This window comes from Segatella maculosa OT 289, from assembly GCF_000243015.1.
Taxonomy (GTDB): domain Bacteria; phylum Bacteroidota; class Bacteroidia; order Bacteroidales; family Bacteroidaceae; genus Prevotella; species Prevotella maculosa.
In genome coordinates, this window is the sequence record NZ_JH594502.1 from 170,198 (window position 1) to 227,868 (window position 57,671).

Here is a 57,671-nt window from a genome sequence, read left to right on the forward strand (position 1 = left end):
ACAATTGTTTTTTGCCATTTTCTCAAGGATTTTGCTTAGAAACAATTGTTTTTTGCCATTTCCATGAGGATTTTGCTTAGAAACAATTGTTTTTTAACATTTCCTTAAGGATTTTACTTAGAAACAATTGTTTTTTGTCGTTTCCACAAGGATTTTACTTAGAAATAATTGTTTTTTGCAATTTCCACAAGATTTTTGCTTTCCGAGGCCTCGGAAAGCCGTCGTCCGATGATTTTTTACTTTCCGAGGCCTCGGAAATGCTATCGCCCGAGGATTTTTACTTTCCGAGGCCTCGGAAAGCCATCGTCCGATGATTTTTTGCTTTCCGAGGACTCGGAAAGTGCATCGTCCGATGATTTTTTGCTTTCCGAGGCCTCGGAAATGCCACCGTCCGATGATTTTTTACTTTCCGAGGCCTCGGAAACGTCATCGTCCGCGGATTTTTACTTTCCGAGGCCTCGGAAATGTCGTCGTCCGAAGATTTTTTGCTTTCCGAGGCCTCGGAAACGTTATCGTCCGATGATTTTGATTTCCAAAGAGTTAGAATAGCGTCGTCCGAAGATTTTTGCTTTCCAAGGGGTTGGAAAGTGCGTCGTCCGAAGATTTTTGCTTTCCAAGGGGTTGGAGAGTGCGTCGTCTGATGATTTTTTGCTTTCCAAGGGGTTGGAAAGTGCATCGTCCGATGATTTTTTACTTTCCAAGGGGTTTGAAAGTGCATCGTCCGATGATTTTTTACTTTCCAAGGGGTTGGAAAGGTCGCAGACCGATGGATTTTGATAAAAAATGTTGTCGGAAAGGTGCATGACAAATGCCCCCTACGCTCCGGAGGGGAGGGTAGGGGGCAGTTCGTTCGTGGCTGTCTTTCGGACGGAGTTTCCATGAGCGGGGCGTCTATGGTTGCCTTCCGGTAGTGGTTTCCATGAGCGGGGCGTTCGTGGCTGCCTTTCGGCATGGGTTGCCGTGGGCAAATGGGGTTATTTCTGCCTGATGAAGATGTTGATGGGGCAGCCGTGCATGGACCAGTTTTCTCGTATCTTGTTTTCGAGGAACCGACGGTAGTTTTCTTTCACATACTGGGGCAGATTGGCGTAGAAGACGAAGGAAGGTATCTGCGTGTTGGGTAGCTGTGTGCAATACTTGATTTTGATGTATTTCCCTTTGATGCTTGGTGGGGGAAAGGCCTCGATGATGGGCAGCATGACCTCGTTGAGCTTGGCCGTACCGACGCGTGCCTTCCGATTGAGGTAGACTTGCTTGGCTGTTTCGAGCACGCGGAAAATGCGCTGCTTGGTGAGGGCGGAGGCGAAGATGATGGGGAAATCTACGAAGGGCGCCATGCGGCTGCGTATGGCGGCTTCGAAGGTGTTGATGACTTTTTGTGATTTGTCTTCGACGAGGTCCCATTTGTTGACGACGACGACGAGACTTTTGTTGTTTTTCTGTATGAGTTGGAAGATGTTCATGTCCTGTGCTTCGATGCCGCGCGTCGCGTCGAGCATGAGGAGGCAAACGTCGCTGTTTTCGATGGCCCTTATGGAGCGCATGACGCTGTAGAACTCGAGGTCTTCGGTGACTTTGTTTTTTCGTCGGATTCCGGCTGTGTCGACGAGATAAAAGTCGAATCCGAACTTGCCGAAGCGTGTGTAGATGCTGTCGCGCGTGGTTCCGGCTATCTCGGTGACGATGTTGCGGTCTTCGCCGATGAAGGCGTTGATGATGCTGCTTTTGCCTGCGTTTGGTCGCCCGACGACGGCGAACCGTGGTATCTCTTCTTCGATGATTTCGGGATTTTCTTGCGGAAGCATGTCTACGAGGGTGTCGAGTAGGTCGCCGGTTCCGCCGCCGGTGGCTGCGCTGATGCATCGCGGCTCTCCGAGCCCCAGTTTGTAGAACTCGGCTGCTTCGTAATAGGCGCTGCTGTTGTCCACTTTATTGGCTACGAGTATCGTTGGGAGTTTCGCGCGGCGCAGGATTGTTGCGACGTCTTCGTCCCAGTCGGTTACGCCGGTGGTGACGTCGACGAGGAAAAGTACGAGGTCGGCTTCTTGGGTGGCGACGATGACCTGTCGTCGTATTGCGTCTTCGAAGATATCGTCGGAGTTTACGACCCATCCACCGGTGTCGACGACGGAAAACTCCTTTGCGTTCCATGTGCATTTGCCGTATTGGCGGTCTCGGGTGGTGCCTGCCGTTTCGCTGACGATGGCGCGGCGCGACTGCGTGAGTCGGTTGAAAAGCGTTGATTTTCCGACGTTGGGTCGGCCTACGATTGCTACTAAATTTGCCATATTTTGTTTGATTTCTGAAGTTATGCGTTCTTCGGCCCTCCTTTTTGCGGAGAGTGTGCCCTCTTTCTATTCAGGGCCGGGGGTGTTTTGTCTGCCTTGGTTTGTGGGTGGGCGTCGGGGGAGGTTTACGTGGGGTTGTACCCGAAGTTGTCGAGTTCGCGCTGCGACGATCGCCAGTCTTTGTCTACTTTGACGAAGGTTTCGAGGAAGATTTTCTTTCCGAAGAAGCGTTCCAAGGTTTTTCGCGACTCGGTGTTCACTTTCTTCAATGCTACGCCCTGATGGCCGATGATGATGCCCTTCTGGCTGTCGCGTTCTACGTAGATAATGGCGTTGACGTGGATTTTTGTGTCGTCTTCCTTGAATCGCTCCACGCGGACTTCCACGCTGTAGGGGATTTCCTTGTCGTAGTAGAGTAGGATTTTCTCGCGAATGATTTCGCTGACGAAAAACCGGGCCGGTTTGTCGGTCAACTGCTCCTTGTCGAAATAAGCCGGCGACTCGGGAAGGAGCTCCTTGATGCGCTTCAGGAGTATGTCGACGCCGAACTTGTTTTTGGCCGAGAGCGGTAATATTTCGGCGTTGGGAAGCAGCGCGTGCCATCGTGTGACGATGTCGCCGAGTGTTTTTTGGTCGCTCTCGTCAATTTTGTTGATCAGAAGCAACACGGGAATCGCCATCTTCCTGACTTTGTCCAAAAAGTCTAAGTTTTTCTCGGGATTCTCTACGACGTCGGTCACATACAGCAGAATATCGGCGTCCTTAAGTGCTGACTCCGAAAAAGCCAGCATCATTTCCTGCATCTTGTAGTTGGGCTTCAGGACACCGGGCGTGTCGGAGAAGACGATTTGGCAGTCGTCTGTGTTGACGATGCCCATGATGCGGTGGCGCGTTGTTTGTGCCTTGAATGTGGCGATGCTGATGCGCTCGCCGACGAGTTGGTTCATCAGCGTACTTTTCCCCACGTTTGGGTTGCCCACTATGTTCACAAATCCTGCTTTATGCGTCATTATTTTACTATCGATGTTTAGCGTTGAAACAAAAAACGCATCGTCTCTTATCATACCAATAAGAAAGATGCGTTTCTTTGTTGTATTTATGTTCTGTTGAGACTACTTCACCGTGGCTGCAGAAGCACCGTCGTAGGCCCACTTCAGATAGGAAGCGCCGTTGACGAAGCCAGCTCCGAAGCCGGTGAAGATGATTTTATCGCCTTTCTTGAGGTCCTTTTCAAAGTCCCAAAGCACGAGCGGCATGCAGGCTGCGCTGGTGTTCCCGTAGTGCTGAATGTTCACCAGAACTTTCTCCATCGGTGCCCCAATACGCTTGGCCACGGCCTCAATGATGCGCAGATTGGCTTGATGAGGAATGATATGGTCGATGTCGTCTATCGTCAGGTTGTTGCGCTTCAGCAACTCTTCGCAGTCGTCGCCCATTGCAGTGACGGCATAACGGAAGACGAAACGCCCCTCCTGATAGGTGTAGTGCATGCGGTGATCAACAGAATAATGCGATGAGGGGCAAACCGAGCCGCCCGCCTTGACATGCAGGAACGGGAGTCCCTTGCCGTCCGTACGATGGAAAGAGTCAATCAAGCCGATGTTCTCTTCCTCTGTCGCTTCCACCATGACAGCTCCGGCACCATCGCCGAAGAGCGGGCAAGTGGCACGGTCTTGATAGTCGGTGATAGCCGACATCTTGTCGGCACCAATCACGATGATACGCTTGTGGCGACCGCTCTGAATCATATTGCAAGCTACGTCGAGTGCATACATGAATCCGCAGCAGGCAGCGGCGAAGTCGAATGCAAAGGCATTCTTCAGTCCCAGCTTGCCCAGCACGATAGATGCTGTCGATGGATGAATATAATCAGGAGTAGTGGTTGCTACAAGAAGCGCATCAATGCTATCGGGGTCGGCACCGGTCTTCTTCATCAAGAGTTTGGCAGCTTTGCGGGCCATATACGATGTGCCCAGACCTTCTTCGGTCAACAGCCGACGCTCCTTGATGCCGGTACGCGTGACTATCCACTCATCGTTGGTGTCTACCATGCGCGACAGTTCCTCGTTGTTGAGGACGTAATCGGGAACATAGCCGGCGACACCCGTGATGATAGCGTTGATATTTCCCATTATTCAGCGACTTCCTTAACAATGGCTACCTTGCCTCTGTAGTAACCGCACGTGGGGCATACGGTGTGATAAACGTAATAGGCGCTGCAATTCGGGCATACGGCCAACGTCGGGGCTACTGCCTTATCATGCGTTCTTCTTTTGAGTGTACGAGTCTTTGACTGTCTTCTTTTAGGATGTGCCATAATCTTTTAATTTTAATCTTTTGTTTTTTAATCTTCAAGTTTCAGGTCGGACAGCGCCGCCCATCGCGGATCCACAGGTCGCTCTGCTTTGTCCTCGCTGCTTCGGGCAGCGGCATGTGCTTCGAGCATACCAATCATGGCAGGATTGCATTTACCGGGTGCATGCACGTGCCTGATGGGAATACTGAGCGCTATGGATTCATAAACAAACCATGCGACATCGAGTATTCCTTCGTCCTCGGCCACTGTCACAAGGTCGTCCTCTTCGGCGTAGCTATCTCCGAACCGGGCAGCCAATCGGCCGTCGGCAGCTATGGGCTGCTCCATGTCGTCCAGACAAAGGTCGCAAGGAACGGCAACGCTGCCAACGGTATGAAAGTCTATGTCGAAACAATCGCCGGTGCGGTTCACCGTCACCGTTGTCTTCAACTGCCCATGCTGCACTTCTGCGGTCTCTAACGACCGGAAAAATGCATCATCAAGGTCGAATTCAAAGATGCTTCGTCCCTGTTCTAATGCCTTGAGGTCAATCTGACAGGTTGTCGAACTTTCCATACCGGCTGCAAAGGTAAATAAAAAAAAGGAAACGCACAAGAGACACACGGAAAAAGTTGCAGAAACCTATCACAGACGCTCTGTCAGCCCATCTGATACACACAAAAAAACCTCCCCAAAGCCCACCCCTAACCCCTCCCGAGGGAGGGGGGAAGAAGCCTCTCCCCCAACCCCTCTCCTTGGGAGATTTCTGCTCCCCGATAACGGGGAGACCGAGAGGGGTGGCTGGGGGAGAGGCTTTCTCCCCTCCTTTGGAGGGGGCGGTTGAGGCTCTTATTATTGAAAAAGTTAGTGGATACTTTCCATTGTCAGAGGCTCGTCAAGCTGTTTAATTTCAATACCACTCATACGGCATTCTATACCTTTTGCAGCATCGGTAATGGTATTTGTTCCTGTTTTTTCAGTACCGTTCATCTTGAAATAAAGCTCTAAACCATCGGATTTAGGATCTACACCCAACATATTTTGCTTGATTTGATTTTCAGTCCGCGCTACGTTCCATACGCGAATTTCACTCATATAGCCATAGAACGGGCGTTCTCCCCAAGGGAAGCTGGGAATTTTCCCAATGTTAAAGCCCACATCTGAATTGAAGTCTAAGCTTGGAATATTCCATGCAGACTCGGCCCATTTCACACCATTTACATACATTACAGTCTTACCTGAAGCTTGATCATAGGTTAATGCCAAATGATACCACTTGTTGATTTGTAGCTTTTCGGGAGCTTCGTAGTGTTGACGGCCTGCGGCTTGCAAAATTCCAGAAGGTATTCCACCACCTTCATCGCCTACACGGAGTATCATTAAGCCTTCTGTTCCCATAATTGTACTGTTGTCTCCGAACCACATAGAGTTAATTAAGGCCTCAAAGGTGAAGGACTTAAATAGCGTTCCGCTGGGGAATTTCACAGAAACATAGTCGCTATAGAACAAGGCTGCTTTTGTAATCTTGATGGGCTTTGCCATTAAAATATATGCAATATCCTCGCCTTCAATAACGGGAACCGAGCTTGAATGCAACTGAATAGGCAGCATATAGGTTTTACCCTCTTCCAGCTTATCAAGGTTTTTGAGCGTTAAAGACACCTTTTCTGCATAGAGTTTCCCGGTTTCTACCGACGAGGCTTCCTTGGTAAAAGCTGCATCTTCATTCTTAAATGTCTTATAGTTGGTGCCATATTTACTGTTATAGGCAGCAACCAACGAGGGATCGGCCAAAGAATAGGATACGGCAACGGTAGAATTCACTTTGTTTGAGATGCGTGCTGTGATATCGACAGTTAAGGTGTTACCACTGCTGGGCATTGTGACTTGTTGCAAGTTATTCTCAAAATAAGCCTTTGGCTTTAGCAAATCGCTCTCACTGTCTTGGCAACTCATCACACAGAATGCGGCGATGCCCATAGCGATATGTTTAAAAATATGCTTATTCATATTTATTTTCTTTTTAATGATACGTTCGTTTCATGTCTTAAGGATGAGAAGCGTTTCCCATTCTTTCTTTAAACACTTGTTGATTAATCTGAATAGCCTGACGCATCCACTTGTAATTCGGTGTATTGTCATAATCGTTATCGAAGCGATAAGCACCGACGCCACCTTTGTATCCTTTAGTGGGCATGCTCTTAGCCTGACGCAACAGTACACCTCCCGACTTGAACGAAGATTCGAAGTTGTCGGTAGTGATGATGGTTTTGGGGTCGACGTCGTAGTAATCGAAGTAAGTCATGCGTCCATATGACTGATCAATCCAATAATCAACATAGCCATCTAAGGCTTTCGTCAATGGGCTGAAGTGACCATCGATACAGATTAATCGGTGCCCCTTATGTTCGGGATCGCTCTTTGGACCAATGTATTTATTCATCTCTTTTACCAAGTAAATGAGGTCTGCATTGGTGCTCAACGTGCCGTCCATGTCAAAGACTCCGCTTCCGATTTCCCAGTCGATGTCGTAACCATCCCAGTCATTGGCCACGAGAGAGTCACACAAAGCCTTGGCAAAACGTGCTAAAGCCTCTTTGTGATTGTCGGAACCAACGACACCATTAAAGCCCCAAAACTTCCAGCGAGCCTTTTTCTTGGCCTCTTCAACACGGCTTAGATCATTAGCCCAACCTTCTTTTTCGGCTTGCTTCTCTACTTCATCATAAACAGACTGTGGCGTTCTTCCCTTGCCGATATACGACAACAGTGTCACCTCTAACAGCTTCGTCCCCTTTACCTTCTGCACAAACTCCTTATCAGCCTTTTGTTCGGGTGTGATGGTGAAGCGATTGGGTGCGCCACTCCACATCGAAACAATGTCCATGCTGTCGGGCATTGAAGTGAGATAACCACGGCGATAGGTTCCGGCAGGCGACCAATTGGAATACCAACCGAAAGCAACCGGGCGACCATAATTCACAGCTTGTTGTTTATAAGCTCTCAAGTCGGCATAATATTTCTCGCTTTCAGCGTTGTTCATCGTATTGTAGCCACCAATATGATCATAGGGCTTATTTTCTATTTCAGTCATATCGCTACAAGCGCAGAACGTGAATGCCGCACAAAGCGATAGCAACAGACTTGCATATTTGAATATCTTCATGTCTTTTTCTTTTAAGGATTAGTGATTTTTATTATCCCACCATAGGCGTGTCCCTGCTTTGTCTTGGCCGCCACGAAGTAGCTTTCGGGCATTTTCTAAGTTTGTAAGATCTTCTTGTGAAGTAGCTTTATTGGTAGGGAAGCGCATACGACGAATGCCAATCTCGCTGTCTACCTCGCCGTTACTGTAGTTGGTTACCACGCTATGTAGCTTGGGATAGCCCGTTCTTCGATACTCGCTCCATGCTTCTTGCCCATTGGGATAGAGGGCAATCCACTTCTGTATCATGATTTTCTCTAACTTTTCTTCATCGGTTCCTGTCCATTCAGTGGTCGCTTCCGAAACGGCTGCTACATTAACATTTACACTTGGTGTGTAAACATGCAGACTATAAGCAGAGGGTTTGAGTCCCGAGTTAATGTAACTTGATACTTCTGAGGCAGCAATACCATGCTCTTCAAAAGACATTTCAATACCTTTCTTATAGAGTGCTTCTGCAGTTTGTCCAACAGAAAAGCCATGTAGTGCAGCTTCTGCTAACAAGAAGTAGACCTCGGAGGCACGCATCCAATAGGTAGGAGTCGCGTTTGTAATCGCCGGGCGTGAGGTGTTCTTAAAGGTACTGTTAGAAGCTACATCGTGACCGGTTGGTACAGCCATATATTTTCCAAATATTCCAACGGTAACTGCTTGCGAGAGTGTACTCGTATTGAAGTATTTGGGTAAACGAGGATCTTGATAGCCGCCCAAGTAAGCCAGCATTGACGACCCCATACGACACTCATTGTATTGGTTAATGAGGTCGTCGAGGTTGTTTTTGAATACCAATCCAGCTCCTTTCTCCATCTTTGCTTCGTCGTCTTTGCTCTTTATCACACCATAAGGATGTTGAATGGCTTGCATGGCATATTGTTTTGAGAGCGTAGCATCAGCATAGTACACACGCATAGCCAAACGCAACATTAACGAGTTGGCATAGACAACCCACTTCTTTACATCACCTCCGTAAACGGCATCGGCATTAGGTAAGAGTGTTGTTGTACCATTATTGGCATACTTTGTGAGCACATCAATAGCTGATGTGAGTTCTTTAAACATAGCTTTATATACCTCTTCTTGACTGTCATAGGGAACCGTGATGAGTCCTTTACCTGCTTGTTTATAAGGAATAGGACCAAACATGTCGGTTGCTTTATGCCAAGCCGAGATTTTTAAGATTTGAGCTAAAGCAAAAGCTTCTGGGAACTGCGTCTCGGTTTTACCTTTAAGATCCTGCCAAAGGGGTACAATTGTTGAGTAGGCTTCCGCATAGGACGATGCAACCCAACCATCTTTAAGGAAATAGTTAAGGTTGTTGGGGCCACCCCAGTTGTTATTCTGGCCGAAATAGCCACTCCAACAATCAGCCGCAAGGTTATAAGCGGTCTGATATCTGTTCACGACAGCAGTTCCGTCTGCCTGAGTTCCCACTGGGAAGACACATTTTTCCATTGCAGTAATCGGACCACCGATGGAAATACCATCCATCAATCCTTCCTCGGGAAGCAGCTCAAACTCATTCGTATTGACCCGTTCGAAATCACAAGCAGTGAGCAGTGATAGTGCAAGGACACCTACGATATATTTATATGTTTTCGTTTTCATCTTCATATTCGATTAAAATTTGAATTTAACACTGAAACCATAACTCTTCAAACTGGGCTGCATGAAGTAGTCATTGCCCTGTCCATAAGTACCTGTTGAAGCTGTAAGCTCTGGATCGAAAGGTGCTTTGCAGTAGATCATCCATGGATTTGTGGCAACGAAAGAGAGGGTCAGGTCCTTGATAATGTTCTTAAACCAACGTGAGTCAAACTTATAGCTCAACGTCAACTCTTGCAAGCGCACGTTCGTTGCACTGTAAGTGTAGTAACCGGCGAGATCGTTTTCTCCCGTAGCTGTGAGCATATAGTATTTCTTTGCATCGTATAATCCTTGATTGGGCAGCATAACGCCTCCGGCATCTCGAGCATCTGCCGAAGCCTTTGATACACCAAAGCGGTCCAACAGTGCCTGAGTCGACGATGTCACAACGCCGCCAAAGCGTGCATTGAGTAAGAAGCTCAGACCAAAGTTCTTATAAGTAAAGCTGTTATTCCAACCCATCGTGAAGTCGGGAGTGGTCTTTCCCAAATAGATAGGGTCGACTGTTTCCAAGCCAATACCGCCTGAGGGGCTCACATTCACGAAGCCTTGGTTATCTTTGGCTAATACTTTGCGCGCATAAATATCGTTGATTGAGCCACCAACTTTCAGCAAAACGCGGCCTTTGTCTTTTGATACTTCAGGGATATTGATGGGCTTCGGACTCATTGGATGATAATAATCTTTCACCATTTCCTTGATTTCGTTGATGTTCTTAGCATATACCAACGAAGAGTTCCATTGCACTCCACCAAAGTTATCATTATAGCTTAAGGCCATTTCTATGCCTCGGTTTTCTACATTACCAGCCTGAAGATATACTGCCTTATAACCGGAACTCTCGGGTAAATCGCCGATAAAGGTTTGGTTATAGGTATTAGACTTATACAAAGTAAGATCTAAAGACAACTTGTTCCAAAAGCGAGCGGTCAATCCTACCTCATAAGATTTCGTGCGTTCAGCCTTGTAATCAGTGAAAGGATAGATGTCGGTCGACTTCAAACTACCACCAATAAGAGGCGTTGTGATGGTTCCCGGCGTCATACCCGAACGTGAAACAGGAGAACCTACTTCGGTATATGAACCGCGAACTTTCAGATAAGAAATGAAAGTTGGCAGCTTCACCATCTCAGAAATGATACCCGAAAGGCCCACGGAAGGATAGAAGAAAGACTCTTCTGATGAGTTGACAAGGCGTGAATTCCAGTCATTTCTTCCTGTTACAGTAAGATAAAGCATACTCTTCCAACCCACTTCGGCACTTGCAAAGGCTGCAACATTGCGTACTTTCGAGTCACCTCCGGCCTCACGCACTTTGCTATCGGCAGGGTCTATGTTCTGTAAAGAAAACTTGTTGGGCACTAATACCAAATTACCTCCATAGCCACGCGTGAGCGATGCATAATCAGAATAGCTATAACCTACGTTGGCCGCAATGCTGAAGTCGTTAAAGCGCTTGTTGATATTGGCGATAGCATCAATATAAGTCTGGTGATCCTTGTAGTTATAATAGTCGTAAGCACCATTCTTCTTGGCAAAATAATCAAACGAAGAGGCATAAATCTTACGCTCGCTCGTCATGAAAGTTTGATCTAAACGCACACGACCCGCTACGCTTAACCAATCAAATACATTGTAGGTGAGCCCTGCGTTGAACATGAAACGGTCTTTGTCATCGGGTGCCAAGTTGCGATAAGCCGTCCAATAAGGGTTCTGGTTGGCATATCGACTATCGCTAATCGGCCAATATTGTGTGGGGAAGTTTCTCACATTGTCATAGCGTTCGAAAGTCTTTATGCTCTCAAACGATTCGCCACGAGGATAAAGATAGGCTGCAACGATAGGGTTCCAGTATTCTCCTTGTGATACCATGTTGTTATCTTTCTGTTTAATATAAGAAGCACCAAGGTCAAGTTGCACCTTCTTATTAAACATGCTGGTCGTATTTCTAACCGTGAAATTGTAGCGATCATAGGTGTTGTTGGGCACGATACCTCGTGAATTGGTAGTCGCTATGGAGGCAAACGTCTGGTTGATTTCGTTACCTGCATTCACAGTTAGGGCATTAATGAAGTTCGTTCCAGTGCGGAAGAAATCCTTTCTCGGGTCATACGAACTGGGAGTTGCGAGCTTTTCACCCCAACTTTCATACGAACCTTGCTTGTTGCCATACCTATTTTGAAACTCGGGCATCAGCAATGGAGAACTGAAATCGGCTGCACTCGAGAACGCAATCTCAACTCTTCCTTCCTTACCTTTCTTTGTTGTGATAAGAATGGCACCATTAGCGGCGTTACTTCCATAAAGTGCTGCGGCAGAAGGGCCAGCCAAGACGTTAATACTTTCAATATCTTCGGGGTTAAGGTCGGCAATGCCTTCACTACTGACGCGACCTTCGCCCATAATACCACTATCTGTTCCACCACTGAAGTTAAAGACTGGAATACCATCAATGACATACAAAACGTTATTGTCTCCTTCAATAGATTTGGCACCGCGCATGATGACACGTGTTGCGCCTCCTACGCCACTGGCACTCTTGGAGATGTTGACACCTGCCACTTTTCCGTTTAGTGAGTTCACGAAGTTGGCATCCTTGTTCCGCGTTAGCTCGTCGGCCGACACCTTTTGAACGTTGTAGCTCAAAGCCTTTTCTGCACGCTTGATACCCAAAGCCGTCACAACAACTTGGTCTATCGTGTGTGCTTCGGGCTTCAATGTGATGTGAAGCTCTCCGTTTCCCGTGACTTTCACCTCCTGTGTGTTCATTCCAATGTAACTGACAAAAAGCGTTGCGCCCCTTGGAGCAGTAAGAACAAACTTGCCGTCAAGGTCACTTGTCGTGCCATTGACGCCGTTTTTAGCGTCCTTTACACGTACTGTTGCACCAATAACAGGCTCACCTGTATTGTCAACAATCGTACCTGTCACTTTCACATTGGCATTAGACTGCTGTGTTTCCTGAGTCTTCATTGCTGTTACGTTCGTGCCCGCAGCAATCAAATTCTTGCTGAATTTCTCAGCCGAAGCAACATGATTACCGGCAAAAACTTCTAAACAGCAGCAAGATAGGAAAACACTTACTGATAGAATCTTTCCTGTTTTCATTAGACTTGTAAATTTGTTAACACTTAAATTTATTTAGAGTAACCCTTACGAGTCTTCGCAAGGGGCTGCCTCAAAATTCAGGTTTCGTTATTTTCTTATTTTTGTTTAGGTATTTAATGATAATACAAATGTATAATATAAATTTGTAACAGCTTGTATGTCGTATATAGTATTTAACATACATAAACAAAAACTATGTGTAATTAATTTAATTTTGCGGTTTATAAACTGTAACCTTTTAGATTCTGAATTTTAGGTAAGACAACATGCTCAACTTTTTCAAGCCAAACGCACTAAAATATCAAGATGATATATCCCATACTAAAAGAAAGATAGCTTCTAATATCGCGCTTTAATTGATAATCAATGAATTATATTGCCAAATATTATCGTGCATCATGGGATGCACATTGGGCTTGAATGAAGATTCTTACTCGCTATTTTCTCGGAGATGTCTGCAATTTTATAGGATATACATAATGAAAACGTTAACGAGAAGCACTATTTATAGTGTTCCTTTTTGTAAATATAATTAATCGTTTTTAACATTTTCGAGTTTTGTCAAATAGAAGAAAAAAGACGACGAAATAGACATTATTTCTTGATTTTAACGTTTTTTGCTTACAATTTCATTCATAATGCATTGCAATCTCAATGAGATTACCATGCTATTTGGGTAAAAATGCGGAGTAATCTGATGTAAGTTGTGAGGTAATTTGATGTAAATTGCAAGGCTTTTTAATTGCATTTTGTGTCAAAAACAGGATTGTTTTTGCAACAATTTGATAATCATTAAGTTTTAAACTCCCATAAATTGGGCGTTATTTTGGACAAAGAAGGAAATCATTTCAAATTCGCAAAACTGACAAAGTTATTTGTAAATCTTCTTGAAACAAATTAACATATTATTCGCTTCTATAAATCATAGGTCGTAAAACAATGCTTATAAGGACGTAAATAGGGCTGCCGAACACCAATCATGCATTCCATTTGCCGATGATGTCTTGTTTATTGCCACTAATCATACATCAAAGAACAGCCTTATTACAATAAGGTAAAATTTCTATTCCTTTAGGTGATACAGCCCAACCTCAGAGATTGCAGGGACATCACGCGCTTGTTGAATGGTAAGGCGCACTTCTTTTGCCGTCCGGACGGGGAACTTCAGCAGGCGTTTGTGGCCGACAGTCGTCCCTTCGGCTGCTTTCTGCCACGTGCCCTTGGCGTCTTTCACTTCCAACATGAACTGCTCAACGCGTTGTCCGCGGCGAATATCCTCCTGAACGGAAAGCACATTGAAGGTCACGGGCTGCTTCAATAAAAAGTGAAAAACGGCTTTTCCAGTTTTCATATCGGGCGAAACGGAGGTGTCATAATTGTTGTCTGTGACATTACGTAGCCTCCCTTCGGTCACCTTGCACGTCACTTTGGCATCGGTAAGTAGGTTCCGGGCGAACGTTTCTTCATACAACCGGCGGAAACCGCGCAGACTTTCAACGTCGGCCTCGGCCAATCTGCCCTCCTTGTTGGGCGGAAGATTGAGCAAGAGCACACCGTTCATGCCCACGGAAGTAAAATAAATGTCCATCAACTCCTTTGGCGACTTCACCTTGCTGTCCTCATTCTGGTGGTAGAACCAGCCCGGACGGATAGACACATCTATCTCTGCCGGATACCAAACGAGCGACTTTGCCTTCTCAATCACCTTTCTACTGCCGAGATCTTGGCCCGTCATGTCGCCCACAGGCTGTGTCAACACTTCCTTTTGTGAGTGGTTTGCAATGGCTTCTTGGTCGAGATTGTCCTTCGGAACGACGCTCCATTCCGTTGCACGGCCGCGTCCCGACTCCGTACCTACCCAGCGAACGTCGGGCCCCATGACTGCAATCACGGCCTCGGGTTGGAGCTTTCGGATCACTTTATACCAACGAACGAAGTCGTATTCCTGCCGTTTTCCGTTCGCTCCTTCACCGCAAGCACCGTCAAACCACACCTCGCTCACCTTGCCATATTGCGTGAGTAGCTCGGTAAGTTGGCTGACGAAATAGTCGTTATAGGCCGCTGTTCCATACAGTTTTGAGTTACGATCCCACGGAGAAAGGTAGACACCGAATGCCATGCCATGCTTCTTGCACGCCTCACTCACCTCGCGAACCACGTCGCCCGTGCCATTCTTCCACGGAGAATGCTTCACACTGTGCTCCGTATAAGCCGATGGCCATAGGCAAAAGCCGTCATGATGCTTGCAAGTAAGAATGGCACACTTGAATCCGGCGGCCTTTAATGCACGTATCCATTGGTCGGTATCGAGGGCTGTTGGGTTGAAAATGGCCTCCGATTCCGTCCCGTCTCCCCACTCTTTTCCTGTATATGTGTTCACACCGAAGTGAAGAAAGGCCGTGAGTTCCTGCCGTTGCCAGTTGAACTGACGTGCAGATGGCACCACACGGGCAGCCTTTTTGACGATCTCGGCGGGGGAATCCGTCGGGTCGATGACGACAAAATTGTTCTCTTGCGCATGTAGATTAGGCTGTAAAAAGGGGGTAAACAACAGGCAGACTGCCGTCATTGCAGCTTTAGTCAATAGCGTATAAGCGTTAAGTCTCATCAATTCGGGTAACGATTGTTGGTTCATTTGTTGGATAATCTATGGCAAAAATATAATATTCCAACCAACTTGACGGGTAATGGTAGTGAATTAAAGTTAAACATAATGTTGTTTGTAAGTAAATGTGTACCTTTGAGTGCCTTTTAATCAGAAGTCTGACAAATAAATGGAACCAAAAACGAACAATCTAACAACAAAAACATCGGTCAACGGAAGCCTACATAGCCCCGCAACATGGGTGCCGACATTGTACTTTGCCATGGGAATGCCTTTCGTTGTGCTGAATATGGTCTGTGCATTGATGTATAAAGGAATGGGAGTCTCTGACGGTCAGATTGCTTTCTGGACTTCATTGATTATGATTCCATGGACACTGAAGCCGCTATGGAGCCCGTTTTTGGAGATTTACAAGACCAAAAAGTTCTTCGTTGTCCTCACGCAAATCCTCACAGGTGTGCTCTTTGCATTGGTTGCCTTTGCTCTTCAGCTTCCCTCTTTCTTTGCCATTACCATTGCCATCCTTGCAGTTATCGCCTTGAGTGGGGCCACACACGACATTGCTGCTGACGGAACTTACATCTCAGTGCTCTCCAATGAAGAACAAGCACGCTGGATTGGCTGGCAAGGAGCATTCTACAACATCGCCAAGATTGCAGCAACAGGCGGATTGGTTTATCTTGCCGGCACGTTCATTAAGCTGTTCGGCGTGGCCAAGGCTTGGATGATTATCATGCTCATCATCGCATTCATCATGGTTTCTGTAGGCATTTATCATTATTTTATGCTTCCCGGTACAAAGCAAGAGACTGACGATGCACCTGTATCCCTGCGTGATTCCCTGAGCGAATTGCTGAAGGTTTTCTTGGAATTCTTCACAAAACGTCACATCGTTTACTACATCTGCTTCATCATTCTCTACCGTTTTGCCGAGGGATTTGTGATGAAAATCGTGCCACTCTTCCTGAAAGCGTCGCGTGCCGAGCAGGGTTTGGGGCTGAGCGAACAGGAGATAGGCTTGTACTATGGCACATTCGGGGCTGCAGCCTTTGTCATCGGCTCCATTCTTGCCGGCTATTATATCGCGTGGAGAGGCTTGCAGAAGAGCCTGTTCTCACTCGCTTTGGTATTCAATATCCCTTTCGTGGCCTACACGTTCTTGGCGCTTTATCAGCCTGAAAGCTTTTGGTTGATAGGCGGCGGCATCGTTATGGAATACTTCGGTTATGGCTTTGGCTTTGTAGGACTGTCGCTTTTCATGATGCAACAGGTGGCACCGGGCAAACATCAGATGGCACATTATGCCTTTGCCAGTGGCATTATGAACCTTGGCGTCATGCTTCCGGGAATGATGAGCGGCTATATCAGCGACAAACTTGGCTATCAACATTTCTTCCTTGTCGTATTGGTATGCACCATTCCTGCATTGCTGATAACGTGGTTCGTTCCTTTTACCTATCCGGATGCCACAAAGAAGAACCAAGATGCAGGCAAAGCATAAACGAAACTGACAGCGTTTAAATTAAAATAAAAGAACATTAAAAACCTATTTATGCACAAAAGAATCTTTATGGTAATGGCGCTTTGCGCTTCTCTCCTGCAGGTTGGCGCGGCAGAAGCCGACTATCACGTCATTCCGCTGCCGAAACAAATCACGATGAGTAAAGGAAATCCTTTCCATTTGCTGCCGACAACGCAGATTATTTGTACTTCGTCAGACGACTTGATGCAGGGAAATGCACGTTTCCTCTGCGACTATATCAAGGAAACAACGGGGCTGTCGCTCTCTGTCGGCAGCTCTTCCAAGGTAAAAACACCAGCCATCATGCTCGTAATCGACCCGAAAATGCAAGGCGACGAGGCCTATAAACTCTCCGTTTCTCCCAAGAAACTGGTCATCAGCGGGCGCACCCCGGCCGGCATTTTCTATGGCATTCAGACGCTTCGTAAGTCACTTCCCATCATCAAAGCAGGGAGTTCGGAGCCTATTATGCTGCCGGCTGCAGAGATAACCGATGCACCCCGCTTCGCTTACCGGGGCATGATGCTCGACTGTTCACGCCATTTCTTCTCGGTAGATTTCGTGAAACGGTTTATAGATCTGCTGGCACTCCACAACATGAACACCTTTCATTGGCACTTGACTGACGACCAAGGCTGGCGCATCGAGATTAAAAAGTATCCCAAACTGACGGAGATTGGCTCCAAACGCACAGGCACCATCATGGGACACAATACAGATGTCGACGACGGACAGCCTTATGGAGGGTTCTATACGCAGCAAGATGCAAGGGATATCGTGGAGTATGCGCGCCAACGGCACATCACTGTCATTCCCGAAATAGACATGCCGGGCCACATGAAGGCTGCCTTGGCCGCCTATCCCGAGCTTGGTTGTACGGGAGGTCCTTATGAAGTGGGCCACGCTTGGGGCATTTATAAGGACGTGCTCTGCTTAGGTAATGAGCAAGTATTCCGGTTTGTCAATGCCATCATTGATGAAGTGGCCGATATTTTCCCTGCGAAATATATCCACATCGGTGGAGATGAGACGCCAACCACGCGTTGGGGAGAATGTCCGAAATGTCAAAAGGTCGCCGCCGAACAGAACTTGAAGCTCAATAAGCTGCAGGCTTACTTCACCAACCGCGTAGAAAAGTACATCAACGGCAAGGGAAGAAAAATCATTGGTTGGGATGAAATCCTCGAAGGTGACATCAATCCGAGCGCAACCATCATGAGTTGGCGCGGCATTGAGCCGGGAGAGCGCGGTGCAAAGCTGGGACACGATGTCATTATGACTCCCACTTCACACTGTTACTTTGATTATGGGCAGAATAAAGACGAGAATACGGAGCCCGAAGGACAGCATCCGCTTCTCACGGTAGAGAAGGTTTACAGTTTAGACCCTGCACCTGAGACGATGCCTGCAGACGCTCGCAAGCATATTTTGGGCGCACAAGCAAACCTTTGGAGTGAGTATGTGGCTTATCCCAACCGTGCCGAGTATGCAGTTTTACCGCGTATGGCTGCCCTTTGCGAGGTGCAATGGACCCCGAATGAGCTAAAAAACTTCAATAACTTCAAGCAACGGGTAGACCATATGGCTGCCATCTACGACCTTCATCACTACGTCTATGCGCTCCACCTTTGGCCAGAACGCTTCAACCATAATCGGATTGAGTGGTAAACAACAGTATTTCAGAGGTTAGACATACAATTATTGCTTGAAAACCATGTCCGGAGGTTCCGTGTTCAACGCTTCTATAAGGCGTTGGCATAGGGCTTCCGGTTTTCTTGTCTTGTCCTTTTGCTTTCCAATCTCAGCCACTTTAGCGCGCAATATGGCTGAGATTACCGTGCAATATGGCTCATTTTACTGCGTAATATGGCTGAGATTGCAAACCATTTGAATGCATGTAGGGACGCACGGTCCGTGCGTCCGCTTCCATTTCAGTTGACAGTTGATGCGTAAATGGGTGGAAAAGTTGCTTGTTCTGCGCCGAGCGGACGCACGAGCCGTGCGTCCCTACACCCCAATCACAGCCATATTGATACATAAAAGGTCGATAGGACAAACTGCTCGAATGCATGTAGTGACGCACGGTTCGTGCGTCCGCTCAAATTTCAATTGACAGTTGATGCGTAAATGGGTGGAAAAGTTGTTTTTGCTGCGCTGGGCGGACGCACGAGCCGTGCGTCCCTACATCTCCACCACTGCCTTTTTGTACGATAAAAACATCAATAAAATCGAAATGTGGTCATCATTTTGAACACTAAATGGCTGCCATTCGAATTATTTATGCTATTTTTGCAGATAGATATCAACCACATAAAAAGTCGAAAGATGGATAAACTACCCAATGACCCCATGATTCTGTTCGGTGCGGTCAACATGTTGCTGCGCGATAACTATCATTCGCTCGACGAACTGTGCGACGATATGAACGTCGACCGCGCAGAACTCGAAAAGAAACTAGCTGCCGCCGGCTTCAAATATGACAAGGCACACAAGAAATTCTGGTAGACAGAAACCTTGAGAATCATTACTTTTGCAACGTAATGAAAGACTTTGCAGCCATCGATTTCGAGACGGCCAACGGCGAATGCACCAGTGTTTGCTCCGTTGGATTGGTCGTTGTACGCGACGGAATGATTGCCGACCGCTTCTATTCGCTCATTCATCCCGAACCGGATTACTACACTTATTGGAATACCCGCGTGCATGGATTGACGCAAAATGACACAGATTGCGCCCCCGTCTTTCCCGAAGTGTGGCGCAAAGTGGAGCCCCTCATCGCCGGACTGCCGCTGGTTGCCCACAATAAAGCCTTTGATGAGCGTTGCCTAAAGGCCGTTTTCCGTTGCTATCAAATGGACTATCCCGACTATCCTTTCCTTTGTACGCTTGCCAAGTCGCGCCGGGTTTGGCCTCAAGGTCGCCACAATCTCGACGTGATTGCAGCCCGATGCGGTTACAACCTGACCGACCATCATCACGCACTTGCCGATGCCGAGGCTTGTGCCGCCATTGCTTTGCAGATATTATAGCCCGTTTCTTGCAACTTCGGAACTTTCTCCGTATCTTTGCCTATATAATATAAGGTGGTAATGACCTACGAACAACTTGACTTTACAACCTATTGCATCGGACTTCTTGCCTGCCGTTTGGGCATGAACCAACGTGATGTGTATGACAAACTGAAGGAAAGTAGCATTCTCGACGACTATATCGTTAAGGCATACGAAGTGCTCCACACCTTCAGCAGCGACTATATTGCCGATGATTTGCTGGGGTATATGAAAGAGAAAGGAGTGATTGAATGAAGGTATATCATGCTTCAAACACGATTATCAAGCGTCCTGATACGCTCCATTCGCGCGTGGCTTTAGATTTCGGGCAGGGTTTTTACGTCACGGTCTTGCGTGAACAAGCCATTAAATATGGCGAACGTTTCAAGTTAAGAAAGCAGCAGGCGTTTCTTAATGTCTATGAATTAAGCGACGGATGGCAGGCAAAAAACATCAAAAAGTTCACGGCCTACGATGCCGAATGGCTCGACTTTATCACGGCAAACCGCCGACAACGCTCCGTCGTTTCTTATGACTGCGTGGAAGGAGGCATTGCAAACGACCGGATATTCCGCACGATTGACTTGTTTCTATCACAGGATATCAGTCGAGACGAAGCCCTTAAAAGACTTCGATTCGAAGAGCCCAACCATCAGATTTGCTTCTTGAAGCAGGCTTTAATAGATGCATTTCTTTCATTCATCGATGCAGAGGAGATTTAAAATGGACGCAAAACAAATCGTATTGCAGATGAAATATGCACGCATCATCAAGGGTATTGCCGAACAAATGGGCATATCTTTGGAGGAAGCAATGGACAGATTCTATCATTCCGTGACCTTTCAACTGATTCAAAATGGCGTGGCCGATCTACATTGTCGTAGCGACCGCTACCTCATAGACGAATTCTTGATTGAAGAAAAAGCATTGACAACACCGCAACCATGACGTTCAGACAGGCCAATTTACAAGATTTTGACGCGTGTTGGAGGCTGATTGACGCGGCAAGATGGAAGATGATGGCCGACGGAAGGCATCAATGGACGGTGGAATATCCCTCGCGTGATCTGATTATAGCAGACATAAAAAGCGGCGAAGCCTATGTCTTGACCGACGAAGATGGCGTGAAAACGTATGGCGTTGTGGCCCAAAATGGTGAGCCGGCTTACGAACAATGCACGGCCGAATGGCTAACTAAGGGTGATTATATGGTCATTCATCGGTTGGCAGTAAGCCCGAATGCGCGTGGGAAAGGATTGGCGAAGCAGTTCTTCCAAGGTGTGGAAGCGATGTGCAGACAGCAGGATATCTACAGCATCAAGGTGGATACGAACCACGACAACCGCGAGATGCGCGGTCTGTTGCAACGACTCGGCTTTGTCGAATGTGGAAAGATAGATTATGGGCCACGCGGTATGCGACTGGCTTTTGAACGTGTTTTATAAACCAAACCCTAAGAAACAATGATAAAAATGTATGTAATGAAGTCCTGTCCCTACTGCGCTCACGTGATGAAGCAGGTGGAAGGCAACCCCGAATTCAAGGTGATCGACATCGGAGAAAACGTGCGCTACATGAAAGAATTCCTCGCTTTGCGCGACAATGACCCCGCTTTTGACGAAGAAAAAGCCACGGGCGACGTCTGCATTCCATGCTATGTGCGCGAAGATGGCAGCGTGACGCTGATGTCAAAAGACGTGGGATTGGAACCATTGTAGGCCCTCCCGACCTCCTCTAAAGGAGCGGAGAACAGACTTACACTATTATTTTAAACGATATTTATATGGAAATAAAGACATCGGATGCTTCAGGTTTCCCCTCCATTCAGAGGGGACGAGGGAGACTCTTAATCGCACTTGACCTCGATGGCACGCTGACCAACAGCGAGAAAAAGATTACGCCGAAGACCAAGGAAGCTTTGATGGAGGCGCAAGAGCGTGGCGCGAGGATTGTATTGGCATCGGGTAGGCCCACGTATGGCATCATGCCGGTGGCCGAAGAACTGGAATTGGAGCGGCATGGTGGGTTCATCTTGGCGTTCAATGGCGGCAAGATTGTAGATTGCAAGACGCGAAAAGTAGTGTTTGAACACAAGCTCGACCCGGACGTTGTGCCCGTACTCTACCATGAAACCATGCGGGCCGGGCTGCAAATCCTCGTGCATCAGGGAGCCGAAATCGTAGCAACAAGCAGCGAAGACCGCTATGTGAAGTTGGAAGCGGGCATCAATAAGATGTCCATTGTGCAGTGTGATGACTTTCTGAACCAGATTACTTATCCTATCAATAAGTGTCTGATTGTGGGTGAGCCTGCCCCACTTTGCGCACTTGAACAACGTATATTAGAGATACTCAAGGGCCGTATCAGCGCTTATCGTTCGATGGATAACTTCCTTGAATGCGTCCCTTTGGGCATCGATAAAGGGCATTCTCTCAAGCGATTGGCAGCCACTTTAGGCATCGATCGCGAGGAAATCATCGCCTGCGGTGACAGCTATAACGACGTTGGAATGATAAAGTTTGCCGGCTTGGGCGTGGCCATGGCCAACGCACCGCGCGACATTCAAGAGATAGCCGACGTCGTTACGCTGTCGAACGACAATGACGGTGTGGCGCAAGTAGTCGAGAAATACGTGCTGTAAATATCTACCTCGGCCCTCCCAAGTACCCACCCCGACCCTCCCAAAGGGAGGGAGTGATAGCTTGCAGGCCTGTTTGAAGAATGTAATATGTGTCATTTGATGAGCGATATTACACGCTCTACGACTAAAAAAATCGGGAATTGTCATTCGATATAACGCATTTTATAGGTACAGACGCATTCATAATAGGAGAAATGCACTGAAATGACCATTCAGTATAACATGTTTAATACCTCTTACGTAAGCCAATAAGCTCCTACTTCCTCCCTTTGGAAGGGTCGGGGTGGGTGTTTGTAGGTGTCTGTATCAGCCTTTTCCTGATGCATTCCACAAACCGTGACAGCGCAACAGGCTTGCGTTGACCATGGTAATCCACACGGAAACAACTTTGCATCACCATCAATCGCTTCTTGCTTCGGGTGATGGCAACATAGAGTTTACGTGCATCTTCGGCCACTTGTGACGGGTTTTGCAAGCCATAATAGTTGGGATAACGCCCTTCAATCACATCAAACACGATGACATTATCAAACTCCAAACCTTTCGCTTTGTGCACTGTTGTGACGAAAATCTTATCATCTATCGTCTTGCTTCCGCAGAGGTCAGCCTCTTTCAGCGTGTTCATTTCGAGGATATGACGCCCTATCTGCTCACCGAGAGCTGTTGATTCGTCGGGCCGAAGCAGGTCGGAAGCCACATAACGGAAGATATAATCCACCGTTGGCAGGGGCTGAATGAGATGCTCTTCAACCCATGTCCGATAGAGATAGCGCATTTCTTCGACCAGTATATCGGCCTTTCCCGACTCCTGCCACAGTTGGGCAAGCGTGTGACGATAGTGGGGAAGATAGTTGTTTCTTAGGACGCTAATCCGTTCCTGCACGCTTTTTTGCTCGCAGAACCGCTGCTGTTCGGCCACGATTTCCTTTGCCTTATCATGGCAAAAGGTCACCAATGAACGTGTAGCCCCCACGTCTGCATCGGCCAGATGGCTGTTTTCTCCCTCTAAATGCAACACTTCGAGCAAATACTTCAGTTTATATTGTCGAAGTCCGGGGCGTAGCAAACGAATCAGTTCCAGGCTGTCAAGATAGTCCTCCAGCTCTTTTGGCAAGGCCGTTTCGGACATTTCGCGCAATAGATTGTTGTGTAAAATGTGAATATCATAGTCGGCATTGTGTCCTAAAAGCACTGTTCCACGGGCGTAATCCACGAAGCGTTGCAGGGCCTCTTTGCGTGGAAGAAGTCGTTGATGGCGGCGTTCTTCGATGATAGGATTGACGATATCGCCGAGCATTTCGGGTATCTTGCGGTCGCTTTCCAAGTGAAATGACAACGCAGAACCCGGCACAATGGCTCCGTTTTTCAGCTGAACAGCAGCGATTTGTACGATGTCTTCGCAATGCACATCAAGCCCTGTTGTCTCGGTATCAAAGATGGTTATCGTCTCATTCTCATAGGCATTGACGAACCTTTCGATATAGGTTTGCCCGTCATCGCGCAGGAAGTCGCTCGGCAGAAGAGCTCTGTCGGCACACGAACGCACGAACCTTCGCGCGGCATTCGGTGTGCGGAACACCTGCATGCCCTCAAGAATGCGCGCCCAAGCAATAAAGTTATGGGCATTGTTCATCACGGAAAGATGGGCAAAAAGTAGTTTTATCTGCGGCGAAGCGAAGAGATCATCGCCCGAAACCTTGAAATGTTGCAGACCCAATTGCTTCAAACCGGAGCTCACTCCGTCGGCATCATGGTTGGAATTGACGATGATAGCCGTAGTATCTTCGGGGAAATCACGCTGCAAACGCGCTGCCTGTTGGGCGGCATCCATATACTCCGTGTCGATAGTGTCAGAGGGATAAAGTTGCAATTCGTTGCCTATCACGGGCGGATCGTAGTCGGTCGAGGGTAGTAAATCGGCCGGAATACCAAGCTGTTCGGCCGCATATAGGTTGAAAAGGTCGAGCAGATACTTCGGCGAACGATGGTTTCGGTCGAGCGAATGAATTTGGTTTGCACAGCGATTGCGCAGAAAATCGAGCGTTGACAGCTTGGCCCCCATGAACGAAAAGATGCTTTGTTGCGGGTCACCAAGGTAAATCACGCACACTTTCTGCTCGTCGTTGTCGGCCGTCATGGCATCGATGAGGGCCAATTGCAAGGGATTCAAGTCCTGAACCTCGTCCACCTGAATCCACCGATAACGTGGCAACAGGTCGCGATGTTCATAAGCCAGCAACAGGATATCCTCGAAATCAAGCAGGCGGTTAGCTGCTTTGTAGCGTTCATATCGGCGGGCCAGCTGCATTTTTTGCAGCATATTGAATACCAACTGTTGCGCTCCGAGGTCGCTGCAAGCGTCACGATAGGTATCGGCATGGGCATAAATGTCGCTCATCATGGATGCCGTGAAATCCTTGTTTTGCGCTTTACAGAGGGTTCGCAAGGCCTGAATATCGTCCGACGACAAGCAATCGGGGTGCATACGCAGGTCGCGTGGGTGCGCATTTTCAATCTGAAACATGAGATGCGAAAGCTGCATGGCCTCCATATATCGGCCGCGGCGCCGATAGTTTGCCCCGACTTGCCCCTCGTCATCACCCGCAAAGTCACACAGGATGCTCAACACGTCGTCGTCATCAATGATAGATGTGGACGCCGGAACAAGACCTTTGTCGAACAAGAAGCGCGAACAAAAGCGGTGAACATTGCCGATGAAGAGATCGTCGGCAGCCACGTTGAGCCGCTGTCCCACCCGTTCTTGCATGCCACGTGCAGCCCGATTGGTGAACGTAAGACACAACATGTCGGCGAAAGTCACCCCCGCGGCATGGGCACGTGCCACACGTTCGGCCAGTATCTGCGTTTTTCCGCAACCCGGAGCGGCCAAAATAAGGTGGTAACCCTCGGATAATTTGATGACTTTCTCTTGTGAACGGTCAGGCGTAAAAGTGTTGTTCATGCTTGCAAAGATAATATTTAAAGGTGAAAAAGTAAAAGTAAAAAGGTAAATCCTTCCTCATTTGATTTCTACCGAACAAAAAATCTCCGCTAAACATGCATCTCCCGAAAGGCGGAAAAGACAATGGGAATGGTCACGAGTAGCGAAACAAAATCGCTGCAAGCCTGACATATCTCTACACCCAACAGGCCGAAGCAATGCGGAAGCACAAGTATCAAGGGAATAAAAAACAGCCCTTGGCGCGAAGCCGCAAGAATATTGGCCTGTAATGTCTTGCGACAGGTCTGCATCATCATGTTGGCCATAATCATAAAAGACCAGAAAGGAAAGCTCAAAAGCTGGTATCTCAGGGCGGGAATACCTATGGATATAACGTCAACATCATTGCGGAAGAGTCCGATAGCGCGGTCGCTGAAGGCAAAAAGCACCACGGACCAGAAGAGAAGAAAAGCCGTTCCGACCTTCACGCAAAACCAAAATCCGGCCTTCACACGTTCATAATGCCGGGCACCATAACTGAAACCGCACATCGGTTGATAGCCTTGTCCAAGTCCAATGATGACACTAAAGATGAACATCACAATGCGATTGACGATGCTCATGGCTGCAATTGCGGCGTCACCAAACTGAGATGCACTCACATTCAAGGCGATAGTGGCTATGCTTGCAAGGCCTTGTCGCGAGATGGAAGGAGTGCCGCCAGCGATGATTTCCTTGACAAACAGCCAACGATGTGAGAAGTTTCGGGGCGTATAATGAATGATATCCTTGTGCAGACTCATGCGAAACATCACCGCAAAACCAACTATCTGGCCAATCACAGTGGCTATGGCTGCACCCCTTATCCCCATGTCCAAACCGAAGATAAAGAGTGGGTCGAGCATGCAATTCAGCAGAGCTCCGACAATAATTCCATACATGGAATAACGCGCATAGCCCTGAAATCGCATCTGATTGTTCATACAAAGCGTGCACATAAGAAATGGGGTTCCGAGCAGAGAAAAGCCAAGATATTGACGCGTGTAGGGCAGAATGGTGGGTGTACTGCCTAAGATGACGGAGATTTCGTCGAGAAACAGCAGACCAAGAACCACAAGAACTATCGAGAAGATGAGGGTATAGCCGAGTGCGGTACTGGCCATTTGCTCTGCACTTTCACGGTTCCGGGCCCCCAACTGACGCGAGATATAATTGCCGGAACCGTTGCCAAAGAAGAAAGAAAAAGCCTGAATGAAAAACATCAACGAGAAAACAATGCCCACAGCAGCCGTGGCTTGCGTGTCGATTTGGCCCACGAAGTAAGTGTCAACGATGTTATACAGATTGCTAATGAGCATCGATATGATGGTCGGGACGGCCATTGTCCCAATCACTTTCGGTATCGGTTCCTCGGTAAGGAACGTAAAATTGTCCTCGCGTTGCATGAATTGACAGATGGTATGGCAAATATACGATTATTTTCTGACGAAGCCAACTTTTCCATCCGATATTGTTGAAAGCATGGCCCCATACTTGCGCTTTGCCATGATGAGGAAGTTCGTGCTGCGCTCTACCCCCTATGTGAGTTCGATATAAGCCCCATGGAGAGAAACAGGAAAAACTGCGTCTCTAAAGCAATCGGATTAACGGAAAACGAAAAAAGAACGCCCGTCCGACGGCTCGGAAGATAGTAAAATGTAAAGAGAAAGTTCGTCTTCCATGGAAGAAGATAAAAAATGTAAAGGGAAAGTTTTTCTTGCAAACGTCAAAACATAATAGGTGTTAGATACCCCGCTGGGGCAAACGTTAAACCGAAAGGAAAGTTAAATGCCCGGCTGGAGCAAACGTCAAACCAAAAGGAAAGTTAAATGCTCGGCTGGGGCAAACGCTAAACCAAAAGGAAAGTTAAATGCCCCGCCGGGGCTGCTTCCAACAGGGAGATCAACTCTTACGACCACCCATTAAGAAATTGCGCTTCTAACTTGAGTGTTCACTTGTTTTTAGTTTTTTTAGTGGCATTCTTACTTGTTTTCGACTGGAAAGTCGTATCTTTGCAGGCGATAAATAAAGAGAATAGTACATCTTTTATTGTGCTATACTTAGTATCTAACGGGGCTGAGGTCATTGTTTCAACTTTTTCTCACACAGACATTGATCGCGGGTATTTTGCTTTCCTTATTACTCAGGCTCCATAAAATAATAAGTATGAAGAGAAAAAACAAGATTGTATTGTTGATATTTAGTGTAATGATGTTGTTCCCTGTGTTCTGCTGTGGAGCGGAACCGGCGGAAAATGCGAAAAAGGTTGATTGGAATCCGATTATGGATGCTATCATCCAAGTTGAGAGTAACGGAAATAGACGTGCGAGGAGTGGTTCTTCTGTTGGTGCAATGCAGATTACTCCGATTTTAGTGGCTGAATGTAATCAGATACTTAAGAAAAGGAAAAGTAAAAGAAGATATAAGTTGTCTGATCGCTTCAGCATTGCGAAATCGAAGGAAATGTTTTTGCTGATACAATCGTATCACAATCCGCTCAACAGCATCGAGACTGCGATTCGATCGTGGAACGGTGGCATTCATTTCAGCGTGGAGAAGACGCAACGATACTTTGAGAAGGTTATGAATCTTTTGAAATAGCCTGATATTTTGATAAGGCCTGACTGCTAATAACAGTCAGGCTTTATTTTTTGTGCTCTTCTTTCTTGCTAATTAATCTTAATATAGTTTCCGTTTCAGCAACTTTTGTCTTATTTTTGTAGTTAGAAGTGCAATTAAAAGATTTAGATTATGACAGGAATCATTGTTTTGGTAGTCATTGTGCTACTTGTTGTTTGGGGAATTTCGATTTACAACAATCTTGTGAAGCTGAGGAACAATCGTGAGAATGCGTTTGCGAACATTGATGTGCAGTTGAAACAGCGTCACGACTTGGTGCCGCAGTTGGTTGCAACGGTGAAGGGATATGCCGATCACGAGAAAGAGGTTCTTACGCGTGTGACTGCTGCACGCTCGGCTGCGATGAATGCCACGAGTATTGATGATAAAATCACAGCAGAGAATGCGTTGACGAGTGCATTGTCGGGATTGAAAGTTTCTTTGGAGGCTTATCCAGAGCTGAAGGCTAATGAAAATTTCCTTCAGTTGCAGAACGAATTGTCGGATATAGAGAATAAGTTGGCTGCCGTGCGCAGGTTCTTTAATTCTACCACGCGTGAGTTGAACAATGCCGTGCAGACTTTCCCCTCGAACTTGTTTGCAAGTATGTTTGGATTCAAGAAAGAAACGATGTTTGAAATACCCACAGAACAGCGCGAGGAAATGGATAAAGCACCCGAAGTTAAGTTCTGATACCTATGAGATATGTAGGAATGCAGGCCCAAATCAGGCGCAACAACACGCTGAGCATCGTGTTGTTGCTGATGTTCCCGGTCATCATCTTGGTCATGGATTGGGTCTTTCTTGCAGCCTTGATTTATTTCGGTAGCGGATCTTATAATGAATACGACGAATTGGTGTATCGGCTGGATGTCAACACGGTGAACCAAATATTCATCACGACGGTTCCATGGATTATTGTCGGCGTTTCGGTTTGGTTTACCGTAGCCTATTTCAGCAATGTGTCCATGATTCAGCAGGCCACTGGGGCCCGTCCGGTCAGCCGAAAAGAGAATCCACGTCTGTATAACATTGTGGAAAACCTTTGCATGACCTGCAATATGGACATGCCGAAGATTAATGTCGTTGATGATCCGCAGCTGAATGCCTTTGCCAGCGGCATCAATCCAAAGAGTTATACCGTGACGGTTACAACCGGACTGATGAACCTGCTTGATGACGATGAGCTGGCTGGCGTTTTGGGCCATGAGTTAACGCATATCCGCAACCATGATACGAAGCTACTTGTGACGAGTATCGTGTTCGTCGGCATCGTTTCGACTATGATGTCGCTTGCCGTGCAGATGATGTATCAGTCGTTGTGGCACAGTGGTGGTCGTAGACGCGGTAACAACAAGGAAGGTGGCGGTCTATCCATCGTTCTTATCTTGCTGATTGGCGTCGTGTGTTGTGCCATCGCCTACATTTTCACCTTGCTCACCCGTTTCGCAATCTCCCGTAAGCGTGAGTATATGGCCGATGCAGGTGGAGCCGAGCTTTGTGGTAACCCACTTGCGTTGGCATCTGCATTGCGCAAGATATCGGGTAATCCCGGACTTGACAACGTGAAGCGGGCAGATGTGGCCCAACTCTTTATCATTCAGCCCGACGAAATGAAGCAAGGGCTGTTGAGTTTCATGAATTCGTTGTTCAGTACGCACCCGGATACGGAAAAACGCATTGCCATTCTTGAACAATTCTGAAGCGTATGCACTCGTCAATCATCAAATGTTTCGTCCTTCTTGTTGCTATGTTGTGCTCGCCATTGCAAAGTCATGGTCAACAAGACACTTGGAATACCGAACATTACCGCAATCGTATGGAAGTATTCTCGAAGGAACGTGCCATCGATAGCACAGATATCGTTATGTTGGGCAACAGTCTTACGGAGTTCGGTGGCGATTGGAACAAATTGCTTGGTCGAAAACACGTGCGCAACCGGGGCATCATGGGCGACAACATCGATGGCGTGATGAACCGTTTGGACGCTATTCTTGCCCGGAAGCCCAGGGTCATCATCGTAATGATGGGCATCAATGACCTCAGTCAGGGTCTCTCTGCCGATCGGGTTTTCGAGAAATATCAGCGAATGATAGACAAGATATGGGTGCATGCCGCAGATACCAAACTCTATGTACAAAGTCTGCTGCCCATCAATGAGTCTTTCAATCGCTATGAAACCTTGAAGGGCAAGACCGATATCGTGGCCATGCTGAACGTGAAACTGCGTCATTATTGTGAGCGCAACCATATTTCGTATATTAACCTCTTCAAGGATTTTGTGTATCATGGTACAAATGAGATGCGTCGTTCGCTCACTTCTGACGGTTTGCATCTGACACCTGTCGGCTATAAGCTGTGGGCTTTCAGGGTAAGGAATGTGTTGAAAGAGTAGAGGTGAGGTTGGGGACTCTTTTCATCGTGTCCCTCTCTTGTCCGATATGTGATAAAAAACATTCGGGAAAGCCTTATATAAGCATTCCCGAATGATATTGGTTGCGGAGGCAAGACTCGAACATGCGACCTCCAGGTTATGAGCCTGGCGAGCTACCAACTGCTCCACTCCGCGATGTTAAACGTTGCAAATCAAGAGCATATGATGTTGATTTCAATCCCTTTTCTTGATTGCGAGTGCAAAGGTACGGCATATTTCTGTAACAACCAAATTTTTTCTGTGTATTTTTTGTGTGACTTCATTTTTTATGCCATCTGTTTGGTCGTTTAAAATAAACGCTCTATTTTTGCACACATAGTTTATTGTGTGCAAATGGAAGCTGAAGTGAGTTAATATGTCAATATCAAAAACAAGACAAAGATTAGTAGATGTGGCGCGACAACTGTTTGCCAAGAACGGTATTGCCAATACGACGATGAACGATATTGCCGTTGCTTCTGGCAAAGGACGCCGAACATTATATACCTATTTCAATCGGAAAGAGGACGTTTATTCGGCGGTCATTGAGTCAGAATTGGAGCGTTTGTCTGACAAGTTGGACGAAGTGGCGTGCATGAAGATGCGTCCGCAGGATAAAATCATAGAACTTATCTACACCCATCTGAGTATGATTCGTGAGACGGTAGTAAGGAATGGTAACCTTCGCGCTGAGTTTTTCCGTAATATTTGGATGGTGGAGAAAGTGAGAAAGAACTTCGATGAGGACGAAATCGAACTGTTTCGCAAGGTATATGCCGAGGGAAAGGCTGACGGTGAGTTTGATATCGACAGTGTAGACCTCGTGGCCGACATTACCCACTACTGTATCAAGGGACTTGAAGTGCCGTTCATCTATGGCCGACTGGGCCACGGTCTGACCGAGGAAACCAGTAAACCGCTTGTCGCCAAGGTGGTCTACGGTGCTTTGGGTAAGTCGATTGCAAGGTGATATGTTGCCTTTTCTTACCCCATGTAAGTATAGTTTCCCGTGTGATTTCTGTGTCAGAATATGTGTTTGGCATACTTCGCATGGACACTTCTGGCCAAATAAATTGTAGAATTAAAGAGAAACGAGTTGCCTTGTTGCAGAAATGGTGATGTGCCAAATGGAAACTTCTAACATGATATTGCTCAAAGGAGAGCCTAAGACATTTCAAATCAAGTCTGTCAAGAAAGATAATAGAAATGTCTTTTGGGTGACTTTTTCTGATAAACGAACCTTTCCTTATCGTCAGAGAGACATTGTTTTTCTCTCTTCGTCTGTTGAAATAAACGTAGAAGATAGCCATTTGACTCGGGCAGAAAGGCGTTTAAGTCCCAAAAGAGCATGGGTCTTCACGCATGGTTTCAAGAAGTTCTATCGTCTTGAGTTTGATAATGGCATAAGAGAATATAAAGATAGCGATCTAAAAGTAGAAAAATCAGTCTTATCTGATAAGAAAGCTTTGCACATTTTTCTTTACTTTAAAGAGGTCTCCAGCGTAAATACAATACCAACAGAGACCGGTTTGATTTCTCTTTTTACAAAATATCAGCAGCTAAACTTTATCGAAGAAGACAGCACAATGGCTACTTTTCTTAAACCTTCACTGCTAAAAGTGCATAAAGGTTTAGGAATTTATCTGTTTCCTTTCAGGAGTAATCGTAGTCAGATGATAGCGGTCCGGTCTGCTTTCAGCAGTCAAATCAGTGTTATTCAAGGGCCTCCGGGAACGGGAAAGACGCAGACCATTCTGAATATCATTGCGAATATTGTCGCAACGGGTAAGTCGGTATTGGTTGTTAGCAATAATAATGCGGCGGTAGAAAACGTACGTGAGAAGTTGGAACAAGTGGGGTTTGGCTTTCTTGTGACCTCTTTGGGACGCTCTGAAAAGCAGCAATTGTTTATTGAAAAAGGGCAAGTCGGCTATCCCGACATGAGAGATTGGAGTTTGAAAAACTACAATGAAGAGACAAAAGTACTTCATGACCTGAACGAAAAAGTAGGAAACGTCTTTCTCAAACAAGAGCAATTGGCTCAAGACAGGCTTTTAATGGAAAGCTTGTTAACCGAACAATCTCATTTCTTATCAGAGCATAACTATGATGAAATACGGCTGGAAAGCTATAAAAAAGGCCCATCAGACAGATTGATGAAGATGTGGTTGGAGTTGGAAAGCGAAGCCGAAGCGTGCGAGTTGGCAGAGAATTCGCCTTTGAAGCGACTCATTAGGTTTCTCCATAAAATAAGGAGAAGATTTCTATTACGCATCATCTATTCCATCAAGCATGTTCAAGATAGAAAGGTTTTGTTGGCGGATATGAAAGCATTATACTATGTTTGTAAACTGAAAGAACTGCAGTGTGACATAGAAGCAGCTGAAACATTCTTGCAAGAAACAAAGGCCGACGAATTATTGGAAGCCCAGACAAAGACCTCTTTGGCCTTGTTGAAACACCGCTTATCCTTGAAATATAGGGACGCAAACATCAGACCGCGCTTCGAATCCAAGGACCTCTATCGTAAATCTGATGAAATAGCAAAGGAATATCCTGTTGTTTTGAGTACGACATTCTCTGCTCGGAACACACTACCCGGTCATATCTTCGATTATCTCATCATGGATGAAGCCTCACAGGTCTCTGTTGATTCGGCTGTTTTGGCTTTATCGGTTGCTCGTAATGCCGTCATTGTGGGCGATGTCTTGCAACTTTCGCATATTGTAGACAAGGAGGAAAGGCCCAACTTACTAAAAATCAACCACGAGTTTGGCATACCCGAAGCCTATAATTGTCTCGAACAGAGCTTTCTGTCTTCTGTTCTTCATGTGTTACCCCACGCACCTCAGATTTTATTGCGGGAGCATTACCGTTGCGAACCGATTATTATTGACTTCTGTAATCAAAAGTTTTATGGTGGAAGTCTCATTATTATGTCAACCTCAAAAGGTGGTGAAATGGCTATGAAGGTGGTAAAAACGGTGCCGGGAAACCTACATCGAAAGATTTATGATAGCCAATCCGGCCGATGGGAAACCTTTAATCAGCGTGAGAACGACGAGCTTCAACATCTCTTAATGGCCGAACCTGAGCTTGAAAAAGACCTTGGTGTCATTACTCCTTACCGTGGACAAGTGCACCTTTTGCGACGGAATATAAGCAATAAACTTGTGGAAATAGATACTATTCATAAGTATCAAGGCCGTGAAAAGGATACAATTGTCTTTAGTACGGTCTTGAGTCAATACGACGATTTCTGTGATAATCCGAACCTTGTCAACGTGGCTGTGTCGCGTGCCAAGCGATGTTTTGTCTTGATAACAAATGGAAATGAAACGACAAAGCCGTCTGTCATAGGCGATTTAATCAATTATATCCAGTACCATGGCGTGATAGTAGAGAGCAAACTCCATTCTATTTTCGACTTGTTGTACTCATCTTATGCCCAACAGCGCATGCATTATCTGGCAGGTAAGCCCAAAGTGTCAGATTATGACTCGGAGAATATTGCCTATAATGTGCTTTTAACGATATTGAAAACACATAAAGTGTGGAATGTCCTGCATGTTTTTCCGCATTATCCTCTCTATGATTTGATTCGTGACCTATCCGGTTTGACGGATAAACAGCATCGTTTTGTGGCGAGCCCAATGGCTCATGTGGATTTTCTTATTAGCAACCGAGTTACCAAACAGCCTGTTCTTGCAATTGAAGTCAATGGCTTTTCCTATCACCATAAGGGCACGGCACAGGCCGAACGTGATGCTATAAAGCGCTCAATTCTCAGTGCAAAGGGCATTCGGTTGCTGGAGTTAGACACGGTTGGCAGCGGAGAAATCGAGGAAGTGAAGGCTGTGTTGACAAACGAACTTGGTCGGATTGGCACACCTGATGAGGCATGATGCAATGCTACTCCCGCTGATCGGAAAGAGAACTTGCTGTGCTATGGCAAACCATTGGAGACAAATTGATGTAAAATCGATGATAAACAGGTGTTCAAGATGATTTTCTGTGCTCCAAGGATAGCCTGCATAATAAGCCGACTACATTATGGTTAAGGACGTATATGGTTAGAGACGCGCATCTCGCCCCATTATATGAAAAACTTTGATAATAGGCCTTGCCCTGTTCACGTATTTGAATCGAGAAACATCGGCGGCGGAAATACGCGAGTTACGCGCCTATTTTGTAATTCATTGTCATACGGCCAGTTATCGAATTCATTTGTTTTGAAAACGGATTTCGGGGCAGAGCGACAGGTAAAATCACTGGAATAAGAAACCAAAATGGGCCATCTAATGTTATCAAATGGGTCATTTAAGCATACAAAGTGAGCTGTTTAGTGCAGTAGAATGGGCAATATTGCTTTGCAGAATGTCAGAAATAGCAGATTTGTGATGGAAATATTGTTTTGAAATTCCCGTTTTCTATTTTTCCATTTCTATTTGATGGCGTCAAGAAATGTTAAAAACAGGGAAAGAAAACGGACAAAATAAGACGATAATCTTGACTCATCTAAAAGGAGAAAAGTTCAATTTATAGAACTGTCTTCTTGTATATTACAAAAAGGAATAAGACAAACGAAAACAGATTTTGAACCTTATAAAAATAAAAAAGAAGCCATTTGCAGGCTTCTTTTCTTTTATGTTTTTTGCAAGTTCGGTCTCCCTCGCTTCACTCAATCAGCTTCATTCCCTCTTCAACGGCCTGCATGTTGAGTGGAATCAGCTTGTGGTGGCGCTCCGGCAGTGTTTTGTAGAGGGCCTTTTGCAGGCCTTCCGTACTGGCGATGGGGCACACTTTGAGGAGCGCACCGAGCACGATCATGTTGAAAACCTTGGCATTTTTCAGTTCGGCAGCCTTGTCCATGGCGTCGATGCGATAGGTCGTTATGTCGTTACGTTGGGGAGGATTGACGATGCCGAAGCCGTCGTAGATGAGCGTTCCGCCCGGTTTGAGCTTGGGCATGAACTTATCCAATGAGGGTTGATTGAGCACAATGGCTACGTCATACGTGCTGAGAATGGGCGAAGAGATGCGTTCGTCGCTGACGATGACGGTCACGTTGGCCGTTCCTCCGCGCTGTTCGGGGCCGTAGGCAGGCATCCATGTGACCTCTTTTCCTTCGAGCAGGCCCGAATAGGCGAGGATTTTGCCCATCGAGAGCACGCCCTGACCGCCGAAGCCGGCTATGATGATTTCTGTTTTCATGCGTTGTGTTGTTTAAAGTGAGGTGGTGTCTTTGAGATCGCCCTTGGGATATTTCTCGAACATGTGCTCTTGCATCCACTCGTTGGCCTTGACTGGTGTCAGTTTCCAACCGCTGTTGCAGGTGGAAACAATCTCAACAAGACTCGAACCGAGGCCTTTCATCGAGGCTTCAAATGCCTTTCTAATGGCCTTTTTTGCCTTATGTATGGCTGCAACTGTCTCTACACTCTGTCGCGAAACATAGCAGGTTCCCTCCAAACGAGCAGCAAGTTCGGTGATGTTCAAGGGGTAGCCGTGGAGCTCGGGCACGCGACCGAAGGGGCAAGTTGCAGTCTTTTGGCCCAGCAAAGTGGTTGGAGCCATCTGTCCGCCCGTCATACCATAGATGGCATTATTAATGAAAATGATGGCGATATGCTCCCCGCGGTTGAGCGAGTGTATGGTCTCTGCCGTTCCGATGCAGGCCAAATCGCCGTCGCCCTGATAGGTGAATACGATCCGATCGGGCCAAAGTCGCTTGATACCTGTAGCCAAAGCGGGGGCCCTACCGTGTGGGGCTTCCTGCCAATCGATGTCGATATAACGGTAAGCAAAGACGGCGCAACCTACCGGACTGACGCCGATGGTCTTCTCTTCCATGCCCATTTCGGCAATGACTTCGGCCACCAACTTGTGCACAACGCCATGGGAACAACCGGCACAGTAGTGCATTGGTGTGTCGTTCATCAGTTCCGGCTTAGCGTAAACAAGGTTTTCGGGTGATATGATGTCGTTATTCATTGTCGATAAGTTTAGTCTTTAATGCGTTAACAATCTCTTCCGGGTCGGGCACAATGCCTCCCAATCGGCCGAAATGTGCCACGGGTATGTTGCTTCCTACAGCCAAACTGACGTCTTGGACCATCTGTCCGGCGTTGATTTCTGCCACAAGTATGCCCTTCTTTCCAGCTGCGGCGTTCTGCAATTCCTTTTCGGGAAAGGGCCAAAGTGTTATTGGTCGGAAGAGTCCGAGCCTGATATTGTGGGCTCGGGCCACCTCCATACTCTTCTCAGCGATGCGAGCCGCGCTTCCGAACGCAACCACCAAGTAGTCCGCATCGTCGCATTTCGTCAGTTCACATCGCGTCTCGTTGGCTTTTATCTGGCGGTATTTCGCTTGCAAATGCAGGTTTTTCTGCTCCATCACTTCGGGCATCAATTCGAGCGAAGTGATGATATTTGGCGCGCGATGTCTGCTTCTTCCGGTCGTTGCCCAAGGGCATTCGCGCAGGATTTCGGCTTCTGTTCGGCGCGGTTTCTGCGGAGGTAGCACCACTTTTTCCATCATTTGGCCAATTACTCCATCGCTAAGTATCATCGCCGGATTGCGGTATTTGAATGCCAATGTGAATGCCAAATCAACAAAATCTGCCATCTCTTGCACGGAATTCGGAGCCAAAACGATGACGTTATAGTCGCCATTTCCACCGCCACGAGTGGCTTGATTGTAGTCGCTTTGGCTGGGTTGAATGGTCCCAAGGCCCGGGCCTCCGCGCTGAACGTTCACGATTACGCCCGGCAATTCGGCCCCAGCCATGTAGGAAATGCCCTCTTGCATCAAGGCAATACCGGGACTTGAACTGGAGGTGAGCACGCGTTTTCCGGCTCCGGCTCCGCCATACAGCATATTGATGGAGGCCACTTCGCTCTCGGCTTGCAGCACAACCATTCCCGTTGTTTCCCACGGTTTGAGTAGCGCAAGCGTCTCTATGATTTCGCTTTGTGGCGTGATGGGGTAGCCGAAATAGCCGTCGGCACCGCATCGTATGGCTGCATGAGCGATGGCTTCGTTGCCCTTCATGAGTTTTATTTCTTTCTCTTCCATAGCTTCAATCTTGTTTATTCGAGTTTCTTTCGATAGACCGTGATGCACCCGTCGGGGCAAACAATGCCGCAAGCTGTGCAACCTATGCATTCATCGGGGCGTGCGGCTATAGCAAACGGATAGCCGTTTACGTTGACTTTTCTGTCAGTCAGGGCGATAACGTCTTTCGGACAGGCTACAACGCAAAGCGAACAGCCCTTGCATCGTTCCTCATTTACCACGATGGCACCAACTATTTTTCCCATAATGTTTTTGATATATGTTTGTTGCCGACACCTTTTTACGGATTATACATGTCCTTGCAATAGAAGACATAGATGTCTTCAAGCATCTTTTTAGCCTCGGCTGCAGGGCTTTCCGGGTCAAGAGCGATGGCTTCCATATATGCTTCCATAGCACGTTTGAAGTCACCTTGCCGGCGAAAGTCATTGCCGAGCCTGTAATAATCTGCGGATGTCATGTCGTTAATGTCTTTGTTAAAACAAATTTACTACCTACAAAGGCTATCCAACAAACATCAAGTAAGTTTTTAAGCTATATTAAAATAGTTTTGCTTAAAAGTGCGCACGCCACGAAAGAGTGTGCATAAATCTAAATAAAGTTGTCCCATTCGTTACGGAACTGTGTCATTTTATCGTATAACACGTCGGCTCCTTCGTCGAGAAGTGCCTTATCGGGCAGTGGACCACTGTTGATGGCAACGGTGAAGATGCCTGCGGAAACACCGGAACGGACGCCGAGCGGAGCATTCTCGACAACGATTCCTTCGAATGGTTTCAGGTTTCCGGCTTTCTGAAGCCCCATGAGATAGGGATCGGGGTAGGGCTTCCCCCGTTTCACATCATAGGCCGTCGTGATGTGGTTTTCGTCAAGATAACGGCCGAAATCGTTGAGCAGACGCCGGATAAGCGGTCGTTGTCCGCTGCCGGTGACCACGTTTACCGTCATTCCTGCACACTTTATCTTCTCCATCATGTCGAAGACGCCGTCGAAAATCGGGGCATCCGGCATCTCATGGAAGATGCGGCTTTTCTCGTCATACATGCGTTGTGCCTCCTCTAAAGAGACCTCTTTGCCTTGGCGCGTGGCAATTTGGCGGATAGTGTCAATACCCCTTGCTCCCTCGGTGGCGTAGGCATCGGCTTCGGTCATGTCTATTCCAAACCTTTTCATACTTTCTTGCCACGCAATGGCATGGTGGGGCATGCTGTCATAAAGCACACCGTCCATATCAAAAAGCACGGCTTTGGGGCTGAAATGCCCAAAGCCGTGTCTTTCTAAGTATTGTCTTATGCTGTCATTCATCAGAGCCTTTCACGGATGGCCTTGCTTTCTGCCTCGTAACCGGGCTTGTTGAGCAGGGCAAACATATTCTTCTTGTAGGCCTCGACCCCCGGTTGATTGAACGGATTCACCTGAAGCAAGTTGCCACTGATGCCGCATGCGATCTCAAAGAAATAGATGAGTTGTCCGATGTAGTAGGCATTCAGGCGTGGAACACTGATGCGAATATTGGGCACACCGCCGTCGACATGTGCCAAACGTGTACCGAGTTCGGCCATCTTATTCACGTCATCAACGCGCTTTCCTTCGAGGAAGTTGAGTCCGTCAAGGTTTTCTTCGTCGTGTGGAAAGAGCAGTTTCCGTTCCGGTTCTTCTACACTGATGACGGTTTCGAAGATAGAACGCTCGCCTTCTTGTATCCATTGACCCATCGAATGCAGGTCAGTCGTGAAATCACATGCCGCAGGGAAGATGCCTTTATGGTCTTTTCCTTCGCTCTCTCCGTAGAGTTGTTTCCACCATTCTGCAAAGAAATGCAGTTTGGGTTGATAGTTAACGACAATCTCTATCTTCTTTCCTGCGTTGTAAAGTCCGTTGCGTACAGCTGCATACTGAGCTGCCGGATTCTCTGCAAACGGCACATTCATGCCACAGGCGCGTTCCATTTCTTGTGCACCGCCAACCAATTCTTTCACGTCGAAGCCTGCACAAGCAATCGGAAGCAGGCCGACCGGTGTGAGAACGGAGAAGCGTCCGCCCACATTGTCGGGGATAATGAAGCTCTTATAACCCTCTTTGTCGGCACAAATACGGGCTGCTCCTTTCTTCGCATCAGTTACTTCAACAATCACATCCCTTGCATCTTCCTTGCCGCGTTGGGCTTCGCACTGCTTCTTCAGCAGGCGGAAAGTAAGCGCGGTTTCAGTAGTTGTGCCCGATTTACTGATGTTGATGACCCCGAACTTCTTGTCTTTTAAGTAGTCGGTAAGCTCAAAGAGATAGTCTTCTCCGATGTTGTTGCCGGCAAAAAGAATGGTAGGATTCTTCTTATCCTGTAGCAACCAAGCAAAACTGTTGCCCAAAGCCTCGATAACGGCACGTGCACCAAGGTAGGAACCGCCGATGCCCGCAACGACAATAACCTCGCACTTCGCGCGCAAAATGTCGGCCGTAGCCTGTATTTCATCAAGGAATGCAGGCGTAATACTTGACGGCAAGTGAAGCCAACCAAGGAAATCATTACCCGGACAAGTACCGTTTTCAAGTGCTTCTTGAGCGGCCTTGACTCGACTTTCGTAGGCTTCTACGGTTCCGGCTTTGAGGAACTGTGCTGCCTTCGTGATGTCTAAATTAATATTTTTCATTGTTTTTTTGTTATTATCCTGACCTTATGTGCATACAAGGTCATCGATTATCTGAAACTTTCTGTCAATAATTTGATTTCAATCTGTGGATTGCTGCGGGCATACAAGATGTTGTAGACCGCATCAAGAATGGGCATCTCCACATGTATTTGGCTGTTGATTTCTTTCATACACTTGGTTCCGAAGTAGCCTTCTGCTATCATCTCCATTTCAATTTGCGCACTCTTTACGGAATATCCCTTGCCAATCATCTTGCCGAATGTGCGGTTTCGACTAAACTTGCTATAGCCCGTGACAAGCAAATCACCCAAGTAGACGCTGTCGTCGATGCTACGTTGGGCAGGATAGACGGCCGTCAAGAAGCGGTTCATCTCTTGAATGGCATTAGAAAGCAGCACGGCTTGGAAATTATCACCATATTTCAAGCCATTGCAAATGCCTGCCGCAATGGCATAGACATTCTTTAGCACCGCTGCATATTCGATGCCCACAATGTCAGCCGAGGTCTTTGTCTTGATGTATTCGCCTGCAACAACGTCGGCAAATGCCTGAGCCTTTTCCGCATCAGCGCAGGCAATGGTCAGATAGGTGAGGCGTTCGAGCACGATTTCCTCGGAATGTGACGGTCCGCCGATACATGCCAAGTGCGCATAAGGAACCTCCCACACTCGATGGAAATACTCTGATACCACGAGATTTTCATCGGGAACGATACCTTTTATGGCTGTGACGATGAACTTATCATACAACGGCGTATGGAGTTTTTTCAGGTGATTTTTCAAATAAGGTGATGGAGTGACAAACACAAGTGTATCATAGTCGTGTGCAATCCGATTGATATCGCTCGAAAAATCAATCTCATTGACATTGAAAAGCGCCGTCGTCAGGTAGGCTGGATTATGGCCCAAACGCTTGAAATCGGCTATACGGTCGTCCCGACGCATGTACCATCCGATGTGTCGGGTGTGCTTTACGACGACTTTGGCTATGGCCGTAGCCCACGAACCGCCGCCGATGATGGCTATGTTTCCGCAGTTATGCATTCGCTATGTCTATCCACTTCTGGATTTGTTCAACTGTGGGTTTCTCGTAATCCAGCTTGTATTTCTTGTTGATTTCGCCGAGTTTCTGTTGCAATCCTTGTGCCTTTTCATCCTTGATGTCGCTGATGAGGTTGAAACCGGCTTTGCGCAACACGTAGACCCAAGCCTCTTCAACACCTAATTCAGCCCATTCCTTGACGCTGCTCTGTGGCATTTTGGCCTCGGGTTTCATCTGTGGAAAAAGCAAGACCTCCTGAATGAACTCTTTACCCGTCATCAACATGCAGAGTCGATCGATGCCTATTCCGATTCCAGATGTAGGAGGCATGCCGTATTGGAGGGCGCGAAGGAAGTCTTGATCGATGACCATTGCTTCGTCATCTCCCTTATCTGCCAACTTCATTTGCTCCTTAAAGCGTTCTTCTTGATCCAAAGGATCGTTCAATTCGGAGTAGGCATTGGCAAGCTCTTTGCCGTTCACCATAAGCTCAAAACGCTCTGTAAGCCCCGCTTTCGAGCGGTGCATCTTGGTCAACGGACTCATTTCTACGGGGTAATCCGTGATAAATGTAGGCTGAATAAAGCTGCTTTCGCAGAATTCACCGAAGATTTCATCGATGAGTTTTCCCTTACCAAAGCTCTCATCTATGCCCTCCATCTTCAGCTCTACGGTGGCAATCCGGCGTATTTCTTCCTCATCTTTGTCTGCAAGGTCAAAGCCGGTCTTCTCCTTAATGGCCTCAAGAATGGGTAAACGGCGGAAAGGTGCCTTGAAAGAAATCGTATTTTCACCGTTCTGAACTTCCGTACTTCCGTTGTTGACAGCTTTACAAATGGTTTCAAGCAGTTGTTCTGTGAAGCGCATCATCCAGTTGTAATCCTTGTATTGCACGTAGAGTTCCATGCAAGTGAACTCCGGATTATGAAACTTGTCCATGCCTTCGTTGCGGAAGTTTTTGCCGATTTCATATACACCTTCAAAGCCACCGACAATCAATCTCTTCAGATAAAGCTCGGTTGCAATGCGCATATACATGTCGATGTTAAGCGCATTGAAGTGTGTGATGAACGGTCGTGCACTCGCACCTCCTGCAATACTCTGCAGCGTAGGGGTCTCTACTTCGGTATATCCGTGCGCATCAAAGAAGTTACGCATAGTGCGTAAAATGGTAGCACGCTTGAGAAAGGTGTCCTTAACACCATCGTTTACAATCAAATCTACATAGCGTTGGCGTGCCCGAAGCTCTGGGTCATCGAACTTGTCGTAGGCAATTCCGTCCTTATATTTAACGATGGGCAATGGTTTAAGGCTCTTGCTGAGAAGCTTGATCTCACGTGCATGCACGCTGATTTCACCCGTTTGAGTGCGGAAAACGAAGCCTTTCACGCCGATGATATCACCGATGTCGAGTAGCTTTTTGAACACCTTGTTATATAGGTCCTTGTCGTCTGTGGGGCAGATGTCGTCACGTGAGATGTAAACTTGTATACGCCCTTTGCTGTCCTGCAGCTCTGCGAAACTGGCTTTTCCCATGATTCGGCGGCTCATCATGCGGCCCGCAATCACTACTTCGCGTGGTTCGGCGTCGTCTTTGAATTCTTTTTTGATATCGGTTGAGAATGCATTCGTAGGAAATTCGGCCGCAGGATAGGGATCGATGCCCATGTCTCGCAATTCTTGGAGGCACTGTCTGCGGATAATCTCCTGTTCACTTAATTCTAAAACGTTCATGTCTATAGTTGAATATTCATTATTTTCCAATTGCAAAATTAATAAATTATTCCGAATATGCACCGCTTTTATTGTTTTTTTAAGTAGTATGGTTGTAAATCAATTAATTACAAAATATATAGAAGCGATGATTACCACAGATAAAGTTACAGAGATTTTCTGTTATTATCAATGAAGTTTTGTAAGGATTTGGAAGCAGAACCGAGTAAGAAACTTTAAATAACTCTCACACACGAGAGGTATAAACACCTCAAACAAGCCAGTTTCATGCCCTATAAAGACAAAATCCCTATAGCCAATAGGTTACAGGGAGAAAGAATGTAGCGGGGGTGGGACCCGAACCCACGACCTCCGGATTATGAATCCGACGCTCTAACCAGCTGAGCTATCCCGCCATCACATTCGACTTGATTGTCGATTGCGGGTGCAAAGATAGTACAAAGTTTTGAAACCGCAAAAAAATATCAGAAAATTGTGTGATGTTTTAAGGGTGATATTGATAAAAAACACAAAAAAGAAAGGCAATCTGATAATTTTATGCTACTTTTGCAGCGAAGTCGGCATGTTGTCGCGAAACGAAAGGAAAGTAGTTTCAAATGATTCGAATCAAGAAATTAGATATATTCATCGCCAAACAGTTTGGTTTACTCTTCGTGGGCACATTCTTCATTTGTCAGTTTGTGCTGATGATGCAATTCCTTTGGAGATACGTCGAAGAGTTGATAGGCAAGGGACTCTCCATGGAAATCATGGCTAAATTCTTTTGGTATATGGCGTTGATGCTGGTGCCTCAGGCGTTGCCGCTGGCCATTTTGCTTTCGTCGTTGATAACATTCGGTAATTTGGGTGAGAGTAGTGAGCTGACAGCCATCAAAGCCGCGGGGATTTCGTTAATGCAGGCTTTCAGATCGCTCATTGTGATTACGTTGATAATTTGTGGCATTTCGTTTGTGTTTCAGAACAACATCGGGCCTGAGGCCAACAACAGGATTGGACAACTGCTGCTTTCGATGAAACAAAAGAGTCCGGAACTTGAAATTCCAGAGGGAATCTTCTACGACGGTATACCGAACTGTAACCTGTATGTTCAGCATAAGGACTTGAAGACGGGTAAGCTTTATGGCATCATGATTTATCGAATGACGGGTAGCTATGAAGACCAAGCTATCATATTGGCCGACTCGGGGATGCTACAGGCGACGGCAGAGAAGAAGCATCTGATATTAACGCTGTGGAGTGGAGAATGGTTTGAGAATATGCAGAACGATGCTTTCGGGAACAGTGCCGCTGTTCCTTATCGACGGGAAACATTCACGGGTAAAAAGATTGTGCTCGACTTTGACGGGGGTTTTAACTTGGCTGATGCTTCAGCTTTGTCGAACGATGCACGCGGAAAGAGTCTTGCCCGGATTTATAGGGACAAAGACTCGTTGGAACAGAGCTACGATAGCGTGGGACGGCAGTATTATGCCGATGCCCGGCTAAGTTTGTACTTCATGCCACACATTAACCGGCGGGATTCTATGCTGGCCGTGAAAGCCGGACAGGCAAAAGATTTCAGCATAGACTCGGTATTCAGCAAGTTAACGATGCCGCAGAAGCAACAGGTGTTGAGCGAGGCTATGAGCAAGGTACAAGGTGCAGTGAGCGATTTGGACTTCAAAAGCATGTTCACCGAAGACGGCGACCGCCTTATCCGTCTCCACGAGATGGAGGCCATCAGCAAATTCAGCGTGGCCTTGTCGTGTTTGATATTCTTTTTCATCGGTGCACCATTGGGGGCCATCATCAGGAAAGGCGGATTGGGTATACCTGTCATTATCTCTGTGCTGGTGTTCATTGTCTATTACATTCTCGATAATTCGGGATCCAAGATGGCACGAAGCGGTATCTGGACCGTATGGTTCGGTAAGGGACTGGCTCCCACGGTGTTGGCACCGCTTGCCGTGTTCTTCACCTATAAGGCTTCGAACGATTCGGCCGTTTTCAACCTCGATTTGTATCGTGATAGGCTTTTCAAGCTATTGGGATTGCGACTCAAACGGCATGTCTTCGGGAAAGAAGTCATCATTGACGAGCCTGCATACAAAGAAGATGTCAAGCGGTTGCACACAGTTAGCAAGGAGATTGCCGACTATTCCGCATATCATCGGCTGAAACGTCCGCCCGACCCGATAAAAGTATTCTTCATATATCGGCCCGACCATGAGGTAGAGCGCATCAGCGAGGAGTTGGAAGCAGTCATTGCCGATTTGTCGAACACGCGAGATGTCTATATCCTGAACGAGCTGAACAATTATCCGGTCTTGTCTGTCAAGGCACACACGCGTCCATTTGAGCGGCGATGGCTGAACATGCTGTCAGCCCTCGTGTTGCCCTTGGGTATCTTCTTCTATTGTAGAATGTGGCGTTTCCGCTTGCGGTTACTTCACGACTTGAAGACCATCGGACAGACAAACAGTAAAATCATAAACAGAATTGAAGCAGGTAGTTTGAAATAACTTTCTTCTACCTTATATTATAGGAGAGGTTGAAAGACCGAAACATCAGATTAAGAACAATTATGGAAGATTTCAGATTAAGCAGCATCGAAGATGCCATAAAAGATTTCAGAGAAGGGAAGTTTGTCATCGTCGTTGACGATGAAGACCGCGAGAACGAGGGCGACCTAATCATCGCCGCGGAGAAGATTACCCCGGAAAAAGTGAATTTCATGCTCAAGAACGCCCGCGGTGTGCTTTGTGCCCCGTTAACGCTGTCGAGGGCAGAGGAGCTTGACTTGCCGCATCAGGTGGCGGACAACACGTCGATGCTCGGGACACCGTTCACGATAACCGTAGACAAACTCGAAGGTTGTACGACGGGCGTCTCTACACACGATCGTGCAGAAACCATCAGGGCATTGGCCGATCCGAATTCTGTCCCGCAGACTTTCGGGCGGCCGGGGCATATCAATCCGCTGTATGCGCAGGACAACGGCGTGTTGCGGCGCAGTGGCCACACCGAGGCAGCCGTAGACCTTTGCAAGTTGGCCGGACTTTATCCGGTGGGCGCGTTGATGGAAATCATGAACGAAGACGGTACGATGGCACGCATGCCGCAGCTGGTAGCCCGTGCCCGCGAATGGGACTTGAAGATTATCACCATCAAAGACCTGATTGCTTATCGGCTGAAGACGGAAACGACGATTGAAGTGGGCGTAGAAGTCGATTTGCCCACTGTCTACGGCCATTTCCGCCTGATACCATTCCGCCAGACCAGCAATGGACTGGAGCACATGGCCGTCGTCAAGGGCCAGTGGACGGAGGAAGAACCCGTCTTGGTGCGCGTGCATTCTTCGTGTGCCACGGGAGATACCCTCGGCAGCCTGCGTTGCGATTGTGGCGAGCAGCTGCACAAGGCCATGGAAATGATAGAGAAAGAAGGCAAAGGTGCCGTCATCTATATGCAGCAGGAGGGCCGTGGCATCGGTCTGATGAACAAGATGGCCGCCTATAAGTTGCAGGAACAGGGCTACGACACGGTGGACGCGAACGTACATCTGGGCTTCAAGCCCGACGAGCGCGACTATGGCTGCGGTGCACAGATGTTACGACATCTCGGCATTCATAAAATGCGACTGATGACCAACAACCCCACCAAGCGCGTCGGGCTGGAGGCCTACGGACTGGAAATCGTGGAGAATGTGCCGATAGAAGTCAAGCCGAACGAATACGACAAGAAATATCTTCAGACCAAGCGCGACCGCATGGGACATACGCTCCGTCTGAAATGACGCGGCGGTGAGCGCCTTAGGGTGTGGGCGTGCAGGAAGCGCGAGGCCGAGGAAAAGAAATCATTGGAAAATCCGGAAAAGTAAAATATTTTCGCACTTTTTTAGAACCAAAAAACCACTTTCGTAACTCGCTGGTAATCAACGCCTTGAAGAGGGTAAAAATTCCCTTATAGGAGAATTTAAATTGTCTTATAAGGGAATTTAAATTGTCTTATAAGAGAATTTGAAAAGAATGCGCAGCAAATTTGAATTCGCCTTAATAATGTAAAGAATTTTTATATATGCTTTCTTGACGGTCTGCATAGAGATTTTGTTCAGAATGTGCACGAAAGGAATGTTTTGCAAAAAAAACATCGACAAATCGTCGCTGTAACGAATAAATTGATTACTTTTGTATCAGATTAAAACCAGAGACTGTGAAACTATGGGACAATTATCAGACCGTTTGAACCGGCTCGCGCCATCGGCAACACTTGCGATGTCGCAGAAGAGTAGCGAGATGAAGGCGCAGGGAATCGATGTTATCAACATGAGCGTGGGAGAGCCCGACTTCAACACGCCGGAGCACATCAAAGCTGCTGCCAAGAAAGCCGTGGACGAGAACTATTCAAAATATTCTCCGGTGCCGGGCTATCCCGACTTAAGAAAAGCGATTGTCGAAAAGCTAAAGCGAGAGAACGGGTTGGATTATACGGTCAATGAAGTTTTGGTCAGCAATGGTGCCAAGCAGAGCGTCTGCAATACGATTATGGCACTGATCAACGACGGTGACGAAGTTATTATCCCTGCACCTTATTGGGTGAGTTATCCGCAGATGGTCAAGTTGGCCGGTGGCAATCCTGTGTTCGTGAGTGCCGGTTTCGAGCAGAACTTCAAGATGACGCCCAGGCAGTTGGAGTCGGCGATTACGCCCAAGACAAAGCTACTGATTCTATGTTCGCCGAGTAACCCAACGGGTAGCGTTTATTCGCAGGAGGAGTTGGCTGCATTGGCTGATGTTGTTAAGCAACACGATGGGCTCTACGTCTTGGCTGATGAGATTTACGAACACATTAATTATATCGGCAGACATGCCAGCATCGCCAAGGTCGATGGTATGAAAGAACGTACGATTGTTGTGAACGGAGTTTCTAAAGCCTATGCTATGACTGGCTGGCGCATAGGCTATATCGCTGCGCCGGAGTGGATCGTCAAAGGGTGCAATAAACTTCAGGGACAATATACCAGTGGCCCGTGCTCGGTGAGCCAAAAAGCTGCCGAGGCCGCCTATACATTGGGACAAGTCTGCGTAGAAGAAATGAGGAAGGCATTCGAACGCCGTCGGAATTTGATAGTGCGGCTGGCCAAGGATATCCCGGGCTTGGAGGTCAATGAGCCGCAGGGCGCTTTCTATTTGTTTCCGAAGTGCAGCAGTTTCTTTGGTAAGAGTGACGGCGTGACGACCATTCACAATGTGACAGACTTTGCACTCTATTTGTTGGATAAGGCACACGTTGCAACCGTTAGCGGAGATGCGTTCGGTGCTCCAGAATGTTTCCGTATGAGCTATGCCACGAGCGATGAAAATATCAAGGAGGCCATGCGCCGTATCAAAGAGACTCTGGCAAAATTGAAATGAGAAGCAGCCAATGGGAGAGATAGGCAAAGAAAATCTCTCGTTAAAACTTCTTAATTAGAGATGTAGTTGTTCATAAATTGCTATCTTTGCCAAGTATATTATTCATTAAAGTAGTAGGCAAGACTTTTGGATATGATAAAACAAGAGGATTAAATATCAACATATTATAATAACTAAATTTTATTTTAAAATTATGGCAACAACACAAAAAACAGTCGGCCCTAAGAAATCTCAGGGCTTTCAGGGAGTAAGAAGTGCATTCTGGATTATCGCCGTTTGCTTAGTTATCGCTTTTACTTTGTTCTACACATGGTTTGGTCATGCAAGCCACTTCCAAGGTGGTGACTCCAATGGTTCTCCTGCAGACGTATGGGGTACAATCTTCAAAGGCGGTTTCATCGTGCCGGTTATCCACGCTCTGTTGCTCACCGTATTGGCAATGTCTATCGAGCGTATTCTCGCAATGAAGACAGCTTTCGGTACAGGTTCTCTGCCTAAGTTCGTTGTTAACATCAAGGAAGCGCTGAATGCAAATGACTTTGCTAAAGCTCGTCAGCTCTGCGACAAGCAGAGAGGTTCCGTTGCGAATGTTGTTTATGCTTCTCTTGATGCTTATAAGAATATGGAGAGTGGAGCAAATGCAGCCTTGAAAAAGTCTCAGAAGGTTTCCAAGATACAGTTGGCTCACGAAGAGGCTACTCAGCTTGAGATGCCTACACTGACAATGAATCTTCCTATCATTGCTACAATCGTAACATTGGGTACATTGACTGGTCTTCTTGGTACTGTAACCGGTATGATCAAATCGTTCTCTGCACTGTCTGCAGGTGGTGGCGCTGACTCTGCCGCTCTTTCTGCCGGTATTTCTGAGGCCTTGATCAACACCGCATTCGGTATTTTGACATCATGGTGTGCCGTAGTATCTTACAACTATTTCACCAACAAGGTTGATAAGTTGACATACGCACTCGACGAGGTAGGTTACTCAATTGCTCAGACATACGAAGCTAACCACGTAGAAGAGGCTTAATTTTTGCTAACCCTTTAAAAATTTATCGCTATGGGTAAAGTAAAAATTAAGAAAAGTGACGTTTGGATCGATATGACGCCTATGTCAGACGTTATGACCCTGTTGCTTACCTTCTTCATGCTGACTTCTACATTCGTCAAGAATGAGCCGGTAAAGGTAAACACTCCGGGTTCTGTGTCTGAAATCAAGGTGCCTGAGAACGGCGTCCTGACCATTCTGGTCAATCCTGAAAAGGATGCGACCGGCAAGCCGACAGGCGAAGGTCAGGTATTCATGAGTTTGGATAATACTGACCAATTAGGTCAGGTTTTAGATAACATGGCCGATAAGTTCGGTGTCTCTTTGACTGCTGCGCAGAGTAAGACTTTCAAGACAGAGTCTACATTCGGTGTTCCAATGAATGAACTCAGTAGCTATTTGGCTTCCTCACCTTCAATGCGCCAGAAGACCTTGCCAACAAAAGGTATTCCGATGGACAGTATCAAGGGCGGTATGAGTGAGTTCCAGCAATGGGTAGACGCTGCTCGTCATGTCAATGAGGATATCAAGATTGCTTTGAAAGCCGATGCTGCGACACCTTATAAGACTGTTAAGAAGGTGATGAGTGAACTCCAAGATATGGATGAGAGCCATTACTATATGATTACACAGCTTAAAAAACAGGAGGACTAATCAATGGCAAAAAAAGAAAGCAAACAGAAAAAGATGACTGTCCGCGTAGACTTTACGCCTATGGTGGATATGCTCATGTTGCTGATCACGTTCTTCATGTTGTGTACATCGCTTAGTAAGCCTCAGACCATGGAGTTGACGATGCCGAGTAATGATGAGAATGTCACAAATGATCAGAAGACGGAAGCCAAGGCTTCTGAAGCAATTACGATCTATGTGACAGCAGACAACAAGATATATTATGGTGAAGGTGAGCCTCAGTATAACAATCCAACATGGATTAAAGAAACGACATGGGGCAACGACGGTATCCGCAAAGTATTGAGAAATCATGCTACGGCAAACGGAACCAAACCGGTAACCCGTATAGAACTTGCTGTGAAAGAGTTAAACGCAGAGAAGGCTAATAATCCCAAGATGTATCCTGACAGTATTTATATGAAGAAGCTTAGCAAGCTAAAGGCCGGAGAACTTAAGGATGGCAAGATTCCTACCTTGACCGTGATCATCAAGCCTTCAGACAATGCTTCTTATAAGAATATGGTCGATGCACTTGACGAGATGCAGATTCTAAGTATTGGTACTTACGTCATTGATAAACTCAGTCCTGATGATCTTCACTTGTTGAAGCTCAGAGGAGTGAAACTCTGATTGGTGAAGTAACGAAACTATTTAAAACAGAAACAAATGGCAAAAGTAGATTTATACGATCCCAAATGGGTCGATATGGTGTTCGCCCATAGGAACCAAGCTTACGGAGCATATAAGCTTCGTAAGGGGACCACAGGGCGTAATATCAAGTCGCTCTTGATTTTGGTCATTGCTGCAGCTCTCGTTGGTGGTTTTCTTGCTTGGAAAGTGATTTCTCAGAAGAACGCAGAGGCTCAGCAGGCTTATATGGAGGCAATGCAACTTGCAAAGCTTCAACAAGAGGCTAAGAAACACGAGAAGAAGGAGGTTGTACAGCCTAAAGTACAACCAAAGAAGGAAATTCCTGTCGCTCGTGAGACACAGAAGTTCGTTGCACCTGTTATCAGGAAAGATGAACTTGTAAAGGAGTCTAACACACTTAAGCAAATGGATCAGTTGGACGACAAGGTGGCTGTCGGAACGGAAACCCATGAAGGTACTAAAGATCGTACCATCGAGGCTGTTCGTAATGACATTGCCGTCAATACTCCTCCTCCTGCTCCTAAGGAAGAGGTTACGCAGAAAGTGTTTGAAGTGGTTGAGGTTATGCCATCGTTCCCCGGTGGGCAGGCTGCTTTGTTGCAGTATCTCAATTCGCATGTCAAATATCCTGTCGTAGCTCAAGAGAATGGTATTCAAGGTCGTGTGACGATTTCATTCGTTGTCGAGCGTGACGGCTCTATTACGGATGTTCGTGTAGCACGTCCTGTAGACCCATCACTCGACCGTGAGGCTGCTCGTGTTGTAAGTAGCATGCCAAGATGGACTCCCGGTAAGCAGAATGGTGCTGCCGTTCGTGTGAAGTTTAATGTGCCTGTACAATTTAAGTTACAGTAATTAAAATAAATGAATAAGAAATTATCTTATATATTTATTGGACTATTCCTGACTTTGGTCTTTTTCTCATCTTGTGATGGGAAAAAGACCAAGGGCAGTAGAACTGATACGCCTACGTCGGGGAAAATCGAGTTTTTCGCTGACGAGAGTTTCAGTCCTTTTATCGAAGAGGAGAGACAACAGTTTGAGTTTGAATACCCGAAAGCACATCTGATAGCACGCTATGCCGATGATATAACGGGGTTCAAGAAACTTCAGGATTTGAAGACTTGCTTGTTCTTTACGTCTCGTGCTTTGAAAGCCGGTGAGGTAGCTTATTTCAAATCCAAGAATCTTATCCCTTCTGTATTTCCTATCGGATATGACGGCTTGGCTTTTATCGTCAATCGAAACAACACGGATACTTGTATCACGGTTAATGATATTAAACGAGTATTGAGCGGTGAAGTCAAGAAATGGAGCGAGCTATATCCGAAATCTAAACGTGGAGACATTGAGGTCGTGTTTGATAATCCGGCTTCTGCTACTTTGCATTATGTCATTGACTCTATCATGGGTGGCAAGAACCTTACGGCCGATAACATTGTCGCAGCCAAAAGCAGTAAGGCCGTTATTGATTATGTCAACAAGAATATCAATGCAATCGGTATTATTGGGTCGAATTGGCTGAATGATAAGCGCGATTCGACGAATACCACTTTTAAGAAGAATATTCATGTCATGTCTGTATCTATTAAAGAAAAGGCCACACCAATGAACAGTTGGAAGCCTTATCAGGCATATCTTTTGGACGGTCGTTATCCCTTTGCGCGTACACTTTATGCAATTGTGATCGATCCCTATAAGGCGCTCCCTTGGAGTTTTGCCAATTACGTGACCGGACCAAAGGGGCAGTTGATTTTGTTTAAGACCGGACTACTGCCTTACAGAGGTGACATCTCAATAAAAACAGTTCATGTCAAAAGGTAATTGATAGGAGCCCCTGCTTATCAACACTTTTAGCAGGCACATCGATTATTGTTAATCTATAAAGAATGGAAAATATGAAAAGAATGAAATATGTAGTAGCTGGATTTCTGATGATGGGATTATCGCTTCCGGCTGTGGCACAGAATGCTAATTACAGTGTGATGCTGAAGCCGATAGAGCAATCTTTAAAAGACAATCCTAATATGGATGCCAAGACGCTGAAGAATCTGACCAAGGATTATCAGAAAGAGTTTAAGAAAGACCCAAAAGCTTTGGTAGCTCTTGGTGAGGCTTTATTGATTAACAAACAATATGATGAGGCTTCAAACATCGGCAATGCTGTGATAGCCAAATATAAGGACTTTGGTGATGCCTATATTCTTTTGGGCGACATTGCTGCGATGAAAGATGACGGTGGCAATGCCGCTATGTGGTATGAGCAGAGTATGACTATGGACCCGAAGAATCCGCAGGGCTATATGCGCTATGCTAATGTCTATAGAAAGCGGAGTCCAGAAGAGAGCGAGCGGGCGTTGAATCTATTGAAGCAGAATTGCCCAGATTTCCCCATTGAGGCTGAAGCTGGAAACAACTTCTATTTGGCCGGCAACTATGCTAAGGCTTTCGAGTATTTCTCTAAGTCGAACAAGGAAGACCTTGCAGAATATTATCTTGTTGGGTATGCAGTCTCTGCCTATATGGCCAATAAGAAGGAGGAAAGTCTTGATGTCTCAAAGTTAGGAATTCAGAAGTTTGCTAAGAACATCACTTTCGACCGTGTGGCGCTTTGGAGTGCTGTTGATTTGCAGAAGTATGACGAGGCCATCAACTATGCCAAGATTGTCCTCAACACGGACTCGGTTGAGAAAAGTGCCCGCGACTATATCTACTACGGACTTGCACTTCGAGGCAACAAAGCATATGATGAGGCCATCGCACAGTATCAGAAGGCTTTCGACTTGAACAAGGAAGACTACAAACCCTATCAGTATATGGCCGACACCTATGCTGAAATGGGACAGGAAGACAAGGCTTTGGAATGTAACGAAGTCTACATGGCTCACAACCAGAATGCCACTCCTTCCGACTATGCCAAGCTGGCTAACATCTATGTTCAAAAGGCAGAAAAGGGTGGAGACGGCAAACAAGCCAATTTAGACAAGGCTTATGGCATCTATGGACAAATGGCCGAGAAGTGGCCGACCATTGCAGCTTGGGTCAATAATATGGCCGGTATGCAGGCTTCAAAGGCCGGGCAAGACGAAAAGGGGGCCGAGTTCTTCCAAAAGGCTGTAGACTTGTTGGCCAACAAGGCAGACCGTCAGGATGATGAAATAACGACTCTAAAGTCGGCCTTGGCCAATCTCGGCTATTATTATTGGGTGACCAAGAATGATCTTGAAGCGGCTAAACCTTATTATGAGCAGCTTATCAAGCTCGATCCCGATGACAAGAATGCCCGTGCCGCTCTTGGCTTGGATACCGAAGCCGCTCCGCAGCAATAATTGACACGCTTTATCTGTAAGCGTGGGGGAGGATAAAAACAGCCATTCCCCCTCTGCTCGAAAAGAGAGCCGCGTCTGATTGAAAAGAGAGGCGGCTCTCTTTTAATTCCGAACCGCCTCTGATTTAATTCCGACGCGGCACGAAACGAAGCGAGAGCCGTCTCGCAATAAATTCCGACGCGGCACGGAATGAAGTGAGAGCCGCCTCGCAATAAATTCCGACGCGGCACGGAATTTACGGAGAGGGGGATGTAAATTCACTGAGAGGGGGGTCTCACTGAAGTGAGAGGGGGATGTAAATGAAAAAAGATCCCCATCTAATTTTAAAAAGATATAGATCTAATTTAAAAAAGATCCCCATCTGATTGAGAAGTGGATGCAAGCACGTCTTGACACGCCCTATAAATCATGATATTGAAAAACATAAACCTCTATAATTATAATAGCTTATGAACATAGATTGTGCCATTATTCACGGAAATGTCATTACCCCGTCACGCATCATCGAGCAAGGTTGTGTGCTTATTGCAGATGGTAAAATCGTAGATGTATTGGATACGATTCCGAGATTGGGCGAAACGGTGGACATTATTGATGCCAAAGGAAACTATGTGGCCCCCGGCTTCATTGATTTGCATACGCATGGCGCAGGTGGTGCCGATTTTATGGACGGCAATACGGCGGCTTATCTTACAGTAGCCCGTATGCATGCTTCGCACGGTACGACACTGTTATACCCGACGACACTGACCAGCAGCAATGAATTGCTTTATGAAACATTCGAAACCTATCAAGATGCGGTTCGAAATAACAAAGACGGTGCGCAGTTTGGCGGCCTGCATCTTGAGGGACCTTATTTTTCTCCATTTCAAAGCGGCGCGCAGGATAAGTGTTACCTGCGTAATCCGCAGCCGGAAGAATATATGGAGATATTAAATCGCACAGACGACATAGCCCGCTGGAGTCTTGCACCGGAATTACCGGGTGCTAATGCGTTTGTTAATGTTCTGCGCGAGCGTGGAATCTTGGCTGCGGCAGGACATACCAACGCCACATTCGAGGAGATGCAAGAGGCTTATCAAAACGGACTTACCCACTTGACGCATTTCTATTCGTGCATGAGTAGCATCACCCGGCGAAATGCCTATCGCTACGCCGGCGTACTGGAATTCGGTTATTATGAAGATGATATCACCGTAGAAATCATAGCCGACGGCATTCATGTCCCCTCCTCGCTGTTGAAGTTGGTGACCAAGATCAAAGGAGTCGAACGTATTGCCTTGATAACTGATTCCATGCGTGCAGCCGGCATGCCTGAAGGGAAAAGCATATTGGGAAGCCTGACCAACGGACAGGAAGTGATTGTAGAAGACGGCGTGGCCAAGTTGCCCGATCGGAGTGCTTTTGCAGGGAGTGTGGCTACTGCCGACCGGTTGGTACGTACCGTCATTCGTGAAGGAAACGTTACATTGCATGATGCCGTCCACATGATGAGCGAAACACCTGCACGAATCATGCACGTCGATGACCGGAAAGGGAAAATCAGGAAAGGGATGGATGCCGATATCGTCGTCTTCGACAATAACATCACCATATTACAAACCATCATTAACGGAACAACAGTTTATACGAGATAACCATGTTAACAAGAACTTTTAAGACAGACAAATTAATCGTCAATATATACGATTCGAGAACCGAAATGGGTAAAGGAGCAGCAGAAGAAGCCGCTGCATACCTGAGGCATCTCCTTGCAAGGAAAGAAGAGGCATATATTGTATTCGCTGCAGCGCCTTCTCAAAATGAGTTTCTTGCGGAATTAGCAGCTGCACCCGACATTGATTGGCAGCGCATACATGCTTTGCACATGGACGAATACATCGGACTTCCTGCCGATGCACCGCAAGGCTTTGGTAATTTCTTAAAACGAAGCATCTTTGATAAGGTTCCTTTTGCCTCTGTCCACTATATTGGAACGGAAAAGACAGCAGAACAGGCGTGTGCCGAATACGATAAGTTGCTGCGTGCGCACCCTATTGACATTGTGTTCATGGGGATTGGCGAGAATGGACACATTGCTTTCAACGACCCGCATGTAGCCGATTTCAACGACCCCGAACCTATCAAGAAGGTTGAATTGGACTTGACTTGCCGCAAACAACAAGTAAACGACGGCTGTTTTGCTGCTTTAGACGAAGTTCCTCGATGCGCATTGACATTAACTATCCCAACACTTCTTTCTGCCGACCGAATCTTTTGCATTGTTCCGGCTTCAACAAAAGCCAATGCTGTCAAGGCTACCGTATATGGTGATATCTCAACGCAGTGTCCGGCCTCTATCCTTCGACAGCATGATTATGCCACACTTTATGTCGATATGGATAGTGGCAAGTATCTAATCAATCAATAAGCAAGATAATACGGAGTATCAATCAGTTTATAGCGGCGGGCAGAGTTTTGGTTTATCATACAAAGTCATTGGTTCCTGATGCCGTGCCCCGAACTTATGTTTCCAAAGTGACTTCAAATGCAGCTATAGTTAACAGCAGAGGCTATTGTGACAATAGTCTTCCTTTATAAACTGCTGAATAGCTTTTTGGAAGATTGCTGCAATAGACTATTTATCTCAGTCATTTTACCTTGTAATCTCAGTCATATTATGAGGCAAAATGGCTGAGATTAGCGTGTAAAATGGCTGAGATTGAAAAGGCATAATGGCCGAGACAAATCAGCAGGTTGTGCAAGTTGGTTCACTGGCATCATACGATGGGCGCGCGTGCTTTTATTTTCAGTTTGATGCCGTTTCTATTTTTTTTATTATCTTTGCAGGAGCGTATGAAGGTAATAGACATTATTCAACAACATAAAGATAGGAGAGGGCTCTCGTTTGAGGTGCTGCCACCCTTGAAAGGGAACGGCACCGATGGCTTGTTTGCCACGATTGACAAGCTAAGAGAACTTGAACCGCTTTTCATCAACATCACGACGCACCACAGCGAATACGTCTATAAGGAGCTGCCCAACGGACAGTTCGAGCGCAATCGTGTGAGGCGCCGCCCGGGAACGGTGGCCATTGCCGCTGCTCTGCAGAACAGATACCGGCTGCCCGTGGTGCCTCATGTGATATGCAGTGGTGCAACGGCAGAGGATATCGAATATGAACTGCTCGATCTACAGTTTCTGGGCATTGAGAACTTGCTGCTGCTGCGGGGCGACAAAGCCAAGGACGACCGTGTGTTCACGCCGACGCCGGGCGGATATGCCCACACGACGGAGCTGATGCACCAAGTGAACCGCTTTAATGAGGGTTTCTTCAACGACGATACGCCTATCAAGCATCCCGGAACGCCGTTTGCCTATGGCGTGGCGGCCTATCCCGAGAAGCATGAGGAGGCACCCAACTTGGAGATGGACATGCAGTATCTGAAGATGAAGCAGGAGATGGGCGCGCAATATGCCGTGACGCAGCTGTTCTATGACAATGGCAAGTTCTTTGATTTCGTCAGTCGAGCCCGTCAGGCAGGCATTACGATTCCTATTATTCCCGGCATCAAACCGCTGGCACGGCTGTCGCAGTTGACGGTTGTGCCGCGCACGTTCCGTTGCGACCTGCCCGAGGCGCTTGCCAACGAGGTCGTGAAGTGCAAGAGTGACGAAGATGCCCGTCGGTTGGGCATAGCGTGGGGCATCGACCAGTGTCGCG

General features: G+C 46.8%; 49 protein-coding genes and 2 tRNA genes (1 of these 51 cut by a window edge). 28 read left to right on the plus strand and 23 right to left on the minus strand.

The genetic code is table 11. The annotated features are described in order from the left end of the window. Nucleotides 1–974: 974 nt before the first annotated feature. The 10 genes from der to HMPREF9944_RS04865 all read right to left on the minus strand — a co-directional run bounded on the left by der (nucleotide 975) and on the right by HMPREF9944_RS04865 (nucleotide 15,149). On the minus strand, nucleotides 975–2,288 hold the full coding sequence (der, locus tag HMPREF9944_RS04825) for a ribosome biogenesis GTPase Der (protein WP_008564848.1): 1,314 nt from the start codon (nucleotides 2,286–2,288) through the stop codon (nucleotides 975–977). 125 nt (nucleotides 2,289–2,413) lie between these two features. Next, nucleotides 2,414–3,298: a GTPase Era gene (era, locus tag HMPREF9944_RS04830; RefSeq protein WP_044113374.1), complete on the minus strand. Its 885-nt coding sequence runs from the start codon at nucleotides 3,296–3,298 to the stop codon at nucleotides 2,414–2,416. A 102-nt stretch (nucleotides 3,299–3,400) separates the two neighbouring features. Then, a complete protein-coding gene (locus tag HMPREF9944_RS04835) occupies nucleotides 3,401–4,420 on the minus strand; it encodes a beta-ketoacyl-ACP synthase III (protein WP_008564850.1) in 1,020 nt (339 codons plus the stop codon). Continuing rightward, nucleotides 4,420–4,605: a 50S ribosomal protein L32 gene (gene rpmF / locus HMPREF9944_RS12695; protein WP_008564851.1), complete on the minus strand. Its 186-nt coding sequence runs from the start codon at nucleotides 4,603–4,605 to the stop codon at nucleotides 4,420–4,422. Before rpmF ends, HMPREF9944_RS04835 begins: the two co-directional genes overlap by 1 nt. A 27-nt stretch (nucleotides 4,606–4,632) precedes the next feature. Beyond that, complete coding sequence (locus HMPREF9944_RS04840) at nucleotides 4,633–5,160, minus strand: YceD family protein (protein ID WP_008564852.1); 528 nt, start codon at nucleotides 5,158–5,160, stop codon at nucleotides 4,633–4,635. 288 nt (nucleotides 5,161–5,448) lie between these two features. Further along, on the minus strand, nucleotides 5,449–6,594 hold the full coding sequence (locus HMPREF9944_RS04845; RefSeq protein WP_008564853.1) for a DUF1735 and LamG domain-containing protein: 1,146 nt from the start codon (nucleotides 6,592–6,594) through the stop codon (nucleotides 5,449–5,451). Between the two features lie 37 nt (nucleotides 6,595–6,631). Continuing rightward, a complete protein-coding gene (locus HMPREF9944_RS04850) occupies nucleotides 6,632–7,750 on the minus strand; it encodes a glycoside hydrolase family 18 (protein ID WP_008564854.1) in 1,119 nt (372 codons plus the stop codon). An 18-nt stretch (nucleotides 7,751–7,768) separates the two neighbouring features. Further along, nucleotides 7,769–9,394, minus strand: coding sequence for a RagB/SusD family nutrient uptake outer membrane protein (locus tag HMPREF9944_RS04855; protein WP_044113433.1), 1,626 nt, complete (start codon nucleotides 9,392–9,394; stop codon nucleotides 7,769–7,771). A gap of 12 nt (nucleotides 9,395–9,406) precedes the next feature. Next, nucleotides 9,407–12,541 carry a SusC/RagA family TonB-linked outer membrane protein gene (locus HMPREF9944_RS04860; RefSeq protein ID WP_008564856.1) on the minus strand — a complete coding sequence of 1,045 codons (3,135 nt, stop codon included), beginning with the start codon at nucleotides 12,539–12,541 and terminating at the stop codon, nucleotides 9,407–9,409. Nucleotides 12,542–13,604: 1,063 nt separating this feature from the next. Continuing rightward, a complete protein-coding gene (locus HMPREF9944_RS04865; protein WP_008564857.1) occupies nucleotides 13,605–15,149 on the minus strand; it encodes an alpha-L-fucosidase in 1,545 nt (514 codons plus the stop codon). A 166-nt stretch (nucleotides 15,150–15,315) separates the two neighbouring features. Between HMPREF9944_RS04865 and HMPREF9944_RS04870 the strand changes: the two genes are divergently transcribed. From HMPREF9944_RS04870 to HMPREF9944_RS04915, 10 genes are all read left to right on the plus strand, one after another. Next, entirely contained in the window at nucleotides 15,316–16,647 is a 1,332-nt protein-coding gene (locus HMPREF9944_RS04870) for an MFS transporter (RefSeq protein ID WP_008564861.1), read from the plus strand. 51 nt (nucleotides 16,648–16,698) lie between these two features. Further along, complete coding sequence (locus tag HMPREF9944_RS04875; protein WP_008564862.1) at nucleotides 16,699–18,336, plus strand: beta-N-acetylhexosaminidase; 1,638 nt, start codon at nucleotides 16,699–16,701, stop codon at nucleotides 18,334–18,336. 657 nt (nucleotides 18,337–18,993) lie between these two features. Further along, nucleotides 18,994–19,173, plus strand: a complete 180-nt coding sequence (locus HMPREF9944_RS04880; RefSeq protein ID WP_019967940.1) for a DUF4250 domain-containing protein — start codon at nucleotides 18,994–18,996, stop codon at nucleotides 19,171–19,173. A 35-nt stretch (nucleotides 19,174–19,208) separates the two neighbouring features. Then, entirely contained in the window at nucleotides 19,209–19,697 is a 489-nt protein-coding gene (locus HMPREF9944_RS04885) for a 3'-5' exonuclease (RefSeq protein ID WP_008564864.1), read from the plus strand. A gap of 60 nt (nucleotides 19,698–19,757) precedes the next feature. Beyond that, a complete protein-coding gene (locus HMPREF9944_RS04890) occupies nucleotides 19,758–19,973 on the plus strand; it encodes a DUF3791 domain-containing protein (protein ID WP_008564865.1) in 216 nt (71 codons plus the stop codon). After that, nucleotides 19,970–20,440 (plus strand): DUF3990 domain-containing protein, encoded by a 471-nt coding sequence (locus tag HMPREF9944_RS04895; protein ID WP_008564866.1) that lies wholly within the window; start codon nucleotides 19,970–19,972, stop codon nucleotides 20,438–20,440. Before HMPREF9944_RS04890 ends, HMPREF9944_RS04895 begins: the two co-directional genes overlap by 4 nt. Nucleotide 20,441: 1 nt before the next feature. Continuing rightward, on the plus strand, nucleotides 20,442–20,666 hold the full coding sequence (locus tag HMPREF9944_RS04900; protein ID WP_044113375.1) for a DUF3791 domain-containing protein: 225 nt from the start codon (nucleotides 20,442–20,444) through the stop codon (nucleotides 20,664–20,666). After that, a complete protein-coding gene (locus HMPREF9944_RS04905) occupies nucleotides 20,663–21,163 on the plus strand; it encodes a GNAT family N-acetyltransferase (protein WP_008564869.1) in 501 nt (166 codons plus the stop codon). Before HMPREF9944_RS04900 ends, HMPREF9944_RS04905 begins: the two co-directional genes overlap by 4 nt. Before the next feature lie 18 nt (nucleotides 21,164–21,181). Further along, the gene (locus tag HMPREF9944_RS04910; RefSeq protein ID WP_044113377.1) at nucleotides 21,182–21,436 is read left to right on the plus strand and encodes a glutaredoxin; all 255 of its coding nucleotides are present in this window, start codon (nucleotides 21,182–21,184) and stop codon (nucleotides 21,434–21,436) included. 65 nt (nucleotides 21,437–21,501) lie between these two features. Next, on the plus strand, nucleotides 21,502–22,359 hold the full coding sequence (locus tag HMPREF9944_RS04915; RefSeq protein WP_008564872.1) for a Cof-type HAD-IIB family hydrolase: 858 nt from the start codon (nucleotides 21,502–21,504) through the stop codon (nucleotides 22,357–22,359). Nucleotides 22,360–22,615: 256 nt separating this feature from the next. Here the strand turns inward: HMPREF9944_RS04915 and HMPREF9944_RS04920 are convergent, their stop codons facing one another. Then, nucleotides 22,616–25,321, minus strand: coding sequence for a 3'-5' exonuclease (locus tag HMPREF9944_RS04920; RefSeq protein ID WP_008564874.1), 2,706 nt, complete (start codon nucleotides 25,319–25,321; stop codon nucleotides 22,616–22,618). Nucleotides 25,322–25,410: 89 nt separating this feature from the next. Then, nucleotides 25,411–26,745, minus strand: coding sequence for an MATE family efflux transporter (locus tag HMPREF9944_RS04925; RefSeq protein WP_008564875.1), 1,335 nt, complete (start codon nucleotides 26,743–26,745; stop codon nucleotides 25,411–25,413). A gap of 760 nt (nucleotides 26,746–27,505) precedes the next feature. On the opposite strand from HMPREF9944_RS04925, the gene HMPREF9944_RS04930 reads away from it, so the two are divergent. The 4 genes from HMPREF9944_RS04930 (at nucleotide 27,506) to HMPREF9944_RS04945 (ending at nucleotide 30,353) form a co-directional block, all read left to right on the plus strand. Next, the gene (locus HMPREF9944_RS04930) at nucleotides 27,506–27,940 is read left to right on the plus strand and encodes a lytic transglycosylase domain-containing protein (RefSeq protein ID WP_008564876.1); all 435 of its coding nucleotides are present in this window, start codon (nucleotides 27,506–27,508) and stop codon (nucleotides 27,938–27,940) included. Between the two features lie 150 nt (nucleotides 27,941–28,090). Further along, entirely contained in the window at nucleotides 28,091–28,651 is a 561-nt protein-coding gene (locus HMPREF9944_RS04935) for a LemA family protein (protein WP_008564878.1), read from the plus strand. Nucleotides 28,652–28,656: 5 nt separating this feature from the next. Beyond that, entirely contained in the window at nucleotides 28,657–29,661 is a 1,005-nt protein-coding gene (locus HMPREF9944_RS04940; protein ID WP_008564881.1) for a M48 family metallopeptidase, read from the plus strand. Between the two features lie 5 nt (nucleotides 29,662–29,666). Then, the gene (locus HMPREF9944_RS04945; RefSeq protein WP_008564882.1) at nucleotides 29,667–30,353 is read left to right on the plus strand and encodes a GDSL-type esterase/lipase family protein; all 687 of its coding nucleotides are present in this window, start codon (nucleotides 29,667–29,669) and stop codon (nucleotides 30,351–30,353) included. A gap of 98 nt (nucleotides 30,354–30,451) precedes the next feature. Here the strand turns inward: HMPREF9944_RS04945 and HMPREF9944_RS04950 are convergent. After that, nucleotides 30,452–30,527 (minus strand) — tRNA-Met (locus HMPREF9944_RS04950). Between the two features lie 220 nt (nucleotides 30,528–30,747). On the opposite strand from HMPREF9944_RS04950, the gene HMPREF9944_RS04955 reads away from it, so the two are divergent. Next, nucleotides 30,748–31,341 (plus strand): TetR/AcrR family transcriptional regulator, encoded by a 594-nt coding sequence (locus tag HMPREF9944_RS04955; RefSeq protein ID WP_025829845.1) that lies wholly within the window; start codon nucleotides 30,748–30,750, stop codon nucleotides 31,339–31,341. A gap of 616 nt (nucleotides 31,342–31,957) precedes the next feature. Further along, on the plus strand, nucleotides 31,958–34,276 hold the full coding sequence (locus HMPREF9944_RS04960; RefSeq protein WP_244861116.1) for an AAA domain-containing protein: 2,319 nt from the start codon (nucleotides 31,958–31,960) through the stop codon (nucleotides 34,274–34,276). 772 nt (nucleotides 34,277–35,048) lie between these two features. Here HMPREF9944_RS04960 and HMPREF9944_RS04965 read toward each other — a convergent pair. The 10 genes from HMPREF9944_RS04965 to HMPREF9944_RS05010 all read right to left on the minus strand — a co-directional run bounded on the left by HMPREF9944_RS04965 (nucleotide 35,049) and on the right by HMPREF9944_RS05010 (nucleotide 43,267). Continuing rightward, nucleotides 35,049–35,585 (minus strand): 2-oxoacid:acceptor oxidoreductase family protein, encoded by a 537-nt coding sequence (locus HMPREF9944_RS04965; protein ID WP_008564885.1) that lies wholly within the window; start codon nucleotides 35,583–35,585, stop codon nucleotides 35,049–35,051. A gap of 12 nt (nucleotides 35,586–35,597) precedes the next feature. After that, on the minus strand, nucleotides 35,598–36,365 hold the full coding sequence (locus tag HMPREF9944_RS04970) for a thiamine pyrophosphate-dependent enzyme (RefSeq protein WP_008564888.1): 768 nt from the start codon (nucleotides 36,363–36,365) through the stop codon (nucleotides 35,598–35,600). Continuing rightward, nucleotides 36,358–37,449, minus strand: coding sequence for a 3-methyl-2-oxobutanoate dehydrogenase subunit VorB (locus tag HMPREF9944_RS04975; RefSeq protein WP_008564889.1), 1,092 nt, complete (start codon nucleotides 37,447–37,449; stop codon nucleotides 36,358–36,360). The genes HMPREF9944_RS04970 and HMPREF9944_RS04975 overlap by 8 nt, the downstream gene beginning before the upstream one ends. Before the next feature lie 14 nt (nucleotides 37,450–37,463). Beyond that, entirely contained in the window at nucleotides 37,464–37,694 is a 231-nt protein-coding gene (locus HMPREF9944_RS04980) for a 4Fe-4S dicluster domain-containing protein (RefSeq protein ID WP_008564890.1), read from the minus strand. A 35-nt stretch (nucleotides 37,695–37,729) separates the two neighbouring features. Continuing rightward, nucleotides 37,730–37,909 (minus strand): tetratricopeptide repeat protein, encoded by a 180-nt coding sequence (locus HMPREF9944_RS04985; RefSeq protein ID WP_008564891.1) that lies wholly within the window; start codon nucleotides 37,907–37,909, stop codon nucleotides 37,730–37,732. A 131-nt stretch (nucleotides 37,910–38,040) separates the two neighbouring features. After that, on the minus strand, nucleotides 38,041–38,754 hold the full coding sequence (locus HMPREF9944_RS04990; protein ID WP_008564892.1) for an HAD family hydrolase: 714 nt from the start codon (nucleotides 38,752–38,754) through the stop codon (nucleotides 38,041–38,043). Further along, nucleotides 38,754–40,097: a glucose-6-phosphate isomerase gene (locus HMPREF9944_RS04995; RefSeq protein ID WP_008564893.1), complete on the minus strand. Its 1,344-nt coding sequence runs from the start codon at nucleotides 40,095–40,097 to the stop codon at nucleotides 38,754–38,756. Before HMPREF9944_RS04995 ends, HMPREF9944_RS04990 begins: the two co-directional genes overlap by 1 nt. 47 nt (nucleotides 40,098–40,144) lie before the next feature. Continuing rightward, entirely contained in the window at nucleotides 40,145–41,140 is a 996-nt protein-coding gene (locus tag HMPREF9944_RS05000; RefSeq protein ID WP_008564895.1) for an NAD(P)H-dependent glycerol-3-phosphate dehydrogenase, read from the minus strand. Next, complete coding sequence (lysS, locus tag HMPREF9944_RS05005) at nucleotides 41,133–42,872, minus strand: lysine--tRNA ligase (RefSeq protein WP_044113381.1); 1,740 nt, start codon at nucleotides 42,870–42,872, stop codon at nucleotides 41,133–41,135. Before lysS ends, HMPREF9944_RS05000 begins: the two co-directional genes overlap by 8 nt. A 321-nt stretch (nucleotides 42,873–43,193) precedes the next feature. Further along, nucleotides 43,194–43,267 (minus strand) — tRNA-Met (locus tag HMPREF9944_RS05010). A gap of 201 nt (nucleotides 43,268–43,468) precedes the next feature. Here HMPREF9944_RS05010 and HMPREF9944_RS05015 point away from each other — a divergent pair. The 12 genes from HMPREF9944_RS05015 to HMPREF9944_RS05070 all read left to right on the plus strand — a co-directional run. Next, on the plus strand, nucleotides 43,469–45,373 hold the full coding sequence (locus HMPREF9944_RS05015; protein ID WP_008564899.1) for an LptF/LptG family permease: 1,905 nt from the start codon (nucleotides 43,469–43,471) through the stop codon (nucleotides 45,371–45,373). Nucleotides 45,374–45,435: 62 nt separating this feature from the next. Next, entirely contained in the window at nucleotides 45,436–46,647 is a 1,212-nt protein-coding gene (locus HMPREF9944_RS05020) for a bifunctional 3,4-dihydroxy-2-butanone-4-phosphate synthase/GTP cyclohydrolase II (RefSeq protein ID WP_008564901.1), read from the plus strand. A 424-nt stretch (nucleotides 46,648–47,071) separates the two neighbouring features. Beyond that, nucleotides 47,072–48,265 (plus strand): pyridoxal phosphate-dependent aminotransferase, encoded by a 1,194-nt coding sequence (locus HMPREF9944_RS05025; RefSeq protein WP_008564903.1) that lies wholly within the window; start codon nucleotides 47,072–47,074, stop codon nucleotides 48,263–48,265. A 193-nt stretch (nucleotides 48,266–48,458) separates the two neighbouring features. After that, complete coding sequence (locus tag HMPREF9944_RS05030) at nucleotides 48,459–49,295, plus strand: MotA/TolQ/ExbB proton channel family protein (RefSeq protein WP_008564904.1); 837 nt, start codon at nucleotides 48,459–48,461, stop codon at nucleotides 49,293–49,295. Between the two features lie 30 nt (nucleotides 49,296–49,325). Further along, nucleotides 49,326–49,967: an ExbD/TolR family protein gene (locus HMPREF9944_RS05035; protein ID WP_008564905.1), complete on the plus strand. Its 642-nt coding sequence runs from the start codon at nucleotides 49,326–49,328 to the stop codon at nucleotides 49,965–49,967. Between the two features lie 3 nt (nucleotides 49,968–49,970). Then, the gene (locus tag HMPREF9944_RS05040) at nucleotides 49,971–50,618 is read left to right on the plus strand and encodes an ExbD/TolR family protein (protein WP_008564906.1); all 648 of its coding nucleotides are present in this window, start codon (nucleotides 49,971–49,973) and stop codon (nucleotides 50,616–50,618) included. Nucleotides 50,619–50,654: 36 nt separating this feature from the next. After that, on the plus strand, nucleotides 50,655–51,494 hold the full coding sequence (locus HMPREF9944_RS05045; RefSeq protein ID WP_008564907.1) for an energy transducer TonB: 840 nt from the start codon (nucleotides 50,655–50,657) through the stop codon (nucleotides 51,492–51,494). 9 nt (nucleotides 51,495–51,503) lie between these two features. Next, nucleotides 51,504–52,463 (plus strand): PstS family phosphate ABC transporter substrate-binding protein, encoded by a 960-nt coding sequence (locus HMPREF9944_RS05050; RefSeq protein ID WP_008564908.1) that lies wholly within the window; start codon nucleotides 51,504–51,506, stop codon nucleotides 52,461–52,463. A 74-nt stretch (nucleotides 52,464–52,537) separates the two neighbouring features. Then, nucleotides 52,538–53,968 carry a tetratricopeptide repeat protein gene (locus HMPREF9944_RS05055; RefSeq protein ID WP_044113434.1) on the plus strand — a complete coding sequence of 477 codons (1,431 nt, stop codon included), beginning with the start codon at nucleotides 52,538–52,540 and terminating at the stop codon, nucleotides 53,966–53,968. A 449-nt stretch (nucleotides 53,969–54,417) separates the two neighbouring features. Further along, nucleotides 54,418–55,605: an N-acetylglucosamine-6-phosphate deacetylase gene (nagA, locus tag HMPREF9944_RS05060; protein ID WP_008564911.1), complete on the plus strand. Its 1,188-nt coding sequence runs from the start codon at nucleotides 54,418–54,420 to the stop codon at nucleotides 55,603–55,605. Nucleotides 55,606–55,607: 2 nt separating this feature from the next. After that, nucleotides 55,608–56,378 (plus strand): glucosamine-6-phosphate deaminase, encoded by a 771-nt coding sequence (locus HMPREF9944_RS05065; protein ID WP_008564912.1) that lies wholly within the window; start codon nucleotides 55,608–55,610, stop codon nucleotides 56,376–56,378. 425 nt (nucleotides 56,379–56,803) lie between these two features. Further along, nucleotides 56,804–57,671, plus strand: the 5' portion of a protein-coding gene (locus tag HMPREF9944_RS05070) for a methylenetetrahydrofolate reductase (protein WP_008564914.1). It continues 89 nt past the right edge of the window; 868 of the gene's 957 nt are visible here — the first part of the coding sequence; it begins with the start codon at nucleotides 56,804–56,806; its stop codon lies beyond the right edge, outside the window.

Coding starts and splice junctions, on each gene's coding strand:
- HMPREF9944_RS04850 (WP_008564854.1), bottom strand. CDS start 7,750: ATGAAGATATTCAAATATGCAAGTCTGTTGCTATCGCTTTGTGCGGCA.
- HMPREF9944_RS04880 (WP_019967940.1), top strand. CDS start 18,994: ATGGATAAACTACCCAATGACCCCATGATTCTGTTCGGTGCGGTCAAC.
- HMPREF9944_RS05035 (WP_008564905.1), top strand. CDS start 49,326: ATGGGTAAAGTAAAAATTAAGAAAAGTGACGTTTGGATCGATATGACG.
- HMPREF9944_RS04905 (WP_008564869.1), top strand. CDS start 20,663: ATGACGTTCAGACAGGCCAATTTACAAGATTTTGACGCGTGTTGGAGG.
- HMPREF9944_RS04915 (WP_008564872.1), top strand. CDS start 21,502: ATGGAAATAAAGACATCGGATGCTTCAGGTTTCCCCTCCATTCAGAGG.
- nagA (WP_008564911.1), top strand. CDS start 54,418: ATGAACATAGATTGTGCCATTATTCACGGAAATGTCATTACCCCGTCA.
- HMPREF9944_RS04885 (WP_008564864.1), top strand. CDS start 19,209: ATGAAAGACTTTGCAGCCATCGATTTCGAGACGGCCAACGGCGAATGC.
- HMPREF9944_RS05055 (WP_044113434.1), top strand. CDS start 52,538: ATGAAAAGAATGAAATATGTAGTAGCTGGATTTCTGATGATGGGATTA.
- HMPREF9944_RS04975 (WP_008564889.1), bottom strand. CDS start 37,449: ATGGAAGAGAAAGAAATAAAACTCATGAAGGGCAACGAAGCCATCGCT.
- lysS (WP_044113381.1), bottom strand. CDS start 42,872: ATGAACGTTTTAGAATTAAGTGAACAGGAGATTATCCGCAGACAGTGC.
- rpmF (WP_008564851.1), bottom strand. CDS start 4,605: ATGGCACATCCTAAAAGAAGACAGTCAAAGACTCGTACACTCAAAAGA.
- HMPREF9944_RS04870 (WP_008564861.1), top strand. CDS start 15,316: ATGGAACCAAAAACGAACAATCTAACAACAAAAACATCGGTCAACGGA.
- era (WP_044113374.1), bottom strand. CDS start 3,298: ATGACGCATAAAGCAGGATTTGTGAACATAGTGGGCAACCCAAACGTG.
- HMPREF9944_RS04875 (WP_008564862.1), top strand. CDS start 16,699: ATGCACAAAAGAATCTTTATGGTAATGGCGCTTTGCGCTTCTCTCCTG.
- HMPREF9944_RS04995 (WP_008564893.1), bottom strand. CDS start 40,097: ATGAAAAATATTAATTTAGACATCACGAAGGCAGCACAGTTCCTCAAA.
- HMPREF9944_RS04860 (WP_008564856.1), bottom strand. CDS start 12,541: ATGAAAACAGGAAAGATTCTATCAGTAAGTGTTTTCCTATCTTGCTGC.
- HMPREF9944_RS05015 (WP_008564899.1), top strand. CDS start 43,469: ATGATTCGAATCAAGAAATTAGATATATTCATCGCCAAACAGTTTGGT.
- HMPREF9944_RS05025 (WP_008564903.1), top strand. CDS start 47,072: ATGGGACAATTATCAGACCGTTTGAACCGGCTCGCGCCATCGGCAACA.
- HMPREF9944_RS04945 (WP_008564882.1), top strand. CDS start 29,667: ATGCACTCGTCAATCATCAAATGTTTCGTCCTTCTTGTTGCTATGTTG.
- HMPREF9944_RS04980 (WP_008564890.1), bottom strand. CDS start 37,694: ATGGGAAAAATAGTTGGTGCCATCGTGGTAAATGAGGAACGATGCAAG.
- HMPREF9944_RS04890 (WP_008564865.1), top strand. CDS start 19,758: ATGACCTACGAACAACTTGACTTTACAACCTATTGCATCGGACTTCTT.
- HMPREF9944_RS05040 (WP_008564906.1), top strand. CDS start 49,971: ATGGCAAAAAAAGAAAGCAAACAGAAAAAGATGACTGTCCGCGTAGAC.
- HMPREF9944_RS04920 (WP_008564874.1), bottom strand. CDS start 25,321: ATGAACAACACTTTTACGCCTGACCGTTCACAAGAGAAAGTCATCAAA.
- HMPREF9944_RS04840 (WP_008564852.1), bottom strand. CDS start 5,160: ATGGAAAGTTCGACAACCTGTCAGATTGACCTCAAGGCATTAGAACAG.
- HMPREF9944_RS04925 (WP_008564875.1), bottom strand. CDS start 26,745: ATGCAACGCGAGGACAATTTTACGTTCCTTACCGAGGAACCGATACCG.
- HMPREF9944_RS04930 (WP_008564876.1), top strand. CDS start 27,506: ATGAAGAGAAAAAACAAGATTGTATTGTTGATATTTAGTGTAATGATG.
- HMPREF9944_RS04895 (WP_008564866.1), top strand. CDS start 19,970: ATGAAGGTATATCATGCTTCAAACACGATTATCAAGCGTCCTGATACG.
- HMPREF9944_RS04940 (WP_008564881.1), top strand. CDS start 28,657: ATGAGATATGTAGGAATGCAGGCCCAAATCAGGCGCAACAACACGCTG.
- HMPREF9944_RS05020 (WP_008564901.1), top strand. CDS start 45,436: ATGGAAGATTTCAGATTAAGCAGCATCGAAGATGCCATAAAAGATTTC.
- HMPREF9944_RS04965 (WP_008564885.1), bottom strand. CDS start 35,585: ATGAAAACAGAAATCATCATAGCCGGCTTCGGCGGTCAGGGCGTGCTC.
- HMPREF9944_RS04960 (WP_244861116.1), top strand. CDS start 31,958: ATGGCTACTTTTCTTAAACCTTCACTGCTAAAAGTGCATAAAGGTTTA.
- HMPREF9944_RS04935 (WP_008564878.1), top strand. CDS start 28,091: ATGACAGGAATCATTGTTTTGGTAGTCATTGTGCTACTTGTTGTTTGG.
- HMPREF9944_RS04865 (WP_008564857.1), bottom strand. CDS start 15,149: ATGAGACTTAACGCTTATACGCTATTGACTAAAGCTGCAATGACGGCA.
- HMPREF9944_RS04845 (WP_008564853.1), bottom strand. CDS start 6,594: ATGAATAAGCATATTTTTAAACATATCGCTATGGGCATCGCCGCATTC.
- HMPREF9944_RS04910 (WP_044113377.1), top strand. CDS start 21,182: ATGATAAAAATGTATGTAATGAAGTCCTGTCCCTACTGCGCTCACGTG.
- HMPREF9944_RS04835 (WP_008564850.1), bottom strand. CDS start 4,420: ATGGGAAATATCAACGCTATCATCACGGGTGTCGCCGGCTATGTTCCC.
- HMPREF9944_RS05065 (WP_008564912.1), top strand. CDS start 55,608: ATGTTAACAAGAACTTTTAAGACAGACAAATTAATCGTCAATATATAC.
- HMPREF9944_RS05050 (WP_008564908.1), top strand. CDS start 51,504: ATGAATAAGAAATTATCTTATATATTTATTGGACTATTCCTGACTTTG.
- HMPREF9944_RS04970 (WP_008564888.1), bottom strand. CDS start 36,365: ATGAATAACGACATCATATCACCCGAAAACCTTGTTTACGCTAAGCCG.
- HMPREF9944_RS04955 (WP_025829845.1), top strand. CDS start 30,748: ATGTCAATATCAAAAACAAGACAAAGATTAGTAGATGTGGCGCGACAA.
- HMPREF9944_RS04855 (WP_044113433.1), bottom strand. CDS start 9,394: ATGAAAACGAAAACATATAAATATATCGTAGGTGTCCTTGCACTATCA.
- HMPREF9944_RS05030 (WP_008564904.1), top strand. CDS start 48,459: ATGGCAACAACACAAAAAACAGTCGGCCCTAAGAAATCTCAGGGCTTT.
- HMPREF9944_RS05000 (WP_008564895.1), bottom strand. CDS start 41,140: ATGCATAACTGCGGAAACATAGCCATCATCGGCGGCGGTTCGTGGGCT.
- HMPREF9944_RS05045 (WP_008564907.1), top strand. CDS start 50,655: ATGGCAAAAGTAGATTTATACGATCCCAAATGGGTCGATATGGTGTTC.
- HMPREF9944_RS04990 (WP_008564892.1), bottom strand. CDS start 38,754: ATGAATGACAGCATAAGACAATACTTAGAAAGACACGGCTTTGGGCAT.
- HMPREF9944_RS04985 (WP_008564891.1), bottom strand. CDS start 37,909: ATGACATCCGCAGATTATTACAGGCTCGGCAATGACTTTCGCCGGCAA.
- HMPREF9944_RS04900 (WP_044113375.1), top strand. CDS start 20,442: ATGGACGCAAAACAAATCGTATTGCAGATGAAATATGCACGCATCATC.
- der (WP_008564848.1), bottom strand. CDS start 2,288: ATGGCAAATTTAGTAGCAATCGTAGGCCGACCCAACGTCGGAAAATCA.